Genomic DNA, 52,109 nt, shown 5'->3' with positions numbered 1-52,109 from the left:
CCGCCTTAAAGATTACATTTAAAAACCGCAGTTACACAGAGTTATTTACAGGGTCTACCGTTCATTTTAGGTGAACGGTATTTCTAGTTATTAATTTCCAAGCAAGTATCTAGATAACTCTAATCTTCGTATAGATTTTCATAAACGAAGTTAGTTGCTTCGATATAACCAGGTACACTACCACAGTCAAAACGCTTACCTTTAAATTTGTAAGCTAATACACAACCGCGTTTAGCTTGCTCTAATAAAGCGTCGGTAATTTGTACTTCCCCACCTTTACCTGGTTTCGTTTTTTCTAAAATATCAAAAATATCAGGTGTTAAAATATAACGTCCGATGATCGCAAGATTACTCGGCGCAGTCCCTGGTGCTGGCTTTTCAACCATATCATCAACACGGTAGATATCATCTCTGATCACAGAGCCTTTGATTACACCATATTTATGAATTTCATCTTCAGGTACTTCTTCAACAGCCACAATTGAACAACGGAATTGCTCATACAATGCAGCCATCTGCTTTAATACGCCGTCGCCATCTTGGTTAATACACAAGTCATCAGCTAATACTACCGCAAAAGGTTGGTCACCGATCAACTCTTTACCAATTAAAATAGCGTGGCCTAGACCTTGCATTTTACGTTGGCGGATAAATGAGAAACGCGCACTATCCATTATTTTTCTGATATCACCTAGCTTAGCTTCTTTTGGCGTGCCGCTGATTTCATGTTCTAATTCATAGTTGTGATCAAAGTGATCTTCGATCGAGTGTTTGCCTCGACCTACCACAATGCCCATTCCACTCATACCAGCTTCAATTGCTTCATCAACACCAAATTCAATTAATGGCTTGTTTACAAGAGGCATCATCTCTTTTGGCATAGACTTAGTTGCAGGTAAAAAACGTGTACCATACCCTGCGGCTGGAAATAAACACTTCTTAATCATAGTCCCTCACTTTTATAAGTATTCAAACGAACGTAAAATACTTTAGCATTGTTTTAACAATAAAACACCTAATAAACATTAACTTAACTTCTAGTACGCGTCACTCGACGACGTTCACCTGCTTTACGATGTTGATTATGCTTTTTAACTGCTCGACGAATTCTCGCTTGTGGATTCGATACTTTATTGGTGTCAACACGCACTTTCGTTTCCGTTTCACGCGGCATATCAACAAGTTTACGCAAGTAATTAACCTCTTTAAGTGTTAGCTCCTGCCATCCACCTTGCGGTAATTGATTATTCAACATGATATTACCGTAACGCACACGCATTAAACGACTTACTTGCAGGCCTTGGCTTTCCCATAAACGACGTACTTCTCGTGTACGTCCTTCAGTAAGTACAACATGGAACCAACGATTAATACCTTCACCGCCATGTTCTTTGATATCTAGGAATTTTGCTTCACCATCTTCAAGTTGAACACCGGTGCGTAATCGATTTAAAATCGCTTCAGTTACATCGCCAAAAACACGTACTGCATATTCACGCTCTATCTGCTGGCTTGGGTGCATCATTTTATTTGCAAATTCGCCATCGGTTGTAAATAACAACAAACCTGACGTATTAATATCTAAACGGCCAATCGAGATCCAACGAGCCCCTTTCAGCTGTGGTAAACGATCAAAAACAGTTTTACGGCCTTCTTCATCGCTACGCGTACATACTTCACCTTCAGGCTTGTTGTAGGATAATATACGACAAACAACACTTTCAGCTGCTTGATATTTAACTACATGGCCATCAACTCGAATAACTTGATCCTGTGTTACACGCTCGCCCAATTCAACAACTTTACCATCTAGGCTAACACGCCCTTCTGCAATAACTGTTTCCATTTTACGACGAGAACCTAATCCAGCTCGTGCTAATACTTTTTGTAATTTTTCACTCATTTTTTATTTCCTTGGGTAATTCACATTATGCCAACTGCACTTTTATTTCGCTAAAACTAAAAGCGACTGTGCATCGTTATATAATTATTACTTTTTAAAGCATTTACGCTTTATCATTCTTATTGGAACGGAGTTAAATCACCCGTTCCTTCTCTCACTATCACCACATCATCATCTGATAAATCGATAACACTTGTTGGTGACTCTCCTAAGTATCCCCCATTAATAATAAGGTCTACTTGATGTTCTAGTTGATCTCTGATTTCTTCAGGATCAAATTCGGTACTGGTATTGCCTGGTAGAATTAAGCTCGTTGTCATTAACGGCGTATCCAACTCATCCAATAAAGACAATGCAATGGCATTATCAGGGACCCGAATACCAATCGTACGTTTACTTGGGTTCATTAAACGCTTTGGTAAATCCTTGGTTGATTTGAAGATAAAAGTATAAGGACCCGGTGTATTATTTTTTAACATACGATAAGCACTGTTATCAACACGTGCGTACGTTGCAATATCAGCTAAATCTTTACACATTAATGTAAAATTATGCTTTTTATCTATTTTTCTTATCTGACAGATTCTTTCTAACGCATTTTTATTATCTAGCGCACAACCTAATGCATAACCAGAATCAGTTGGAAAGATAATAATACCACCTTTATTGATAATTTCAGCGGCTTGTTTCATTAAACGAATTTGTGGATTGTCTGGGTGAACATAAAAAAATTGACTCATATTTTCTTCTCTTTATCACTTTGTTATAACTTTATTTAACAATCAGATATTCTATAAACTGCATTTTTTAATGATCAAACATCAGCTCTGACAAGCTTCCCAATTATGCCAAATAGGCTGACAAACGTCAGGTAAAAATAAGCTTTTTCCTAAATCACGCCAACGGCCAACAAAATGAAAATCACTGCCTTGGGAAGCCAGTAAATCATATTCTTTGCTCCACATAGCAAGTTGTAAACGCATTTGTGGGGATTGTTGCCCTATCGCAACTTCCATCGCATCACCACCCGCAGCTTTAAAAGCGATAAATAATTTTCTTAACCACTTATTTGAAAGTTTATAAGCATCTGGATGTGCTAAGACTGCTTGGCCACCAGCAGCATGAATCGCTGCTATCGCATCAGCTAAATCCACCCAATCATGTGGTACATAACCTGTATTACCACGGCTTAGGTATTTATCGAACACTTTAGGGAAAGTGGGTGCAACACCAATCTCAACAAGATAACGTGCAAAGTGAGCTCGCGTGATTGCGCCATCACCGGCTAACGCCTTTGCTCCTTCATAAACATTCTCAATGTTTGCTTTGGCTAAACGACGGCCCATTTCAATGGCACGTTGTTCGCGTTTATGTTTTTGGATTTCAATCAACTCTGATAATGCAGAATGAGTAGGATCAATATTTAAACCAACAACGTGGATTTCATGATTTAGCCAATTACTGGTCACCTCGATGCCATTAATAAGCTGCAACTTTAAATCATTATCTTGAATATATTGTGACGCTTCACTTAACCCATCAATAGTATCATGATCCGTAATGGCTAAAAAATGAACTTGTCTGTTTTCAGCACGTTGTACTAATTCGCTAGGGGTAAGTTGCCCATCTGATGCTTTTGTATGGGAATGAAGATCAATTAACATGAATATCCTAAAAATAACCTTGACATTAGGAGCAGAATACAAAAAAATAACTCCTAACTAATACGGGACGTATAATATATGATTTTTAATACAATTACTCTTAAAGATTCTTGGTGGCACTCATTCTCATAAGCGAGCAATGAGGTTTTTGTATATTTAATTTCCCAGAAAAACCAATTTATAAGCTCGCATATTGCGGGCTTTTTTCATATTTGGAACACACAAAAAATACAACAGGTAGATAAATGAGCATTTTAAACACAATCCTTAGTTGGCGATGGCAAATCAAATAACAATAACAACCCAATTTGCTATCTAAAATTTAAGGATTTAAATATGAACACTTTACACCCCATCGGCGTATTAAAAACCATCGAAGCACCCTGCAGTTATATTCAAGACTCGTTAGGCTTATTTCAAAAAGTCAGCGAAGAAAGTGATAATCACCTTTTATTCGACTCAGCTGAAATTGAAAGTAAAGCACACTTAAAAAGCTTAATACTCGTTGATGCCTGTTTAAAAATAACTTGTCACGGTTTAACAGTCACTTTAAGTGCTTTAACCGATAACGGTAAAGACTTACTCACCTTTATCGCACCAAAATTTTCAACGCAACTCATCACAGCTCAATCACCTAAAGAATTAGAAATCACCTTCCCACAATCAGATACCAGTGGCGATGAAGACCAACGATTAAAATCAGCTTCACCAATGGATGCTATTCGTTGTATTGTTGAGCGTATTAAAAAAGTATCAACTCACCCTGAAGCATTATTTTTAGGCGGAGTGTTTGCCTATGATTTTATTGCGACTTTTGAACAGTTGTTAGAGGTACCTGATGGCGAAAATACTACACCAGATTACTTATTCTATGTAGCAGAAACTTTAATGTTGCATGATCACCAAACTCAACAAAGTGAAATATTAGGCAGTGTTTTTGGCGGTTTGTACTCAGATGAAAGTGAAGCGCGAATTAAAAACAGAATCACTCAGTTACAAGGGTTCTGTGATGACTTTATTGCCCCAGTTAATAAACAAATGACCATTGATGCACAAGTTAAAGTCGATGTTTCTGACAATGAATACTGTCAAATCGTTGAACAATTAAAAACTAATATTGTAAAAGGCGATATTTTCCAAGTTGTTCCTTCGCGAAGCTTCTCACTGCCTTGTCCAGATCCTATTTCAACTTATCAAAAGTTAAAAGAAACGAATCCAAGTCCTTATATGTTTTATTTAAAAGATAGTGACTTCGTTTTATTTGGTGCATCGCCAGAAAGCGCAATTAAATTTACACAACAGACACGTGATGTTGAAATTTATCCTATCGCCGGCACACGTCGTCGTGGTTTTAACCCAGATGGCAGTATTAATAAAGATTTAGATGGTCGTTTAGAATTAGAATTACGTCTCGACAAAAAAGAGACATCGGAACATTTAATGTTAGTTGATTTAGCGCGTAACGATGTCGCTCGAATTAGCCAACCAGGCACACGTCACGTAGCAGACCTATTACAAGTTGACCGTTACAGCCATGTGATGCACCTAGTGTCACGCGTAGTAGGTAAATTACGTGAAGATTTAGATGCACTTCATGCTTACCAAGCTTGTATGAATATGGGAACCTTGGTAGGAGCGCCAAAAATCAGTGCATCAAACCTTGTCCGTCAAGTAGAGAAAAAACGCCGCGGTAGTTACGGCGGTGCCGTTGGTTATATTAATGGTAACGGTGATATGGATAGCTGTATTGTTATCCGCTCTGCTTTTGTAAAAGATGGCATTGCCCACGCACAAGCTGGTGCAGGAGTTGTCTATGACTCAGTACCACAATTAGAAGCCGATGAGACCCGCAGTAAAGCCGCAGCAGTACTTAATGCCGTCGCACTTGCCCATGGTACAACACTTAAGGCAGTCACAGCCCAACGCAATGAGCAAGGAGAATAAATCATGACTTCTACCAACAATAAAGCAACTTTATTCTTTCTTGATAACTTTGACTCGTTTACTTATAACCTAGTTGACCAATTCAAATCATCGGGTTACCCAGTCAAAATTTACCGTAATAGCCAAAGTGCAGAGCAGATCAAAGCACATATTGACGCCTGCGAAGGTGAAGTGGTGTTAGTGTTATCGCCAGGTCCAGGAACCCCAAGTGCAGCCGGTTGTATGATTGATTTAATCACACTATGTAAAGGCCAAGTGCCTATTCTCGGCATCTGCCTAGGCCATCAAGCCTTAATTGAGCAATATGGTGGTGTTGTAGGACAAGCAGATGAAATTCAGCATGGTAAATCATCGCTAATTAACCATTGCGGCGATAAGATGTTCACAGGTTTATCTTCCCCTTTATCCGTCGCTCGTTACCATTCGTTAGTGGGTACTCAGGTACCAGATGCATTACAAACAGTGGCAGATTATAACCAGATGTGTATGGCTATTTATCAAGAAAAAGATAAGGTGATTGGTTTTCAATTTCACCCGGAATCAATTTTGACCTGTGAAGGTGCGCAATTACTAGAAAATAGCCTTAATTTATTGACTGAAACGGAGAAGTTTTAAATGAGCGAATATGATGTTTACCCTACCTTGGAGCAATTATATCAAGGTCAGACTCTCTCAGAGTCACAAAGTCAGGCTTTTTTCGAACAAGTTGTCTTAGGTGAAATAGATCCGATAGTACTGTCATCAGTATTAACTGCGCTTAAAATCAAAGGCGAAAGGCCACAGGAAGTGACTGGCGCAGCTAAAGCATTGTTAGCACAAGCGAAAGCTTTTCCTCGCCCAGATTATCCGTTTACCGATATTGTTGGTACTGGCGGTGATGGCCTAGGTACGATTAATATTTCAACAGCCAGTGCATTTGTTGCTGCAGCTTGCGGCGTAAAAGTCTGTAAACATGGTAGTCGCAGTGTCTCTAGTAAGTCTGGTTCATCGGACTTATTAGCAGCCTTTGGCGTTAACTTAGATATGTCTCCTGAGACAGCTCGCCAGTGCTTAGATGACTTAAATGTATGCTTTATTTTTGCGCCAAGTTACCATGCGGGAATGCGCTTTGCTGCGCCAGTACGTGGTGCGTTAAAAACCCGATCTATCTTCAATGTGCTCGGTCCACTCATTAACCCAGCTCGCCCTGAATTTGAGTTGATGGGGGTATATGCACCAGAATTATTAGTGCCAATTGCCAAAGTACATCAACAACTAGGCATGAAACGTGTAATGGTTGTTTACGGCAGTGGTTTAGATGAAGTGGCGCTACATGGTACAACCCAAGTCGCGGAGTTGCACGAGGGTAAAATAACAGAATACACACTGACACCAGAAGATTTTGGTGTTGAACACCACCCTGTTGAAAGCATTTTTGGTGGTAGTCCAGAACAAAACAAACAAATCATTGAACAAATTTTACAAGGTAAAGGTACTGAAGCTCAACAATCTGCTGTAGCAATTAATGTATCTGCATTATTGGTATTAAACGGTAAAGCAGATAACTTTAAACAAGGCACCGAAATGGCCCTTAGCAGTATGCAGTCGGGCCGACCTTTGACACTATTAAAACAACTTGCGGAGCAAAGTAATGCTTAATGACCAAAGTTTACAAGATACAATTTTAGGCAAGATTGTGGATGACAAATTAATTTGGGTTGAACAACGTAAACAACAACAACCTTTGATTGGTTTTAAAGATCAACTAATAGAAAGTGATCGTCACTTCTATCAAGCATTGGATCAAGACGACAGTGTATTCATTCTTGAATGCAAAAAAGCGTCACCTTCAAAAGGCTTAATTCGTGAAGAATTTGACTTAGATTTAATTGCCGGTACTTATAAAAACTACGCTTCAGCTATTTCAGTATTAACCGATGAAAAGTATTTTCAAGGCGACTTTGAATACATTAACACTGTGCGCTCTCAAGTATCTCAACCGATTATCTGTAAAGACTTTATTGTTGACCCATACCAAATCTATCTAGCGCGTCATTATCAAGCTGATGCCATCTTATTAATGCTATCAGTATTAGATGATGATGCTTACCAAGCTTACCGCGATACGGCTCATAGTTTAAATATGGGCGTGTTAACGGAAGTCAGTAACGAACATGAGTTAGTACGAGCTATTGCTTTGAACGCTAAAGTTATTGGCATTAACAATAGAGACTTACGTGATCTGACTATTGATTTAAACCGTACTAAACAATTAGCCGTTAAGATACCACAAGACCGTATCGTTATTTCGGAATCGGGTATCTATCACCACCAACAAGTAAAAGAGCTTAGCGCTTACGCAAATGGCTTCTTAGTTGGTAGTTCGATTATGTCACAACCTAATATCGATCTTGCTTGTCGTAAGTTGATTTTAGGTGAGAATAAAGTGTGTGGGTTAACACATGCACGAGATGCAGCCGATGTTCATAAAGCCGGTGCGGTTTATGGCGGATTAATTTTTGTTGAAAAATCCCCTCGCTTCGTCGAGTTAGAACAAGCTCGTTTAGTGATGTTAGGAGCACCGCTTGCTTATGTGGGTGTTTTCCAGAACGAACAAGTCGAGCTAGTTGCTTATACCGCTAAAAGTTTAGGGTTAAGTGCAGTACAGCTTCATGGTGATGAGTCACCTAAGTATATTAAAGAGTTGCTGGCGGTATTACCTAAAAACTGCGAAGTATGGAAAGCACATGGTATTACTGATAGTTTACCTGAATTTGAAAAATACAATGTTAGCAAACATATTTTAGACACTCGCGTCGGTGAGCAAAGTGGCGGTACAGGTCAACGTTTTGATTGGTCTCTACTTGAGCAGCAAAACGGCGATAAGAATAAGATCATTATTGCCGGCGGCCTAAACCCAGAAAATGCACAACAAGCAGCATTAATAGGCTGTGCTGGATTAGACTTTAACTCGGGTGTTGAATCAGCTCCTGGTAAAAAAGACGCAGAGAAATTAAACAAGAGCTTCTCCGAAATTCGTCGATACATGACACGATAGATGATCTTGGTATCAGACAATATTAAACCGATTAAAAGGTAATATAAAAATGGAAACATTAAACGCTTATTTTGGTGACTTTGGTGGTATGTATGTACCGCAAATATTAGTCCCTGCATTAAAACAACTTGAAGCTGAATTTTTAAAAGCACAACAAGATGAATCATTTCAAGAAGAGTTTAAAGAGTTATTAACAGAATATGCTGGTCGCCCTACTCCACTGACATTATGTCGCAATCTAACCAAAGGTAAAAAAACCAAGTTATACCTAAAACGTGAAGACCTTTTACACGGTGGTGCACATAAAACCAACCAAGTATTAGGCCAAGCATTATTAGCAAAACGCATGGGTAAAACAGAGATCATCGCAGAAACAGGCGCTGGCCAACACGGTGTTGCAACCGCTTTAGCTTGTGCACTGCTTGGTTTAAAATGCCGTGTTTACATGGGGGCTGTCGATTGTGAGCGCCAAAAACCTAACATGTTCAGAATGCGCCTAATGGGTGCGGAAGTGATTCCCGTGACTTCTGGCTCTTCAACATTAAAAGACGCATGTAATGAAGCGCTTCGTGATTGGGCTGGTAGTTACGAAACTGCGCATTACCTATTAGGTACTGCTGCCGGACCACATCCATTCCCTACCATTGTACGTGAATACCAAAAAGTCATTGGTGAAGAAGCTAAACAACAATGTTTACGTAAAGAAGGTATTTTGCCTGATAAAGTGATTGCGTGTGTCGGTGGTGGCTCTAACGCCATTGGTATTTTCTCTGACTTTATTGAAGATGAAAACGTTCAGCTAATTGGTGTTGAACCAGGCGGTCATGGAATAGAAACTGGTGAGCATGGGTGTCCAATTGCTTGTGGTACAGATGGTATTTTCTTTGGTATGAAATCATTGATGATGCAAGATACCCATGGACAGATTCAAGAGTCTTACTCTATTTCTGCTGGTTTAGATTTTCCTTCAGTAGGGCCACAACATGCGCACTTAGCGCAAATAGGCCGTGCAGAATATGTCAATGCAACCGATGACCAAGCGCTTCTTGCATTTAAAGCATTAGCGGAACAGGAAGGGATCATTCCTGCTTTAGAATCATCTCATGCGCTAGCACATGCATTAAAAATTATCGAAGAAGATGATAAAGAACAGGTCATCATTGTTAATTTATCAGGACGTGGTGATAAAGATATCTTCACCGTCGCAGACATATTTGAAAAGAGAGGTATGATCTAATGGCACATGATCTACAGTCACAGCGATACGCAAAATTATTTGAAAAACTAGAAGCAGCGAACCAAGGTGCCTTTGTCCCATTTGTGACAGTTGGCGATCCTGACCGCGAACAATCTTTGAACATTATTGATACTTTAGTTAAAGCCGGTGCAGATGCACTTGAATTAGGTATCCCATTCTCAGATCCAGTGGCTGACGGTGTGGTCATTCAAGACGCTTCAATTCGAGCATTGAATTCAGGTACAACACCGCAAGTATGTTTTGAGATTATCAAAGAAATTCGTGCAAGACATCCTGACACCCCTATCGGTTTATTGTTATATGTTAACCTGGTTTATCGCAATGGTATCGAATCTTTTTACCAAGAATGTAAAGACGCAGGTGTTGATTCAATTCTAATTGCCGATGTGCCATTACATGAAAGCGCACCTTATCGTGCAGCTGCCGATAAAGTTGGTTTACAGCAAATATTTATTGCACCACCTAATGGTGATAAAGCAACCTTAAAACAAGTTGCTGAATATGGTCAAGGTTATACTTACTTGCTAAGCCGTGCAGGTGTTACTGGCGCTGATGCTAAAGCTGGTATGCCCGTTGAACATATGCTTGAAACATTAGGTGAGCATAATGCACCGCCTTCATTATTAGGTTTTGGTATTTCTCAACCAGAGCAAGTGGCAGATGCGATTAAATCAGGTGCTGCTGGTGCTATTTCAGGTTCTGCTGTGGTTAAGGTTATTGAGCGTAACCTAGATGATCCAGAAAAAATGCAATCAGAAATGACCGACTTTATCAGTGCCATGAAAGCCGCCACCTTGAAATAATAGCAAGCCATATAAAGAGAGTGACATGAAACAATTTTTTGAATTTATACCTTTAATCATCTTTTTTATTGTTTATAAAATGGTTGATATCTACGCGGCGACAGGTTCGTTAATTATTACAACTGGGTTGTTACTTGCCTATAACTACTTTAAACACGGCAAAGTAGAGAAAATGCATGTGATCACATTCTTAATGGTGCTTGTTTTTGGCTCATTAACATTGGTATTACATAACGATGTATTCATAAAGTGGAAAGTCACAGCTGTCTATGTGCTATTTGCCATTGCATTATTGGCAAGCCAATTTATCTTTAAGAAACCGATCATCAAACAAATGTTAGGTAAAGAAATCACACTACCAGATAGCGTGTGGAACTCTCTTAATATTGCTTGGGCACTCTTTTTTATCGTGCTGGGATTACTCAACGTTTATGTCGCTTTTTATATGGCACAAGAAATCTGGGTAAACTTTAAAGTGTTTGGTTTATTAGGTGCAACGATTGTATTTACACTGTTCAGTGGTATTTATATATATAAATACTTACCAAAAGATGACGACAAAGTAACAGTCGAAGAGAACAAAAAATCAGATAAGTAAAATGCTAATCGTATAGATTATTGAGCACTTATTAAATGATAAAAAGAGATACCCGATGCTTTCAGTATTGGGTATCTTTTTTTTAGGTAAAAAATAGGCAATCAAGTAGTCTACTACGCGTTTTTCCTTCCTTTATTGATATATATCCTATTTTAATGAGATAGAACAGAGTAAATACCTGAAATACCCATTTTATAAAGTTTTTTATTCTGATTTTTTTTAAAATACAATCATTAATAATCATAAATTCGATTTATTATGTCATTTCTTATTGGTGATAATTTTGGAATAGATAAATGAAAGTTTTAATATTAGGTTCTGGTGTAATAGGTGTGACGAGTGCTTGGTATTTAGCTAAGTCAGGGCATGATGTAACAGTAATTGATAGACAATCAACTGTAGCGAACGAGACAAGCTTTGCCAATGCTGGGCAAATATCACCAGGGTATTCAGCTCCATGGGCTGCGCCGGGTATCCCAATCAAAGCAATGAAGTGGTTAATGCAAGAATTAGCACCTTTAAAAATCAGTATTAAAGACTTAGATACTGAAACCATGCTTTGGATGACTAAGTTAGTTGCCAATTGTAATACTAAGGATTATCACCGTAATAAATCTCGTATGATGCGTGTTGCTGAATATAGTCGTGACTGTTTACGCGCGATACGAGAAGAAATCAATATTAATTATGACCATAGAACACAAGGTACAATGCAAGTTTTTCGTACCCGTACTCAGGTTGAAAGCGCTAAGAAAGACATTCAAGTATTAACTGAATGTGGCGTTGAGCATAAAGTATTAAGCGCAGAAGATTGTTTAGATTATGAACCAGCACTTAAGCATACTATTCATAAAATTGTAGGTGGTTTGCATTTACCTAATGATGAAACAGGTGACTGTCACCAGTTTGTTACAGAGCTAGCAAAAGACTGTGAACGAATGGGTGTTAAATTTGTAATGAACACCAGCATCGAGAAATTAAACAAACAAGGCAATGAAATCACCGGTGTGGCAACTGATAAAGGTGAATTTAAAGCAGATACCTATTTAATGGCGCTCGGTTCATACTCGACACATATGTTAGCAAACGTGGGTATTAAAGTACCTGTTTATCCTGTTAAAGGTTACTCCCTAACTTTACCAATTGAAGATTACTCAGCAGCACCAGAGTCGACAGTTATGGATGAAACATACAAAGTTGCGATCACGCGTTTAGGCGATCGTATTCGTGTCGGCGGCACAGCTGAAATTGCAGCTTACAATACAACATTGCTAGAAAAACGTCGTAAAAATATAGAATATTCAATTGCTGAACTATTTCCGCATGCCGGAGACTTAGGTAAAGCAGAATTTTGGAGTGGATTAAGACCAATGACACCAGATGGTACTCCTATTCTAGGCAAAACAAACATCGATAACCTCTTCCTCAACACAGGACACGGTACACTCGGTTGGACGATGTCTTTAGGATCTGCGAAGTTTGTAAGTGATGTTATGAACGATCAAACCCCTGATATAGATAGCGAAGGTTTATCTATTGACCGTTACGGACGTTAAGGAAAAATAATGGCAAGAACTGCTACTGCACTTATTAAGTTAAGTGCAATCAAACAAAACTATTTATATGCAAAATCGCTAGCTAAGCCAGCGAAAGCAGTTGCGACTATTAAAGCCAATGCCTATGGGCATGGTGCAGTTAAAGTAGCCAAAGAGCTAGCGGATATAGTTGATGCCTTTAGTGTCGCTTGTATCGAAGAAGCGATTGAGCTGCGAGAAGCAGGCATTACACAACCAATCATCCTGTTAGAAGGCTTCTTCACCGTAGATGAGTTAGATTACATCAGTAACAATAACCTATGGACAGCTGTACATAACCAATTTCAAATTGATGCGATTAAAAATGCAAATTTTGAGCAACCTATCAATGTTTGGTTAAAAATGGACTCAGGTATGCATCGCTTAGGCTTTTTACCAGATGAATACGCTGATGCATGGTCACAATTAAATGCATTGAGTCAGGTGGCTAGCATTACCCACATGACTCATTTTTCATCAGCTGATGATTTAAGCTCGTCGATCACTCAACAACAAACAGATCTGTTTATTGCAACCGTTGCTGATTTACCAGGTGATATCAGTATTGCCAACTCATCTGCTGTGTTAAGCAACGCGATGCCAAACAGAAGCCAATGGGTACGGCCAGGTATCATGCTGTATGGTTCTTCTCCAATTAATGATCCAGCCTTATCTAAAGCCTTAATGCCTGCGATGACGGTGAAAGCTAAAATCATCTCTGAGCGTACTATCGATAAAGGTGAAAGTGTTGGCTATAACGCCAAGTGGACAGCTCCTGATGTCCATAAAATAGGTACTATTTCTATTGGTTATGCTGATGGTTACCCAAGACAGGCCGTTAATGGTACACCTGTTTGGATCAATGGTAAAAAGAGTCAGATATTAGGTCGCGTCTCAATGGACATGGCGATGGTTGATTTATCGATGTTTGCAGATCAAGATTGCCTAGGCCTTGAAGTTGAGCTATGGGGAGATAATGTAGCAGTAAATGATGTTGCTGAATGTGCAGATACTATCTCTTATACTTTGTTTTGCGGGTTATCACGACGTATCAGCAAACAATATGTAAAATAAGTTAACATACTATTTTTTTAAAAGGCCTGTAAAAGAAATTTTACAGGCCTTTTTTATATACCCAATTATTCTCTCAGAAGCCTTGTCAAAGCCGAAATGACAAGACGCCCCATCAGATAAATAACTCAATTCAAAATAACCATAGCAAAATAAACACAGCAAAAAGTAAGTCATATAAAAAAGGCCACCTTAAGGTAGCCTAATCGTTTACAAGCACTGCTTTACAACACAAGAATTTAGTTTGAATGCAGCATGCTATTTAATTCAACAGCACTTTTATTTACTAAACATTCAATTTGACCAGTCATTGAGTTACGACGGAATAATAAGTCATCTTTATTCGATAGGTCACGCGCTTTCACAGAGCCAGCATCGTTCCCTTCGTTATCTAGCATTTTAACTTTAGAGCCAGCAGTAACATATAGACCTGACTCAATAGTACAGCGGTTACCTAATGGGAAACCTAATCCAGCATTTGCACCTAATAAGCTGTTCTCACCAATAGCAACAACCATTTTACCACCGCCTGATAATGTCCCCATGATTGAAGCACCACCGCCAATATCGCTTCCTTCACCAACCATTACACCCGCAGAGATACGTCCTTCAACCATACTTACACCAGCAGTACCAGCATTAAAGTTAATAAAGCCTTCATGCATTACTGTTGTGCCTTCACCAACATGAGCGCCTAAACGCACACGAGATGTATCAGCAATACGCACACCAGCAGGCACAACGTAATCAACCATTTTAGGGAATTTATCAACGCAATCGACAGTAATAACCTCACCTTTTAGACGCGCTTCAATTTGGCGATCTTTTAATTCAGGTAAATCAATTGCACCTTTATTAGTCCATGCAATATTGTGTAATAAACCAAAAATACCATCTAGTACAACACCGTGTGGTTTAACTAAACGATGTGAAATAAGTTGTAATTTTAAGTAACCTTCTGCAACACTTTGTGGCGCTTCATCAGTTGCTAGGATAACCAGTACTAATGCTTGCTCTGATTTCGCTGCTGCAACTGCAAAATCAGCATTGTTAGTATCGCCTTCGCCATTAAAAGCAGCAGCTAGTTGTTCAGCAACAGTAGGCGTAACTTCAATCACTTGATTTCCACCTTCATATCCAGTTAATGCACCAATCGTTGCGACTAAATCGTCATTCGGGTTTAAGATTGGGTTTGGAAAAAATGCTTCGATGATTTTTTGGTCACGGTTTTTTGTAGCAGTACCAAACGCAAGAGAAAATGTAGACATGATTTAAGCTCCGATATAATAGGTCTATTAAAAAATATGAGCGCTAATAATAGAGAAGCCAACAAGCAGATGCAAAACTTAAATGCGATAAACAATAACTATTTTACTTTTATGAAATCCCATCAAATCAAGCACTCACAAGGCTAAGTTTAAAAAAACCATGTTCGAGTGTTTTTCACTTAAGTGAGATGTCTTACAAACAACTGAAAATATTAACAAAAGAGGGTCGATGAAAGGTCAATCTAGTAACGAATATAGTCGTGTCAGCCTAGCAATAATCACGTAATTATCACTAGGCTTAAACGTAGGGGTAAGGTTATTTAAAACCTCGACTGTTACGCAGTACTTCATAGGCTTTTTGGATATCTTGGGCTTTTTCTTTAGCCAACTCCATCATTTCATCAGGTAACCCTTTGGAAGCTAGTTTATCAGGATGATTTTGACTCATTAATTTACGATATGCGCGTTTTACTTCTTTATCTGTTGCAGTGCTTTCTATGCCTAACACTTTATATGCATCAGCTTCGGAATCGGCCTTATTATATTGTTGACCGCTTTGTCCACCGCGATGGAACTGTTGTTGTCCTTGGATCATTTGGATCAAACGTTCCAGCTCGAAATGAGAGAAGCCTAAATTTTCAGCGATAATCAATAAAACCTTTTGTTCCTGCGGCTCAATAACACCATCAGAACAAGCAACTTGCACTTGAATCGCCAAAAACATCTGCAATACATTGCGTTCACCACGTAATGTTTGAACAAATAACTGTAAACTTTCGGTTAAAGCAAAATCAGCCGCTTTACCTGCTTTAAAGGCATTTTGTGCGTGTACTCTTGCTTCGCCATGTAAATTCATTTGATCCATGTAAGCATTCGCGATCTGGATATCAGTTTGAGTTACTTGCCCCTTAGATTTAGCCACATGCCCCATAACAGAGAAAGCAGTTTCAAAAAATATCTTTTGTTTATCTGCACTATTTCCTCTACCGCCTAAAATTCCATCTTGAAAACTGAACTTTCTGCCAACCGCACTATCAAAACGATGTCCTAGCCAAATACCAATAACCAGACCAAGGAAATGACCAAACATGAATCCAAAGAAACCACCTATTAACTTTCCCCATATGCGCATAACTAATCATTACCTTTAAATTGTGAAATATGAACTTTTTATTATTTTGACTAACTATCTGCAAATTTGCCAATTATTTGTACTAAATAACAAAAATTCTCGTTGATTAAGTAAATCAAAGATTGGAGCAAGCAAGAGTTTACTTTATTATATACAGTCATATTTATTGTTTCTGCTTAGCGTTTTCAAATATTTCTAAGCACTTGTTGTGAGTTATTCATGTTAAAACTATTACCGACATTATTAATTTTATCTCCAATCGCCTGTGCTGCTGCACAACAAGTGGAGGACAGTAAAGAACAATCTAATGCCAGTAACGAGAAGTCTTCGGCTACGTTAGCAGAAAAGTCAACTCCAAGAGATGTACAGGTGTTCTTCAAGCAATGTTATCAACAGGTCCCTCCTGTTACAGAAAGAAGTGACACTGAATTAAATCAAATACCGATCAGTATTGAAGCGGACACGTTAACTGGCCTCAATGGTGATATTATTTATGACGGTAGTGTTAATGTTATTCAAGGTATTAAATCACTTAATACAGATAGATTGATTTATAACCGTAATACCGAACAAGCAAATGCGACAGGTAATGCCCATTATGTTGATGGACAAATTACCTTGTTTGCAGATCAAGTTGATACTAATTTAAGAACTGAACAATCTTCGTTAACCCGAGCCCAATACCAGTTCCATGGTCAAGGTGGCCGTGGTAGCGCAGATAAAATCGAAGGTGATGGTAAAGGCTTCTATGAATTAAAGTCCTCTAGCTATACCGCTTGTCCTCCCGGCGATACCACTTGGTCTTTGGATGCGACTACACTGTATATAGATCAAGAAGAAGACCTTGGTACTGCTTACAATGCGGTATTACGTGTTAAAGATTTCCCAGTCTTTTACTTCCCATATATTAGTTACCCTTTATCAGATAAACGTAAAACAGGTTTTCTTTTCCCTAGTTACTCATTTTCTGATGTTAATGGCTTTTCCTATCGCCAACCTATTTATCTAAATTTATCAGCAAATCAAGATGCAACGATTACGCCTAACTATATGGAAAATAGAGGCTTATTGTTATCAGCTGAGTATCGTTACTTATTCGATGTTGGTTCGGGTACAATTCAAGCAGAGTATTTAGCAAATGATAAACTACGTGAAGATGATAATGGAGATCTATTAGACGAGCGTTACCTATTACACTGGGATCACTCTTTGAAGTTCGCTGATGACTGGAAATTTAGTGCAAACTACAGCCGTGTAAGTGATGATGATTACTTCAATGATATTACAACAGATTACGGTGACCGAAGTGATAATCAACTCTTGCAAACCGCTTCTTTGACCTATACCAAAAAAAACTGGAATAGCGAACTAGAAGTTCGAGACTTCCAAGTTTTAGGTAGTGGTGACACTCCACATATTGTATTGCCAAAATTAGCATTCAATGTTTACCAGCCTCTAAATTTTAAAAGTTTAGAGCTTGATGTTTATTCAGAAGTAACACGATTTGAACACAGCGAGGATGATGTTTACACAGGGACTCGAGTGCATATCGAACCTAAATTATCATTGCCGCTTAACTACAACTCTATGTTCGTGAATACTGAGTTGAAATACATGTTGAGTTACTACCAACAAGATTTAGATAATGCAGATAAGTATGATTGGTATGATGATCTGGATGAAACTGCAACACGTTACCTGCCCTCTTTCAAAATACATTCGGGCATCAATTTAGAGCGTGACTTTTCTATTTTCGGAGAACAATATCGCCAAACATTAGTTCCGCAAATGCAATACTTATACGTGCCTTACCAAGATCAATCTGGCATAGGTACTTATGACACAACTACATTGCTACAAGATTATTATGGTCTATTCCGAGATAACACCTACTCAGGTTATGACCGCATAGCAGAAGCAAACCAAATCACTGTTGGTTTAGAAAGTCGTTTTATTAATGCTCAAGGTGAGGAACGTTTACGTTTTGCTATTGGTCAAAACTATTACTTATCGCAATCACGTACCGTCTTACCTGATGATGACGACGATGATGATGGGCAATCAGTTAGCCGCTCGTCGTTAATATCTGAATTAGACGTTAACTTTGATGATGATTACTTTTTCCATGCAGGGATAAACTGGGATTCTGATAAAAACCTATTGCATAAAGTGAATACCACAATTGAAAAACGTTGGGCTCATAATACTTATTTACAACTCGGTTACCGCTACTATAAAGAAGATGAAGATAGTGAGTGGGACGAAGTGGTTAACCAAGTAGGCAGTAAACTTAACTGGTCTATCAATACACAATGGTCTACTTATGCAAGCTATTACTATAATGTTGAATTTAAAGATAGTTATGAGAGTATTATTGGACTTAAATATCAATCTTGCTGTTGGGCAATTGGTATCGCTTATGATGAGCATATGCTCTCCTATTACGGCGACCAAGACGATTACTACGATGATATGGAAACAGAAAGAAGCATCAGTATAAACTTTGAACTAATGGGATTAGGCGGTTTAGGCTATTCAGACGGTGAAGATAGTTTATTCGACTACGGTCGCCCATTTTATTTAAAATAATGAGTAATAAATGAAATTTACAAAAAAACTTTTAAGCGCACTAATACTAGCTAGCAGCATTCCATCTTTTACGAATGCAGCTGAAGTCCAGTTAGATAATATTGAAGCAGTAGTGAACAAAGAAATAATTTTAAGTAGCGATATGCAAAACTTAAAAAAAGAACTTGTTCAACGTTATCAAGAAAGTGGGCAGACATTACCAGACAAAGAAAATATAGATAAACAAATACTAGATAAGCTGATAACTGATAGCCTTCAACTACAAGTTGCTGAACAGATAGGTTTACGTATTAGTGACGCAAGATTAGATCAAACACTTGTTGAGATGGCTAAAAAGCAAAATACGACATTAGATAAAATGCGCGCTGATATAGAGGCATCAGGTGGTAATTATAAGCAATTTGTGGAAGGTGTGCGTAATGAACTAACGATTAATGAAGTAAGACAAATACAAGTAAGAAGACGTATTACCATTACTGACCAAGAAGTTGAACAGGTTATCGATCGCATTAATCAAACCGACCAAGCTAATGTTGAGTTTAACTTTGCCCATATCCTATTAAAAACTTCTGAATCAACAAGTACCGCACAAAAAGCAGCTTTAGATAAGGAAGCAGCTTCACTGGTTGAAAAAATCAAAAGTGGTGAAGATATTAAACAGCTTGCTTTGACTTACTCAGAAGGACCTAAAGCATTAGAAGGTGGTGATTGGGGTTGGCGAAATATGGAAGAAATGCCAAGTTTATTCGCTGCAGAGATCAGTGAAACGGATCAAAAAGGCGATATTATCGGCCCTTTCCATTCTGATTTAGGTGTACATATCATCCAAATATTAGATAAAAAAGGCGGCGAAAATGTCATGACTGAAGAAGTCAACGCGCGTCATATATTAGTTAAACCTTCTATTATCTTAAGTGATGAACAAGCACAGCAATTATTACAAAAGATTCGCCAGCAAATTTTAGATGGCAGCAAATCATTTGAAGAGCTGGCAAGAGAATATTCTCAAGATCCTGGCTCAGCAGTGAAAGGTGGTAACTTAGGTTGGGCTGATCCTAATATCTATGTACCAGAGTTTAGAGATCTTGCTCAATCACAAGAAGTTGGTGTAATTAGTCAGCCTTTCCATACAGACCATGGTTGGCACATTTTACAAATCATGGACAAGCGTCAATCAGATACGACTGAAGCGGCAACTAAACAGAAAGCATACACCTTAATCTTTAGGCAGCGCTTCCCTGCTGAAGCCTACGCATGGCTCAACGAGTTACGCCAAGAAGCTTATATTAAAATTAATAATCCCGATTATATTATTGAGGAAAGATAATGTTAGCTCGCTTAATTATTACCGCAGGTGAACCAAGTGGTATCGGTCCAGATTTAGTACTGCAATTAGCAGAACAAACATGGCCTGTTGAATTGATTATTTGTGCAGATATCGATGTATTAAAAAAACGTGCAGCTTTACTTAATAAAAGCATTACGTTTCATGACTACGATAAAGGTATAGCACCAAAAGCTGCGAAAAAAGGCCACTTAACTGTTGCTCATATATCAGCACCAGCAACCGTTGACCCTGGTGTATTGAATGTAGAAAATGGCGCTTACGTATTAGAAACATTGCGCTTTGCAAGTCAAGGTTGCCTAAGTGGTGAGTTTGCAGCGGTTGTTACAGCACCAGTCCATAAAGGTATTATTAATGATGCGGGAGTGGCATTTAGTGGCCATACGGAATTCTTTGCAGAACAAGCAAATGTCGATTTAGTCGTCATGATGTTAGCGACAACAGGATTACGGGTTGCATTAGCGACCACTCACCTACCTTTATCAGCAGTGCCTGCAGCAATTACAGAGCCACTGCTAGATAACATTATCAGTATTTTAAATGCTGAATTACAAAAAAAATATGCCATCCAAGATCCGACTATCTATGTCTGTGGATTAAATCCTCATGCAGGTGAAGGCGGACATATGGGACGAGAAGAGATTGAGGTGATAGAGCCCGCTTTAGATAATATCCGCGCAAAAGGCATTAACTTGGTAGGCCCTCTTCCAGCCGATACACTCTTTCAAGAAAAATACTTACAACACGCAGATGCGGTATTAGCCATGTATCATGACCAAGGATTACCTGTGCTTAAGTACAAAGGCTTTGGTCAATCAGTAAATATTACGCTTGGCCTGCCTTTCATCCGGACATCGGTTGATCACGGCACCGCACTCGATTTAGCAGGAACAGGAAAAGCCGACTCAGGTAGTTTATTATGTGCAGTCAATGAAGCAATTACCATGGTCCAAAGTAACATCAACAAGGTTAACTAAAAAAATGAATGATAAAACCCACCTAGGCCATACTGCCCGTAAACGCTTTGGACAAAACTTTTTACATGATGATTACATCATTGACTCAATTGTGGCTGCTATTGCCCCACAGGCTGAAGATAATATCGTCGAAATCGGCCCTGGTTTAGGCGCCTTAACAGAGCCTGTTGCACGTAAAGTAGATTGCTTAAACGTCGTTGAATTAGACCGAGATCTTGCGGCACGTTTAGAGGAACACCCAACATTACGTGATAAACTAAAAATCACCCAAGCCGATGCGATGCGCTTCGACTTTGGTCAATTAGTGCAAGGTGATAAGCAATTACGTGTATTTGGTAATTTACCTTACAATATCTCAACGCCACTAATGTTCCATTTATTTGAGTTTGCAGATAAAATTTCTGACATGCATTTCATGTTACAAAAAGAAGTGGTTAATCGCTTATGTGCAGGGCCTGATTGTAAAGCTTACGGCCGCTTAAGCGTTATGGCTCAATACTATTGTAATGTTATCCCAGTATTAGAAGTACCGCCAACGGCATTTAAACCAGCACCAAAAGTAGAGTCTGCTGTTGTACGTTTAGAGCCTTATGATACACCTCCTTTTATTGCAAAAAGCATTAAGGTGTTGAATCAAGTTTGTTCAATGGCTTTTAATCAGCGACGTAAAACAATACGAAATGGCTGGAGAGAAATCCTTACTGCTGAAGAGCTAGAAACACTTGGCATTAACATTGGTAAACGTGCTGAAAATATTTCTGTTGAAGAATATGTACGTGTTGCCAATTATGTTTTTGACCGCCAGCAGGAAGCTTAATTCGTAATGGCTACCTATATCGTCGGTGATATTCAAGGATGTTATGATGAGCTGCGCGACTTATTAACCCTTGCTGATTTTGATATCGATACAGATCAATTGTGGGTAGCTGGCGACTTAGTCGCGCGTGGTCCAAAATCATTGAAAACGCTTCGCTATTTGAAAAAAATAGGGGCGAAAATTATTCTTGGTAATCATGATTTACACCTATTAGCCACAGCAATAGGTGTCCACCCTGTTAAAGCCAAAGATAAAACCGCTGCCATCTTAGAAGCTGACGATAAGCAGGCGTTACTGACTTGGTTACGCCACCAACCTTTATTACTAGAACATCCTGAGCATAAATTTATCATGGTACATGCGGGTATTTTGCCAGCTTGGAGCATCGATAAAGCTAAAGCACTGGCTAAAGAAGTAGAAAGCGAACTACATGGAAAAGACTATAAGTCATTGCTAAAAAACATGTATGGAGACCACCCAAGCGCATGGCGAGATGACTTAACAGGTATCGAGCGGACTCGTTTTATTATTAATGCATTTACACGTATGCGCTATTGTACACTTTCAGGTGATCTTGAACTTCACAGTAAATTAGCGCCATCTCAAACCGATAATAATCAACTAAAGCCTTGGTTTAAAATAGATAGACAACACGACCAGCCAATTCTTTTTGGTCATTGGGCTGCATTGTTAGGATATGTTGATGAACAGGATTTATATGCCTTAGATACTGGCTGTGTCTGGGGTAATAGCTTAACTATGATTCGCTGGGAGGATAAAAAGAAGTTTTCTCTATCCTGCCCTGCTTACGGCTAATCAAACCTTAAATTGATAAAATACCTAACTTGCTCTATCTAATGTGACAAAAGCTAAGTCATGAGCATTTTTTTCATCTGCTTTAAACGTCTCACGTTCAACTTCCACCCACTTACCTTCCACTAAGTAATCAGGGAAATGCGTATCCCCTTGTACTTTTAAATCGATAAAGGTTAAGTATAAACGGTTTGTAACTTTTAAGAAGTGCTCGTAAATAGTCGCGCCACCAATGATCATCACCTCTTCGACGCCTTCTGCCGCCAATAATGCTTGTTCAACAGTGGTCACACAAGTCACACCAGGGATAACTAATGAAGGGTCACGTGATACCACGATATTTAAACGTCCAGGTAATGCTCTACCAATAGAGTCATAGGTTTTACGTCCCATTATCACCGGCTTACCTAAGGTCACTTTTTTAAAGTGCTGTAAATCAGCAGGTAAGTGCCACGGCATATCATTATCTCGCCCAATGACACGTTGTTCGGCCATTGCTACTATCATTGAAATCTTCATTTTTATCCTAATTCTACAAATCACTTGTTAATATTTTCTCAGTTTAACAATTAACTTTTAAGTTTCACCTATTTAATTGTTAATCACACATATTTATTGTCGCAATGAATATGTTAAAATTTTGTCATATACATTAATTTAAGGGACAAAATGACAACTTCACTGAAGAAAAGCATCGTACCAATACTAATATTTGGTTCATTTATCTTATGGATAATCTCAATTTGGTGGGGATGGATGCCATCAAGTTATGATGTAAAGCAACGCGTCCGCGCAGAGGCATTAGCAACTGATAGTGAAATAGTACCGGGTTACGCAACAGTCACAACCTTAATTGACATGACAACTTGGTTAGTAGACAAACCAGGTGGTTTTATCTCAAATGATATGAGCCCTCCTGGGTTATTGATGGATAATATGCCTGCTTTTGAATACGGTGTTCTAGAACAAGTGCGTGATTTAGCATTAGTGATGCGCCTTGACTTCAGTCGCTCACAATCTCAGTCGACTGGTGATAAAGACTTAGAAACCGCACAAAATAAAGTGAATATCTCTCATAAAAACTGGGTTTTACCAAGTGCAGAAAGTGAATATAAAAAAGCAATTAAAGCACTGGCTAGTTACCGTACGCGTCTCGCCTCTGAAGATGAAAAAGAAGCACAGTTTTACACACGAGCAGATAATTTAAGCGACTGGCTACGTGAAATAGAAAAGCGACTGGGCTCAATCTCTCAAAACCTAAGCGCAAGTGTAGGCAACGATATTTTTGATACTAACTTAGCGGGGGACACTTCAGCAAAACAATCAACGGTGACCAATGAGCAATTAAAGGTACAAACAAGTTGGTTCAAGATTGATGATGTATTTTATGAAAGCCGAGGCTCTACATGGGCTATATTACATTTCCTAAAAGCGGTTCAAATTGACTTTAAAGATGTATTAGAAAAGAAAAATGCAACCGTCAGCTTAAAACAGATCATTCGTGATTTAGAAGAAACACAACAGGCTGTATGGAGCCCAATGGTGTTAAATGGTAATGGCTTTGGTCTTGTCGCAAATCATTCACTAGTAATGGCAAATTACGTATCACGCGCAAATGCTGCTTTGATTGACCTCAGAGGCTTATTAGAAAAAGGTTAACCTTTTAAAATATTAAGTGAATAAAAAAGCCTAGATAAAATTATCTAGGCTTTTTTATATCTCATTCACAACTAAAATGTACTAACAGCTTAGCGTTCACATCTGATTTAAGATTCGTGGCTTGTATTAACCACAACACTTCTTATATTTTTTACCACTACCACAAATACAAGGTTCATTACGAGCAGGTTTCTTTTCAAAGCGCGTCGTCACCGGTTTATTAATTAATACATCTAATTCGGTGGTATTTTCTGCTGAATTTTCGTCTATTGTAATGGCTACAATTAATTCATGCTGTTTCGCTAACGCAGTGATCTCTTCTGCACGAGCATCATTATTTACGGTAACTTGTAAAGGTAGCTCTTCCGTTCCAGCTTTCACTGTTCGTTTTGTATTAAACCCGTAACTCGAATGTTTGGGTTTTTTCTCTTTCTTACCTTTAAAGAAAAATTTATCTGACATAATTGACCTTTATTGTTCTATTCTATTTTTAGTATTCTGGGCTGGTAGGCTATCAACTGAAATGGCATTCAGGATTTTCAGCACAGTGTACAGTATTATCAGGTCCAATCTAGCTTTAAACAATTGGACGACCACGATAAATTAAAATAGAAGGTACCGCTAACCCAAAACTCAGTGCAGTCAGTATAAATAAGGTACGTAAGCCGTTTTCCATCACGGTTTGCATTAGCTCTAAAGTGTAACCATTAGTATTAATTGCCATTAAACCAACCATGGCTTTAAAAGCAAAGCTACCCGGTATCATTGGAATAACTGACGCTACCGTAAAGACCGGGCGAGGGATCAGATATTTACGTGACCAATACAAGCCAATAAAGCCCATATTTGTCGACACGATAAACGTAGCCCACTCAATAGGCATACCAAAATGTAATAATAAAAAGCGTAAACTATGTGTTAACGCACCACCAATAGCACAAAAGACTAACATCTTTGGCGGAACATTGAAGAGCATGGCAAAGCCAACGGCAGGGATCCATGCAAACCATGCATCAGTTATAAAGCCCATTAATAAATCACTCATTAATTTATCCACCCTGACACGCCTGTTAAGGTCATTGAAGCAACAATCCCGATAGAAACACTAACTGTTAATAAGGTAGCAAATACCCATCGAGCAATCCCCATATTAATATGGCCCTTTAACATATCTGATACTGCATTAATTAAAGGAAAACCCGGTACAAGTAATAAAACACTTGCAGCCATCGCTATCTGAGGATTATCTCCAATCTCAAAAATCACCCCGAGACTCGCAATAGAGGTTGCGATAAAAGCGGCAATAGAAAAGTTAATGAACGGATTATGATGTCGATGAGCAAGCTCTTGACGCAGCAACATGGTTAACCCCGCTGCCACAAAGGTTAGCCAATAAACGCCTCTATCTCCACCAAAGAAATGACTAAAGCTAGCACAGGAAAAGGCCACCATTAATACAACCAGCCAACGGTTATGCTTAAAAGGTTTCAGGCGCTTTAAACGCTTGTTCACTTCTTTCGTATCGAGTAACTGTTTTTCAGCCATTACACAGATACGCAGCACTTCACATACCATATGCATATTAATCCCTCGATCATAACAGCGTCTAGTTGTAGTAATACAATGACCGTCGAATAAACTGGTGATCACAATCGCATCAGGACTAAGTGACAATTCCACACTGTCAGCCCCTAATGCAATACCAATACGTTGCACCGTTTGTTCGATAACTCGACTTTCTGCTCCATGTTGATGAAGAATTTGTCCAGCATACACGGCAACCCGTGTTAATTCCGTTTGCGCTTCCCTAGACAGGCTCATTATATCCTCTACTTCTTATAGTTGTGATTCAGCCAACTTTAAGTCCAATGTGGCTTTTAGAAGTTTAAATAATAATATAGCAGCATCTATCTCTTCTTTGCGATTGGTTAAGCTTTCGATATTTAATCCTAATGGAATATTAAAAGGTAGTACCGCTTGTAAGATTTGTTCAAAATTATTGCGACTAATTTGTAACGACTCTTTTAATGGATTGTCGGCCTCTAAAATACGCAATGAAGTTGCTTCTGGTACTGAGATGCCTAACCATTCAATAAACTCTAAGGTCTTAGCACTACCACAAGGAGAAAAAGTCAAAATAACGCGTTTCGGTTGAACACCCTGCTGCTTACACTCGCTTGCATAACGCGTTAACAGGTCAATGGTCGCTTGTGCATTATAAACCGCTTGCGTAATGAAATATTCACAGCCTTGCTCTTGCTTATTACGTAAACGCAAATGCTCATTGCCTTTAGCAACGTGGCGTTCAGCAATTGTAACGCCTCCTAAATAAAAATCTTGAGGGTGATCAGATAACGTTTTGTAAGCATCATTTAAAGAGAGCTTAATTTCCCCTTCTGATGAGGGTGATCCCACCAATACAATGTCGCGTACTGAAAATTGATGCCAAGCATCCGATAACCAAGCAGTGAAGTCACTTGCATCACGCTGTGAAACACTTTTATAAGTAATCACTGGTTTATTCACTTTATCGTGTAATAGCTTCGAGTATAAACGTGAATCATGAGTATATTTAAAAGGGAAAGGGCGAGGTTTATCAGTTCTTGAGGTTTCATCTTGGATGTCGTAAACGATCAGGCCATCATACTCAATCTCATCTAATCGACTTAATAACTTATCTGCAATACCAGAAACAAGCTCGAGATCGGTATCTTTTTTAGGTGGCGTTGTTCCGATAAAATAAACGCCACGCTTGGGGTCAGTAGTAATGTTTTTTAACTTAGAGTTGTACATAAAAATCCTAAACTATCACAGAAAAATATAAAAAATTATCCCATAACTTGCTCTTAATTGATATTAGCCAAGCAAGGATAATCAGCGCTGTTTAATAATATAATTATCAGCTTAAGAACAAACCTGTCTAAGTGAATATTTTTATTCGCCGTTAAAGCGTAGCGATATGAAAAGCTTTCGCGTTATACTTAAGGTTATTTACATACAAAAAGTAGCCTTTATGCGTAATCCCCGTTTTTATGACCCACAACCCTTATCTGAAAATACGACAATCCAATTATGTGATGATGCAACACAACATATTCGAGTGTTACGTTTAGCTAACGGTGATGCTATTACTTTGTTTAATGGGCAAGGAGGTCAATACCTCGCTGAACTTTGTGACGTTCAAAAACGCAGTTGCCATGCAAAGATTCTCACCTTTCAAGAAACAAGCAATGAAAGCCCATTGTACTTACATTTAGGCCAAGTGATCTCTCGTGGAGATAGAATGGAGTTTGTGATTCAAAAAGCCGTTGAATTAGGTGTTAATGAAATCACCCCTTTAATCAGTGAGCGATGCGGTGTTAAATTAAATGCTGAACGCATGGCCAAAAAACAACAACAATGGCAAAAAATAGCGATCGCAGCATGCGAACAATCAGGGAGAAATATTGTCCCTCAAATTAATCAAACGCAAGCATTAACACAATGGTGTGAAGATCCCGTTGAATGTTGTAAATTAACATTACATCCGCGTGCGACGTATTCAATTAATACATTACCCGATGATATTCAACACATTCGCTTATTAATCGGACCGGAAGGTGGTTTCAGTGACGAGGAGATCAATTTGACCGAAACACTGAAATTTACTGAAACATTATTAGGTCCTAGAGTATTACGCACAGAAACAGCAGCTTTAACTGCTATTACTGCATTGCAGTGTCGCTTTGGCGACTTAGCTTAAACCATTATCAATAGGAAAAAATATGACCATTAAAATCGGCATCGTGATGGATCCCATCGAAGATGTAAACATTAAAAAAGATTCAAGTTTTGCTATGTTATTAGAAGCTCAATCACGTGGTTGGGAACTATATTACCTAGAAATGAAAGATTTATACCTTGAAAATGGGCGTTGTTTTGCAACCAGTAAAAAATTAACTGTGCAACGTGAAGCTGGCAACTTCTATCAATTAGAAGAAGCTGTAGATCACCCTCTTGCTGATTTAGATGCAGTACTAATGCGTAAGGATCCACCATTTGATACTGAATATATTTACGCGACTTATTTACTAGAGCGCGCAGAAACTGAAGGTTGTTTAATTGTTAACAAACCTCAAAGTCTACGTGATGCAAATGAAAAACTGTATACAGCTTGGTTCAGTGAATTCACGCCGATTACTTTAGTAACACGCAGTGCAGCAAAAATTCGAGAATTCCATAACAAACATAAAGATGTTATTTTGAAACCACTAGATGGGATGGGTGGTGCTTCTATTTTCCGTATCAAAGAAAATGACAGTAATATCGGCGTTATCATTGAAACCCTTACAGAGCATCAACAACGCTATTGTATGGCACAAGCCTTTATACCTGAAATTAAATCTGGCGATAAACGTATTCTTATTGTTGATGGTGAGCCAATGCCTTATGCATTAGCACGTATTCCAGCGAAAGGTGAAACTCGTGGTAACCTAGCAGCAGGTGGTACCGGCGTAGCACAACCACTTTCAGAATCAGATTGGCATATTGCTAATACCATTGGTCCAACACTGAAAGAGAAAGGCCTGATTTTTGTTGGCTTAGATGTGATTGGTGATAAAGTGACCGAGATTAATGTAACTAGCCCTACTTGTATCCAAGAAATTGATAACGCTTACGGTACCAACATTAGTGGTAAGTTGATGGATGCGATTGAGAAACGTATTAAAAAAGCCTAATCGCCCTTAATGATACTGAAGTATTTGGTTTATTATTTAAGCTTGGTAGAAATAGTTTAAGCCTACCAAGCTTAATTTTGATGGAGAATCATATGACAAAACATAATACTAAAACCCCTTTTGCCGATTCAGACAGTAACACCAGTACTTCAGATGTCTTATCATCAAAAAACACTAACAGTAATAATACCTGTTCTCTTAAAAATCACTTTTTAATTGCGATGCCATCTTTAACCGATCCTTATTTCAAACAATCTGTTGTGTATTTATGTGAGCATGATGAACACGGGGCAATGGGGTTTATTGTTAACTACCCAGTTAAATTAACCGTGCAAGAATTATTAGAAAATGCAGAAAGCATCAATCATGAGCCTACTCCACCTATTGAAAAGTCTGTTTTTTTAGGTGGTCCGCTGGATATGGACCGTGGTTTTGTACTACACAGCCCAATGGGAGACTCATCGCATAGTACATTACTTAATGAGCAACTGATGATGTCTAATTCGAATGCAGTCCTTTCTTCATTAGGTACGGCTGAAGAGCCTGAAAATTACATGGTAACCCTGGGCTACTCAAGCTGGGATCCAGGACAATTAGAAGATGAAATAAATCAAAACCAATGGCTCACCATTGATTGCGAAACAGACACCATTTTTAAAACACCCGTTGATAAACGATGGAGTGCTTCTTTACACCGATTAGGTGTTGACCCATTACAACTAAGCAATGAGATAGGCCATGCATAATGACATCTAAGACCAACACAAACAAAACACCAAGCTCACTATTAGGGTTTGATTTTGGGACTAAAAGCATCGGCGTTGCAACGGGGCAAATGATCACAGCCACCGCACAGCCGATTGCCGCAATTAAAGCCAATGACGGTATTCCGAATTGGGATACTGTTGAAAAAGTGATAAAAGAGTGGAATCCCGATCTGATTGTTGTTGGTTTACCCTTAAATATGGATGGCACAGAACAACCCATTACCCAAAGAGCCAAAAAGTTTGGTAACCGTTTAGCTGGGCGTTTTGGTGCCAAGGTAACCTTTCAAGATGAACGGCTAACAACGGCCAGCGCAAAGGAGTTTATTTTTGAGCGCGGTGGTTATAAAGCCCTTGAAAAAGGCAAAGTTGACAGTGTATCAGCCGCATTAATTTTAGAAAGTTGGATGGAAAGTTATTATCAATAACTTACTTTTTTAATCCTCTTTCCTACTCAATACACCTCAGATACTTAACCATTTCTGCTTAAGTATCTGTTATTTATTACACTCCTTATTACACTTTAGCTTCGTGATCATTTCAGCAGTAACTTTGATATTAATATTGACCTACCTCACATTCAGTTTTATATTAAACGATACTTGCCTAATATGCATAATATCAGTTACCTACCTTTGTAATTAGACAGTACAACGTAACATGGATGCTACACCTCAAGTCTAGGATGCTAGCCTTTGATAATCAAAAAATGGACCGCCAATGCCTATCTTACATATTGAAGCTTTTCTGATCGCCATCACCATCTTAACCCTAACGCCAGGTCTCGACACCGCATTAGTTATTCGTAATACCACACGAGGTGGTGAAAAAGATGGATTTGTTACTAATGTTGGAATCTGTTTTGGCTTATTTTTTCATGCCACTTTATCTGCTGTGGGTATCTCGTTATTACTTTCACAATCACCACAATTATTCCAAGCAGTGAAGATGATTGGTGCTCTGTATATCTTGTATTTAGGTATTCAAGGTTTAAGACACAGCTTTTTTGCTTCAGCAAAAGATCCAGAAAAACTAGGCAGTCAAGGTAGCTTTAAAGCAAGCAGAAGCTTCCGTGAGGGCTTGCTATCAAATGCCTTAAACCCTAAAACAGCGATATTCTATTTAGCTTTCCTACCACAATTCATTAATCCTGAGTACTCTGCTTTTATGCAATCACTATTAATGGCAGCAATTCATTTTGTGATTGCACTTTGTTGGCAAGCATTTATCTGTCGTATGATTGTTGCCGCTAAAAAACGTTTTGATGGCGGGAGAACGCAACTAATGATGGAACGTTTAACAGGCGTTGTATTGATTGGCTTAGCTGTAAAGCTATTAATGGAAAAGTAGCCACTCTTTTATGTATTACTTGTCTATTGCGCAGGTAATACACTGCTCACTCATACCTTCAATCACCTTTTTCTACCTGACCAGTACATTCACACTAATACCAACTAATTCATTTTAACTTTTAATATCACGCCTCCCTAATCAGCTAGATTGTTTACTCAATAACTATCGTTAACAGATCTATCGACAACGATTTAACCACTCAGAATTAATAAAATTGCAAAATGTATTTTTTATAACGCTTCTTGATAGTTTGTTGAACACTTGTTCTTTTTATGTTCTAGTGAATTAAATCAAAGAATAGACCTCTACTCCCATCGCTAATTAGGAAAAAAGATGACTACATTAAGAGAACAAACCGAGGCAAAAATGCACTTAAACTAGGTGACCAAGCACCCGCTTTTTCATTACCAAATCAACAAGGTAAATTAACTTCATTAAGTAACTTATTATCCAAAGGTCCAGTGATTGTTACTTTTTATCGAGGTAGCTGGTGCCCCTACTGTAATCTGCAATTAAAAGCTCTACAGTCACGTTTACCAGAAATCCATGATTTAGGTGCTCAGTTAGTAGCAATTAGTCCTGAAGTACCTGATAACTCACTCACTGAAAATGAAATAAGTAAGATGAGCTTTGAGGTTTTATCAGATCAAGACGCTGATGTTGCGGCTAAATTTGGTGTGTCATGGAAAGTGCCTGATTTTGTATTAGCGCACATGAAAGTTGATCATCAACTAGACATTGAGAAGATCAATAACGGTAACGCAAACATTATGCCTATTCCAGCAACCTATATCTTAAATCAGCAAGGTATTGCTGTATGGCGCTTTGTAGATGTTGATTACCGTGTGCGCTCAGAGCCTGAAGATATTATCAATGAGCTAAAAAAACTAGTTTAGAGGCAGATATAGTTTAGAGATAGCTTAGAAACGAAAAGGAAGTCAGCTTCATGTACTGGCCTCCTTCAGCAATTTATTTTCAAGCCTTAGCGTGGAGGATCAACTCGGTCAGTCATTGAGGTATTCAATCTGAACCAGCCTGCTATAGAATATCGATCACGATTTGCAGCTAATACTTCATGGGGAAACTCTTCACTTAGAAAAGCCACAATCGTTCCCATCAAAGGAACTACTTTTATGCCTGTTTGATCATACTGATCCTGATATAAGACCAGCTCACCACCATCACTTGCCAGCCAGTTACTATTAAAATAAACAATCAATGATAAGACGCGATTTGACTCTCCTTTAAATGCATCATAATGACGTTTGTAATAGTCCCCAGGGCTGTAATGAGCAAAGTGACTTTCAAAGGAAAATAAGCCTAAAAATAATCGACGATTTAAATAAACTTGTAGATCAGCGACCCAACTTAGCCATGCTTTTCCCGCTTTTGTTTCACCAGTGATCCAACTAATTGCGTCAGTTCTCACAAACTCATTCTTTAGGTATTGCTTACCGCGCCCTACCCCTGCATTTTTAAACTTACTTGCCTCCATCAATTGTTGATGGGTAAATAAGGTATCAGTTAACCATGCTGGTAACGCCGTTGGTATAATACTATAACCGGTATTCATAATACCCTCTGCAATAGTAGAAAATAACAAATCATCATTTCCACCAGCCCCGGTAAAATCAATTACATTTTTTGCAGCTGCCACAAGAACGCCTTTTTAATTAAAAAAATAATTTAACCTGAGTCTATTTTCAGAGGGATGAATTAACTATAAAAGGAAAGAGTTTATAGTATAAAGCCTGAGTCTGTTGCTTACAGAGGTATGAGCGCGGATAATGTCATTAAATTAACCAAACAACAACATAATATGTAGCATATTATGTTGTTAATTTTTCAATAAAATAGTGTTTAATAACCTCATTATAAAAATAAGTTATAAATAATATTAACTTTGATAGATAGACTCTGATAACGCCTTATATTGTTCTGAAATCTTCTTACCAAAAAGAGGATCCTCATACTTTTTATGTTGCCATTGTAAATTTAAATGAGCCCAATCATCTTCCGTCAAGGTTTGTGCTATTTGAGGTAATACTTCAGTTTCTTCATACATAAGATGTTGTCTTTGTAATGACAGGAATCCCGATAATTTTTCGATAATAAGCTCTTTGGGAATGATTGCATCCAACATAATCATATCAAGCATTTCATCAATATCAGCAGTGATCAGCTTTAAGTTTTTATGCTCATCTACTAAACGGTTTGCCACTTTATCTTCGACAACACGGTATTTTAAATAATGAGCATAGATTAAGTTCTCCATCGGATGATGGTATTTATCAGCATACTTTTTAAGATAACTGGTAATCGATTTAATAAGTTGATAATCAATTTCTTGCTCATCCTTTAATAAATTAATGTTATCTTCCACCAACAATAACAACTGCATGATATTTTTATGGTCTTTATGAATAATATTAAGCATTTTAGATTCCAACGATTAATGACAGAGTCTAAATAATAACCAAGTTAATGTTACAAACTTATGTCTAAAATCAATAAATAGATCATTAAATTATCAAAACGTTATTAGAACAAGACACTACCAATCAATTAGCGTTTTATCTTGTTGTTTTAATAAGTCATTCACTTTGGAAAAGTGCTTACAACCGAAAAAGCCGCGATAGGCTGAAAGTGGCGAAGGATGAACTGCAGTTAAAATATGGTGTTTCTTCAAATCCAACATAGCTGCTTTTTTAATAGCGTGATTTCCCCATAAAAGAAAAATCGTCCCTTCGGTATTGCCATTGATATGTGAAAGCACATTATCTGTAAATCGCTCCCAACCTATTTTAGAATGACTCCCCGCTTTTGACTGCTCTACTGTTAATACAGTATTTAGCAACAAAACCCCTTGCTTAGCCCAGCTTGATAAATCGCCACTATTTGGTATCTCAAAATCAGTTAAATCATCATCTAACTCTTTAAAAATATTACGCAACGAAGGCGGTATCTTTATCCCATCTGGAACAGAAAAACTTAAGCCGTGTGCTTGCCCCTGCCCATGATAAGGGTCTTGTCCTAAAATCACGACCTTTACATCTTTTAAATCAGTTAAAGTAAAGGCATTAAACCAGTCTTGTTTAGGCGGGTAAATGACTTTACCAGATGCCAACTCACCTTCTATAAAAGTTTCGATAGATTTAAAGTAGGTTTGTTCGGACTGTGCTTTAAGAAAACTTGACCAACTCATTGTTGATACTCCAAAAAATAATATGAAGGGTAAAATAGATGTTAAAACTGTTATATCGGCAACATAAAATCAACATAACAGAAACAAATAACACATTGAAAAATAATATTAAAAACAATGAAAACAATCACTTATTAAGTTTCATTGATGTAGCTCAATCTCCATCAAAATAAACCATAAATAAAGTAGGTGATTGACATTTACATGTACAAAAATCAACCATATAATTTAAGTCAGATTCATTAACCGTTGCATTAAATATCAGTTTTACCGAGCTAACATTTAATAGCACCCTATATTTTATAGCAATATTAAACAATATAAAAATTAAGGACATATCATGGCTTTAGGTATCCAAATTACTCAATCTGATAACGCATCTCTTGTTAATTCTTTTTGGCTATTAGATCAAGAAAATGCTCAAGCACGCTGTTTATGCGTAAAAGATAATGCCTATGCTGAAGATCAAGTTGTTTCTTTAGATGAGTTAGGTGATATTGAATATAAAGAAGTTGCTGTTCAAGCACCTGCAATTCAAGAGGGTGGACAACATTTAAATGTTAACGTACTACGTCGTGAAACATTAGAAGACGCAGTAAAACACCCAGAAAAATACCCACAACTTACTATCCGTGTATCGGGCTATGCAGTGCGTTTTAACTCGTTAACACCAGAGCAGCAACAAGATGTGTTAACACGTACTTTTACTGAAACCTTATAATCAGTATATTTAAGTTTTAAAAATAGAAACCTAGCACTTACTTGTGTTAGGTTTTTCTTTTGCCTCTTTTAAAGTATTCGTTTTTTATTTAACGACCTCTTTCCAACTACTCTCACCCAGTATTTTTAAATAAGAGAATGCTAAACTTAGCATATTATTTATTGCTATCTCACACCACCAGCACTAGCCTCAGGAAAGATAGTGTATTAAGTAGAGGTAGAATCAAAACTTATAAATCAAGGTTCCGAGTCGCTACAATCTATATTATCAATATGGTTGCTATGCAGCACTTGCTAAAGCTAATTTAACAGCAAAGGCAACAAAACCAACACCTACTCCACCACCTGAAATCGAACTTACCTTTTTACGTTTTCTAAATGTTTCGGCTAATGTTTGTCCTGCGTAAACCAATACGGTCAGATACAAAAAACTCATTGTTTGGATAGTGACTGCCAAAATTAAAAATGGAATAGCGGGTTGAGCATATTCAGGATCAACAAACTGAGCAAAAAAGGATAAGAAAAATAAAATTGCTTTAGGGTTCAACAGGCTTACCAATAACGCCTTTCGAAATGCTTGTCCCTTAGAGGTTTGTTTTACAGTGATAGAGCGCTGTAACTCAGCATCATCTTTTTTACGCCATGTATGAATAGCATCCTTAAGCAGGTGGTAACCAATATAACTAAGGTAAGCAGCACCAGCATATTTAATCGCCATAAAAATAGCAGGATAAGTTGTTAATATGGTCACGGCACCAAGTGTTGTGGCCAATATCAATAATGAATCCCCTAATAAGACAGCAGCGACTGCGGCCCAACCTGTTGATGCGCCTTGCCGAGCAGATAATGCAAGTACATAGAGTGAATTTGGGCCGGGTAATAAAATAACAAACAAAGCACCTAAAAAATAAGTAATATAATTAATGACACCAAAACTTTCCATCATCTTCCCTGCATAAACACGATAACTAACAAATTAAAAGCTAATTCGAATATTCCAATTTAACCAAAGAGTAACAAACATCTATCGCCTAAAGAGATACCATGTCTTGAATCATCACTCAATATTATCCCCTCTTTTCACATAAACTCTTTCTGGTCGCCCAACTTTACCGTATTCATTCTCCGCACTTAATAAACCATTCGCAGAGCAGTACTCTAAATATCGACGAGCCGTCGTTTTACTTATTCCTGTTTCTAAGACTAACTTCTCAACGGTAAACCGTACGCCAATATTCTGTGAAAAAACACGCTTAATAGTATCTAAGGTAATACTTTCTATTCCTTTTGGTAAGGATTGCTGGTGTTTATCGCGTAATTGAATATTAAAAAGTTCGTCAATTTGGCGTTGTTGTAAATTATCGTATGCTTTCATCGCTGTATTAAGAGTTAGGTATCGATTAAGGGTCTCTTGTAAGCGCTCATAAGAAACGGGCTTAAGAAGATAATCAAAACAACCTAATTTCATCGCTGTTTTAACGGTATCAATTTCATCAGAGGCAGTAATTAACACCACATTCGTTTTGTGCATTGATTTATCTGCAATCAGTTCCCGAAATAAATCAATTCCTGTTCCATCAGGTAAATAATTATCTAACAGAATGATATTGGGTTTATGGATTTTAATCATCGTTCTTGCCATCTGCATCGTTTCAGCAATACCAATTGGATTAAAGCGCGCAGTTTGTCGTAAAATTTCGCTATGTGTTTGTGCTATTTTGGCGTCATCTTCAACAATTAATACATCAATTTTATCCATTTATTTACCTTTACAATTATTCGGAATAAACACAGAGAAAATACATCCCTGTGGTTCGGCATTATCGACGATCACAAAACCATTTGCATGCGTCACATAGCGATGCACTAAATATAATCCGATACCATGATTTTGATTATCAGCTTTATTGGTCACACCTTTTGTCCAGATATCGTCTATTAAATCAGGAGCAATACCAGGCCCATTATCAGTAACTTCAATCACTAAATCTTCACCCGCATCGGTTATCAATACATTAACAATCGCCTTCCCTTCTCTACTTCGTTGAATGGCATCAAAAGCATTGTCGATTAAGTTCCCCATAATCGCACATAACTCTGTTTCATTTAACAATGAGTTAAGTGGGGATAATTGACAAGTCGGATCTAAAATTAATGAGATATTTAACTCTTTTGCCCGTAATGATTTACCTAATAATAAGCCTGCGACTTGCGGTAAATGTATTTGTTGATGAATAAAGTCGAGTAGCTTTTGCTTGCTGGTATTTTCCTGTGAAATCAACTGCTGTACTTCATCGAAGCGTTGCATTTGAATCAAGCCAGAAATAGTCGCTAAACGGTTAGAGAACTCATGGCGTAAAACACGTAACGTATCGGTATGCTGTTGAACTTGGCTGAGTTCATTTGTTAACGCTTCAATATCACTTTTTTCTCTAAAACTAATAACCCAACCAATAAGTTCTTTTTGTTTAAAAATAGCAACACGGTTAGCAATTAAATACTGCTCCTTAAAAAGAAACATCTCATCTTTAATATTGTCAGCTAACGGGTCACGAAAAAAGATCTCTGAATTTTCCACAAATTCGATGATATTCCGGCTTTTTAAATAAGTAATATCTTGTTCAATACCAAGTAACTGCCGGGCTGAATGATTTATGTTTAAAAAATAGCCCCTGCGATCAATAGCAATTAATCCTTCATAGACAGAACTTAATATCGACTTTTGCAGGTTTAATGCAAGCGCAATCTCCTCCGGCTCCATATTATTCATTTTGTTCTGGATATGCCGTGAAAACCCCCATGCAGCGAATAAAGTAAGAATAAAGACACTTAATATTTCAATCAATAATGGTGTCATATACACCTCAATCCATTGATCAAATCGATTAAGCAAATAACCAACAGAAACGACACCAATAATATTATGATTATTATCATAAATTGGTGACTTTCCTCGAATTCCATAACCTAAACTGCCTTCTCTCAAACTAGTATAAGATTCACCATTTTCCAATGCACCGGCATTATCACCGCCTTCCATAGGTAAACCGATACGCTCCTTTACTGGGTGAGCAAGGCGTATTCCATTTTTATCACCAATTACAATAAAACTCGCATCAGAGATCTTTGATAAACGGTCTATACTCGCTTGTAATGTACTCAAGTCGTTGTTTTGAATTTGTTCGACTAAAGCAGGGCCACTGGCAATTTCTTTGGCTTGAATCAGTGCACGGGTCCCCACTTGATGCTTAATAGACTTATATAAAGTACTGTCAAAATGCCACACCATAACCGACATTTGTAAAATGACTAATCCGAATAACAGGAGAAATATTTTAAGACGAAAGGTCAATTTAGATGATGAAGAATACATGTGTTATATAATACCTAATCGCTGTGTTGAAGATGGATATTGCTTGAATTTGTGACTTTTGAATCTCTGATATTAAATTGAAATAATATTTAGACAATACTGCTTGCTTCGCTTTTCGATCCCCTATCAATAAATTTTCTCTAAAAACAAAAAAAAGAAGCATACGATTAAGTATGCTTCTCAGGCTTTTGTTACTCATAAAAACGTAAAATATTAAAATTACATATTATGCAGATTTACTATTCATTTTAGAACGGATCGCGTTAATAAGAGGAATCACTATCGATAATACAATCACGACAAGTAATCCTTTAGCAATACCAGAATCCATGAAAACACTAAGATCTTGGTTTGATATTCTATAACCCTGTCTAAATGACTGCTCCATTTGACTGCCAACAATAGCCGCTAAAATCATCGGTGACGTAGGAATATCAACTCGTGACATCAATACCCCAGCTATCCCTAGAATAATCAAAATATAGAAGTCGACAACAGATGCACTAATTGCAAAACAACCAACAAAAGCTAAGCTAAGAACGATTGGGTAAAGTATTTTTGGTGGAATGGCCAGTAATCGAACCAACACGCCTGCCAGTGGTAAATTAACAATCGCAAGAATAACATTCGCCACAAACATACTAGCAATCAATCCCCAAGCTGTATCAGGGTGTTGTGCAAATAATAATGGTCCTGGTTGAATACCAAGCATTAATAATGCGCCCATCATCACAGCCGTTGTACCAGAGCCAGGAACGCCCAGTGACAGCATAGGGATCATTGCCCCAATAGATGCAGCATTATTCGCTGATTCCGGTGCAGCTAAGCCTTCAATTGCACCATGACCAAATTCTTCTTTATTTTTAGATAGCTGCTTTTCATTATTGTAACACATCAATGAAGCCATCGTGCCACCAGCACCAGGAAGCGCACCAATGATAAAGCCAACGGGAGCACTACGTAATATAGGCCACTTTGAACGTTTCCAATCGTCTTTGCTTATCCAAATCTTTTTAAATTTAGTTTGTGCTTTTTTACCACCTTCACCAAGTGTACTAAAGCTTTTAAATACTTCGCCTAATGCATAAATACCAATGATAACAACTAAGAAATCAATGCCTGTTTGTAACTCTAATACGCCGAACGTAAATCGTTGCAAGCCAGATTGCCCATCAATACCCACGGTTGAAATGGCTAAACCGATACACATTGAAAGAAAGCCTTTAAGCATATTGCCCTTTGACATCGACACCGTCATAGAAAGTGCGGCAACCATCAATAAGAAGTATTCGGTTGGGCCAAATTTAATGGCTAAGCCAGCAACAGGCTCTGCCATTAATGTCATCAAAACAGCAGCAATTGTGCCGCCAATCAGAGAGGCAATCGCTGATATTGCTAATGCAGACTCAGCTCGACCTTTCATTGCCATTGGGTAACCGTCAAAAGTTGCAGCTAAAGCAGCTCCATCTCCCGGCGTATTAATCAAAATCGAACTTCTAGAACCACCAAACATAGCGCCAATATAAACGCCCATCATAGTAATAAGTGAAGCGGTTGGTCCCATTGAAAAAGTCATAGGTAATAAAATGGCAACACCCGTTGCAGGGCCAAGACCGGGTAACATCCCGATCACCGTCCCTAAAATACCACCGACTAGAATTAAAAATAAGTAATAAGGCTGCAGTGCAACACCAAAGCCATCCATTAAACTCGATAAAATATCCATATCTATTAGGCCTTTTAATTAAAAAATGGGAACGGAGGAAGGTTAACTGACAGCATTTCATTAAAAGTGATGAAAATACTGACAGCAAATATCAGTGAAATTAAGGCGCTTTTTTTCCAAAAAGCTAATCCACAAGTAACCGTCAACATTGCAAACATAAATATAGAAGTGCTAATTACATAACCTGCATGTTCAAACATAAGTGCATAAAAAACACAAATCACGGCTGTTATAGCAACTTTTCTGCGGTCACTTTTACGTTTTGGGCTTTCGTTTAATAACATTTTTACAGCCATTATCGAAGGGGCAAGTCCCCCTGTAATAATCAGTAGTACACCAATCAATATCGCAATAGCTGAGACAGTAAGCGGTAGAAAAATCGCTTCTAATGGATTACCAAACATTGGCTGAGGTAAACTATAAGCATAGCCGCCATAAGATAGACCAAAGACAATACTAAATAGCCCTGTTAGACCATCCCAATTGGGTTTTATATTTGACATATTACACCTTTAGCAAATAATTGAGTTTGTTAAATTATGCTGCTATTCGCCTTCATTGTTATTATTACGGATAGGTTGTGAGCATAATTTTGAGGAAGTAAGCTTTGCTTTTTACACAAAGCTTTTATCAGTTTTAAAACGAAACTAATCTTGAATTATCAGCAAGAGTATCAATAGCTAAGGTATCAAATGGATACCTTGCTATTAATGAAATTAATCGTTTAACAAGCAGCTTTTATCGACCAAAAACGGTTTTTATTAGTGCTTTATATTGGTCATTTGTTTCACCTAAGAACTCAGAAAATGCTTGGTCATCTTGGTAAGCATCATCCCAGCTATTACGTTTCAATGCAGCTTCCCACTCAGGTGTTGCTACCATCTTTTGTAGCGTGTCACGCCAATATGCCACAGCTTCTTCTGACATCTCTTTTGGACCAAACAAGCCACGCCAGTTTTCAAAGATCACATCAATGCCTTGCTCTTTTACTGTTGGAATTTCAGCAATCAGTCCAGTACCAATACGTTTATCAGCAGTTTGTGCCAACGCATGTAATTTGCCACTTTCAACTAAACCTGCAACATCGCCTAACCCAGTTGAAATCAGGTCAACATGCCCGCCTAATGCCTGCGCGATTAAACTACCATTTTGAAAAGAGACGTAGTCAATATTACGTAGGTTTTCAACACCAGCAGCCTTAGCGACTAATAGGAATTGAATATGGTCCATTGAACCAGCAGCTGATGTACCACCAATTTTGACTGATTTAGGATCTTTCTTAAGGGCATCCATTACATCTTTAATCGATTTATATTTTGAATTTTCTGGCACAACAAAAGCAGCATAATCAGTAATAAGTCGTGCTAGTGGTGTTGTATCTTTATAGCTGTATTGAGTCAGCCCTGTTAAATTAGTTAATAAAATAGGTGGTGAATAAACCGAGATGAGATCGCCTTTACCCACTTGAGTTTGCATGTAAGATAAATTTACAGCACCACCGCCACCAGGGCGATTTACTACAGGCATATTGGCATCAACAAGCCCCGTATCTTTTAACGTTTTAGCAACAGTACGAATAGTTAAATCCCATCCACCGCCAGCACCTGAAGGCGCCACCATATTAATCGTATGAGGAGGATAGTCTGCAGCCACAGCAGAGTTGATCGAAATCAGTGAGGTTGTCGCAATCACTATTCCTGTGAACATTTTTTTTAATCTAATCATTAACATACATCCTTTGCTTGTTATCTAAAATAATGAACGGAGGTCATAATATCCGGCTTTGACTGCGTTTTTCTCTCAGTTAAAAATTCGCGAAAATACCCTCTGATTCATTTATGTTGTTACAACAGTGTTTATTATTTGTTAAATAAAATAACTGAGGGGGTAGCATACGCATCGAGGAGTGTTGGAAATGTGAATTAAGACAATTAAACGCCATTAATCAATGGAGCTTATGGTTTTTATGGCGTTTATTCGCAGGTAAAAATGCTAAAATAAAAAATATATCATAAAAACAATGATTTATAATTTTATCATTGCACTATTTATTAGGTCGTTTTCAGCCATAACATTAATTTAAGTATCTGCTTGACCAATACATACCATCCATTTGCGCTGATTATAAACATTTAACTCTGCATGGGATAACCAAGCCTACATTAATATTTTATATCATCCCTCTTTAAGTTCATGACAAAGGTTAAAAACTTAATTACTTGTTCTTTCAAAAAACAAAATGATAAAACTTTATTAAATAACTTTTTAAATAAAATGATATGTTATAACGTATTTTATTGTAAGGTTAATAATTAGGAGAGTTAAAACAATGCACAAGCTTGACAATGTTCTTATCTTAGCTGGCACACATGGCAATGAACTATCGGGAATTTATATAAATAAATTAATAAAAGATAAGCTTTATAATGCACAACGCTCAAGCTTTACCGTCACTTCTCAGATTGTTAACTCTAATGCCGTACAATCTGCTAGCCGCTTTATTGATACTGATTTAAATCGTGAATTTTCTAGTGTAGACAATAATCAAGATACTCATTCACACGAACGATTGCTTTCACAAAAGTTTATTTCAGAGCACAATCAAGGCAACAATCAGCTCATGATTGACTTACACAATACAACGAGCAATATGGGCGCGACCCTTATATTACTGTCTAATGATCAATATTACCGCAAGATGGGTGCCTACGTTAAACAGCAAATGCCCAATGCAAACATTCTTTTTGAAGATGAAAAGTCATGGTCTGAGCAAGCATATCTTTGTACTACAGCAAAGTATGGGGTGATGATAGAAGTCGGCGCACAAGCGCATGGTTCCCTACAACACAAAACGTTATCTTTGATGCTAGAGTTATTAACTGTGCTACTTGATTACGTTGAAAAAGATAATCTTGATAAATTACAGGACCTGCAAGAATATCACGCATTTTATTACACCGAAGAAGTACACATACCGGTAGATAAAGAGGGAATGCGACAAGCAATGGTACACCCTGCAATTTGTGGAAAAGATTTTGATGTCGTGAAGCAAGGACAAGCGCTTTTAATCACTCTTTCAGGCGAAGAGATCTGCCCTTTAAATACCCTAGAAACTTACCCACATTTTATTAATGAAAGTGCTTATTGCAAAAAAAATATTGCTATGGCCTTAGCAGATAAACGACTGGTGACAATTGAATAAAGGCCCTATCAACGAATACATTAATTAGAACCACATATATTGATAGGGAAACTGTCATTGATAAAGGGAATTGAATTAATACCATTATATTAAATAGGTGATCTAAATTTTGTGCAGAAAAAATGACTGAGTTCAAGGCGTAATTTGAGCCTTTCGTCGATTAACTTCGTTAATAGTCTATCGGAGAATTAACGATAAGATGTTAATTCCTTAATAGTTTTTCTATTTGCGAAAATTACAACGAAGAAATAAGTTATTTTAACAAGTAAAATAGATCAGTTAATTAGTGTGATTGGTATAACCACTCATTTTCCTTATTGATGACTTTCTATTCTACGCATTTTCGCCAATCATTAATTAGTCACTTAAAATGTTCTACTATGAACCTAAAGACTACTTATAAAGACGTTGTATTTTTAACTTTTCATGGCATTCATTATCAATATCGCCGGTCATGATTAATTGACACTTATTGCTATCAGCAACTTACCAAGACAAACCTTAAGATAAACTAGCCTACAATATCACTAATTATATAAGTCGGTTTTCCTATACTCCCTTAAAAATTAATAAATAATGCGCTATATCAAAACCACAAAACCAAACAAGAGTTAATATCAATTATATGACGTTAATCCTAAATTAAGAGTATTTATGACAGCAATGATCGCGCAAATTGTTACGCAAATTATGTTACCTATTGTCTTAGCCCTAGTAATGTTAGGAATGGGCTTGAGTCTGAAGATAAAGGATTTTAAAGCAATATTAAGCGATCCTAAAGTCACTATCATCGGTTTGTTATTGCAATTATTATTACTGCCGATACTTGCTCTCATTATTATTAACGTATTTTCACTTAATCAAATAGCTGCAGCCGGACTGTTTTTATTAGCCTTATGTCCAGGTGGTGCGACTTCAAACTTATTTTCATTTATTGCTAAAGGTAATCTCGCCTTGAGTGTTTGCTTAACGAGTATTGTCAGTATGTTATCGCCATTCATTATTCCAATCGCCTTTGTTGGATTTATCCATTACAGCGGTAGTGCCAATAATCAATATTTTAACTTACCGCTATTACCTGCAATTAAGCAACTTGCCTTAGTCACTCTATTACCAACAGTTATCGGTATGTGTATTCGTTATTTTGCTAATGAATGGTCACAATCTATTATTCCTGTGATTAAAAAAGGCTCCACCATTGCAATGCTACTAGTGGTTAGTGCGTTAGTACTAACAAACTTAACGCTTGTCCCTAGCATGTTTTCTTTGCAGGGAGGAGCAGTGATCACCTTGTGTAGTTTAGCGTTAATAATAACTTATTTTATTGCAGGGAAATTAAACGTTAATGAAACGGATAGAAAAACCATGGCAATCGAAGTGGGAGTTCAAAATGCTGGAACGGCAATGATGGTTGCATTCACCGTGATGCATCAACCTGCACTGGCAACAGTACCTTTAATGTACGGCCTTTTAATGAATATACCTGCTTTTATTTTTGTCTATTGGGTATTAAACAAAGATAAAACAGCGCTGCCAATAAATGCCAAAACTTAACGATTGAGAGAAGCAATGTCATAATATGCTTTTTTACCTTTTAACTTCACAGCAATAAAAAGTAAATGAATAATAGCGATAGATTGTTGTTCACGGGGAAGTAATACTAATTATATTAACTAAGTGTTCTAAATTTTACGCAGAAAAAGTGACTTAGCTTAAGACGTAATTTGAGTCTTTCGTCGATTAACTTCGTTAATAGTCTATCGGAGAATTAACTATAAGATGTTAATTAGTGTGATTGGTATAACAAACAGTCCTTAAACAAAAAGGGAGACAAGATGACTATCGCTAGTCACATTGTCCCCCTTTCATAAAGAGAAGTTTAATCTAAAAGGAATTAACCTTCTTTAGCTTCTTCTTTTTCAGCTTTAGCTTCTTTAACTTCTTTAACAACAGCAATATTCAATTCAGCTAGTGCAGCTGGGTTAGCAAAACCCGGTGCATTAGTTAATGGACAAGCCGCTGACGCTGTTTTCGGGAAGGCAATTACTTCACGAATAGACGTTGTTTTAGTCATTAACATCACTAAACGGTCTAAACCAAATGCTAAACCAGCATGTGGTGGTGTACCGTATTGTAACGCTTCTAATAAGAAACCAAATTTGTCTTGTGCTTCGTCATCAGAGATGTTCAAGATGCGGAAAATCGCTGCTTGCATATCTTGTTTGTGAATACGAACAGAACCACCACCTAACTCACAACCATTTAATACCATGTCGTAAGCATTAGAGATAGCACCCACTGGGTTTGCTTCTAATTCTTCTGCAGTAAGGTTAATTGGTGCAGTGAATGGGTGATGTAATGGTGTTAATGCGCCATCTTCAAGTGGCTCAAACATTGGGAAGTCGATAACCCAAAGAGGTTTCCATTCATCTTTAATTAAGCCTAGGTCTTCAGCAACTTTAAGACGTAATGCACCGATTGCTTCAGCCACAACGTTTGCTTTATCAGCACCGAATAAGATGATATCGCCGTCTTTTGCTTCTGTACGTTTTAGGATTTCAGCCACAATCTCTTCATTTAAGAATTTAGCGATTGGTGATTGAACACCTTCAATACCTTTAGCTGCTTCATTTACTTTCATCCACGCTAAACCTTTAGCACCGTAGATGTTAACAAACTTACCGTATTCATCGATATTTTTACGAGAAAGTGATGCACCACCAGGAACACAGATAACAGCAACACGGCTGTCTGCATCATTTGCAGGACCAGAGAATACGTTGAATTCAACTTCTTTTAAAAGGTCCGCTACGTCAACAAGTTCAAAGTCGATACGTAAGTCTGGTTTATCACTACCAAAACGACGCATTGCTTCTGCGTATGTCATTTTAGGGAATAAACCTAAATCAACGTCTAGCATTTCTTGGAAAAGTTTAACTACCATCTCTTCCGTTTTATCCATTACTTCATCAGCACTCATAAATGAAGTTTCGATATCTATTTGCGTGAATTCTGGTTGGCGATCGGCACGTAAATCTTCATCACGGAAACATTTAACGATTTGGTAGTATTTATCTAACCCAGACATCATTAATAATTGTTTGAATAACTGTGGTGATTGTGGCAATGCAAAGAATTGACCTTTATTAGTACGGCTTGGCACTAAGTAATCACGAGCACCTTCTGGTGTCGCTTTAGTTAAAATAGGCGTTTCAACATCTAGGAAACCGTTATCATCTAAGAAACGACGTACAAAGCTACTTACTTTTGAACGGAAAACCATACGTTCAGCCATTTCTGGGCGACGTAGATCTAAGTAACGGTAACGTAAACGTTGCTCTTCAGAGTTAGTTTGATTACTATCTAATGGAGAAGGTTTTGCTCGGTTTAAGATTTCAAGCTCAAGGCCACGAATTTCAATGCCACCAGTAGTCATGTTTTTATTCACTTGACCTTCTGGGCGGGCACGTACTTCACCCTTCATTTTAATACAAAACTCATTACGAACCGTTGCAGCAATAGCTGTTGCTTCAGGTGTATCGTTATCAAAGAAAACTTGTACAATACCTTCACGATCACGTACATCTAAAAAGGTTACCCCACCTAGATCTCGTTGTTTGTTTATCCAACCTACTAATTCAACTTGTTGACCAATGTTAGCCTCGGTCACTTCACCACAATACATAGTGCGCATTATCGATTCCTGTTTTAAATACATTACAAAATAATTCAATACATTATAAAAGAAAATGCGCTTGAGTAATATGGCTAAATAAAAAAATGACCCTGCCGCACAATTTAAGTAAAATGCGCAGCATTAGTTAGTTCAAACCTCAACACATTAGATAATTAGGCAGCCCTATGAGCCAAACCGATAATATTTATAGTCAACCTTTACCACAAGTGGATAGCTTTCGCTTTGACCAACAAGTCGTGCAAGTCTTTCCTGATATGATTAAGCGTTCAGTACCTGGTTATGAAAAGATTATTAATAGTATTGCGATGATTACTCAACGTTGTGCACAAGATAACTCTAATCTATATGATTTAGGTTGCTCATTAGGTGCAGCAACTCTCTCAATGCGCCGAGGCCTGATCAATAAACAAAACTGTCAGATTATCTCAGTGGATAATTCATCAGCAATGGTAGAAACCTGCCAGCAATATATTCAAGCTTATAAATCAGACGTGCCCGTCACCGTATTACAAGATGATATTTGTAATGTAAAAATTGAGAATGCATCTGTGGTGGTATTAAACTTCACATTGCAATTCTTAACACCAGAAAAACGTCTATCACTGCTCACTAATATCTATAATGGCTTATTACCGGGTGGCGTATTAATTTTATCTGAAAAGTTTATTTTTGAAGATACGACTAGCCACCAGCTATTAATCGATTTGCATTTAGACTTTAAACGAAGTCAGGGTTACAGCGAGTTAGAGATCAGCCAAAAGCGCTCTTCATTAGATAATGTGCTTATCTCTGATACCGTAGAGCAGCACTATCAGCGTCTTCAGCAGGCAGGCTTTAAACACAATGAACTTTGGTACCAATGTTTTAACTTTGGTTCAATTCTTAGTATTAAAGATTAATCATCACACATTACAGCAAGGCAACACATGATCGATTTCAGTAACTTTTACAGTATTATTGCTAAAAACCGTTTAAGCCATTGGTTACGCGACTTACCCGCTCAACTACATGACTGGGAAAATACCCATGTTCACGGTACGTTAGCGAGTTGGATACGTGTATTAAATAAGTTTCCGACTATTGAAACGCAGCACATTGAGCTAAAAGACGAAGTGCGTATTGGTAATGGCACAGAATTATCAACAGGTGAAAGCAAAAAATTAGAAAACCTATTACAAAAATTTCACCCATGGCGCAAAGGTCCTTTCCATATCCACGGTGTACATATTGATACAGAATGGCGCAGTGACTGGAAATGGGATCGTGTATTACCACATATTAGCCCTCTAAAATATCGCTACGTATTAGATGTAGGTTGTGGCAGTGGTTACCATATGTGGCGAATGCGTGGTGAGGGAGCGGAGTTTGTAGTGGGAATCGACCCTAGTGATCTCTTTCTCTGCCAATTTGAAGCGGTGCGTCATTTTGCGAATAAAGATCAACATGTTCACCTATTACCTTTAGGGATCCAAGAACTTCCTAAGCTTGAGGCTTTTGATACCGTATTTTCGATGGGTGTTTTATACCACCGTAAATCACCAATGGACCATATTACTCAACTGCAAGATCAGTTAGTGGAAGGTGGCGAGCTGGTGTTAGAAACCTTAGTAATTGCTGGCGATAAAAATGATGTATTAGTGCCAGCAGATCGTTATGCCAAAATGCGTAATATTTGGTTCTTACCTAGTGCTGAAGCACTTAAATTATGGGTTGAAAAATGTGGTTTTGAAGATGTTCGTATTGTTGATATTAACGACACTTTAACCGGTGAACAACGCAGTACTGCTTGGATGAAAAATGAATCCCTTGAAGATTATTTAGATCCAAATGATCCAACTAAAACCATTGAAGGTCATCCTGCACCTAAACGTGCATTATTGATTGCCAAAAAAGCAGTCAAACCTTTAAGTTAAACATGACTGAAATACATAACAGTAATTGGGTAGGCAATACTCGATTACTGTTAAGGAAAGGTGTGGAAATATGAAGAAGCAAGATTTTTTAAGTCATTTCATTTTGCAACCAAATAAATTAACACATACCCCATTACAAAATACACGTTATAATCCCAACAAAATTCTCAAAAAAGCCGCTGTATTAATACCATTAGTACAAAGAAATAATGAATTACATGTGATTTTAACGCAGCGAGCATTACACCTAAAACATCACCCGGGACAAATTAGTTTTCCTGGAGGAAGGTATGAAGTCACAGATAATTCACTTGCTATCACTGCGTTAAGAGAGACCGAAGAAGAGATAGGCATTGAACAACATAAAGTGGAATTGGTGGGACATTTAACGTCGATAGAAACAAACAGCGGTTATCACGTTACGCCCTATATCGGCTTTGTTGATAACACCCATCAAATTTCAATTGACCGCTCAGAAGTGAGAGCGTCATTTGAAGTCCCCTTTTCTTTTATTATTAACCCTAAAAACTTTACTAAAACGCATTGGATTACAAATAATAAGCCACACTTTAGTTACTGTTGTGTGTACCAAGAGTATTTAATATGGGGAGCAACAGCACAGATGTTAATTAACTTACAGCAACACTTACGACCCAGATAAGTAAGTTCACATTATGTACACAGTAGGTAATAGAATAAATACGACGACATATCACCAATGATAGTCACCTACGTTAAGTAACAATAAAAATTGATTTAACAATCAAGAAAAGGAAATAAAATATGCTTGAACACATCACAGGTATGCTGGCATTAATCGGTGTACTATCGCTTTTGTGTCAATGGATAGGCTGGAAGTTGCATTTACCAGCTATTTTACCACTCTTATTATGCGGTTTATTATTAGGTCCTGGTTTAGGTGTGCTAAATCCAGATGAAATTTTTGGTGATCTTCTATTCCCTATTATTTCACTAGGGGTAGCCGTTATTCTATTTGAAGGAGCACTGACACTTAACTTTAAAGAGATTAAAGAACACAGTAGAATGGTTTCACACCTTGTAACCATAGGTGCTTTTATTACTTGGGCATGTATCACACCAGCCGCGCATTATCTTTTAGACCTTGATTGGTCAATAGCCATGTTGTTTGGTGCCCTCGTCGTCGTTACCGGTCCAACGGTAATTGTGCCTATGCTACGAACAGTTCAACCAAAAGCAAATTTAGCCAGTATTTTACGCTGGGAAGGCATTGTGATCGACCCTATTGGCGCTCTGTTAGCAGTTCTCGTATTTGAATATATTGCCGTCACAGCAGATCCCACATCACATGTTTTACATTCACTAGGATTAACTTTATTACTAGGGTTTGGTTTAGGCGTGATTAGTGGCTATTTAACAGGACTATCCATTAGAAAAAACTTATTCCCTCACTATCTACGTAATACTGCTGTATTGACCATTATGCTAGGTATTTTTGTTGCTTCTAACCTTTTGCAGGAAGAGTCTGGTTTATTAACGGTAACCGTGATGGGAATTTGGTTAGCCAATATGCGCGGTGTGGATATCGCAGACATTCTAGAATTTAAAGAGACGCTGACCGTTTTACTCATCTCTGCACTGTTTATTCTGCTCGCTGCACGCTTAGATTCAAGTGCAATGTTAGACCTTGGCTGGGGTGGGTTAGGTGTATTATTGGTGGTGATGTTTGTGGCGCGTCCATTAAGTGTTTGGATATCTGGGCTTGGTACCAGTCAATCAGCCAAAGAAAAGTGGTTCCTAAGCTGGGTGGCTCCACGCGGTATTGTTGCCGCTGCTATTTCCTCTTTATTTGCCATTAAACTAGAAACAGTGGGATTAAAAGGAGCTGAGTCGATCGTGCCTTTAGTATTCCTTGTGATAATAGGTACTGTGGTCATTCAAAGTTTAACCGCTGGACGTTGGGCTAAGTTTTTAGGAGTAAAAGAAGGGTCAAAAGAAGGTTTATTAATGTTCGGAGCCTCTTCTTTTTCACGAGAGCTAGCTATTATTCTTATGTCTAAGAACGTTAAAGTTATTTTAACTGATAATAACTGGGACAGTATTCGTAAGGCCCGTATGCGTAATATCCCCGTTTACTTTGGTAACCCAGCTTCCGAGCATGCTACTAACTTCATGGACTTAAGTGGCATCGGCAGAGTATTAGTGATGTCACCATATCGCCAATTAAATCCGTTAGTGACATTTCACTTTCAGGACTTACTTGGAGATGAAAAAGTATTCGGATTAAATAACCCTGATAGCGCGAGTGCACGTCATCAATTATCAGAGTCATACTTAAAACGTTTAACGCTGTTTGGTGAAAATACCTCTTACGCGAAACTCGCCAACTTAATGACTAAAGGTGCGATACTCAAAGTCACTAATATTACTGAAAATTTCACCTTCGAAAATTTCACTAAGCGTTACGGTGAAACGGCTATGCCACTACTGTACATCAATAAAGAAGGTAACGTGACTGTGATTACCGGTGCAGAAACTAAAACCTTTCCAGCTGGTATAGAGTTAATTAGTTTGTTACCGCCCGAAGCACAAAAACATGCAGAACGTCAAAGCGCTTTAGATGCAGAAGCTGAACGAGTTGCGAAAGAACAAGCATCAGCGGCGCTAGCCGCTAAAAAGCAGAAAGAGGCACTAGAAGCTCAACAAAGAGAAGAAGAGAAAAAATTACAACAACAGGAAGAACAAGCTATTCTCGCAGAACAGGAAAGGGAAAGAGAATTAGCCAAAGAAATTGCATTGGAAGAAGAGCCTGAATATACATCAGAAAAAAGCCCTGTGAATAACCCTAAGTAATCACTGTTACTATATAAACAGCAACTATATAAAAAGGTTTCGTGTTAATCACGAAACCTTTTATAACATACCTTATGACACATCATTTACATCAGCTTCCCCCCTGTGTCAGACTAGTTGTCACTCCTTAGTTTTCACTTAATAATAAAGACAG

The 52,109-nt window shown here is 37.8% G+C and carries 49 protein-coding genes; 28 read left to right on the top strand and 21 right to left on the bottom strand.

Going from position 1 to position 52,109, the window contains the following annotated elements; genetic code table 11:
- Positions 1 to 119: 119 nt before the first annotated feature.
- The 4 genes from galU to rnm form a co-directional block, all read right to left on the bottom strand.
- Positions 120 to 947, bottom strand: a complete 828-nt coding sequence (gene galU, locus V6256_RS06915; protein WP_341597344.1) for a UTP--glucose-1-phosphate uridylyltransferase GalU — start codon at positions 945 to 947, stop codon at positions 120 to 122.
- 83 nt (positions 948 to 1,030) lie between these two features.
- A complete protein-coding gene (rluB, locus tag V6256_RS06910; protein ID WP_341597343.1) occupies positions 1,031 to 1,903 on the bottom strand; it encodes a 23S rRNA pseudouridine(2605) synthase RluB in 873 nt (290 codons plus the stop codon).
- A 119-nt stretch (positions 1,904 to 2,022) separates the two neighbouring features.
- Positions 2,023 to 2,643, bottom strand: a complete 621-nt coding sequence (locus tag V6256_RS06905; RefSeq protein ID WP_341597342.1) for an L-threonylcarbamoyladenylate synthase — start codon at positions 2,641 to 2,643, stop codon at positions 2,023 to 2,025.
- An 81-nt stretch (positions 2,644 to 2,724) separates the two neighbouring features.
- Positions 2,725 to 3,567 (bottom strand): RNase RNM, encoded by an 843-nt coding sequence (gene rnm, locus V6256_RS06900; protein WP_341597341.1) that lies wholly within the window; start codon positions 3,565 to 3,567, stop codon positions 2,725 to 2,727.
- Positions 3,568 to 3,903: 336 nt separating this feature from the next.
- Here rnm and V6256_RS06895 point away from each other — a divergent pair, with 336 nt between their 5' ends.
- The 9 genes from V6256_RS06895 to alr all read left to right on the top strand — a co-directional run bounded on the left by V6256_RS06895 (position 3,904) and on the right by alr (position 13,855).
- Positions 3,904 to 5,511: an anthranilate synthase component 1 gene (locus tag V6256_RS06895; RefSeq protein WP_341597340.1), complete on the top strand. Its 1,608-nt coding sequence runs from the start codon at positions 3,904 to 3,906 to the stop codon at positions 5,509 to 5,511.
- Positions 5,512 to 5,514: 3 nt separating this feature from the next.
- Positions 5,515 to 6,126, top strand: coding sequence for an aminodeoxychorismate/anthranilate synthase component II (locus tag V6256_RS06890; RefSeq protein WP_341597339.1), 612 nt, complete (start codon positions 5,515 to 5,517; stop codon positions 6,124 to 6,126).
- Positions 6,127 to 7,149: an anthranilate phosphoribosyltransferase gene (gene trpD, locus V6256_RS06885; RefSeq protein ID WP_341597338.1), complete on the top strand. Its 1,023-nt coding sequence runs from the start codon at positions 6,127 to 6,129 to the stop codon at positions 7,147 to 7,149.
- Positions 7,142 to 8,548 (top strand): bifunctional indole-3-glycerol-phosphate synthase TrpC/phosphoribosylanthranilate isomerase TrpF, encoded by a 1,407-nt coding sequence (gene trpCF, locus V6256_RS06880; RefSeq protein ID WP_341597337.1) that lies wholly within the window; start codon positions 7,142 to 7,144, stop codon positions 8,546 to 8,548. Before trpD ends, trpCF begins: the two co-directional genes overlap by 8 nt.
- Before the next feature lie 49 nt (positions 8,549 to 8,597).
- Positions 8,598 to 9,785, top strand: coding sequence for a tryptophan synthase subunit beta (trpB, locus tag V6256_RS06875; protein ID WP_341597336.1), 1,188 nt, complete (start codon positions 8,598 to 8,600; stop codon positions 9,783 to 9,785).
- A complete protein-coding gene (gene trpA, locus V6256_RS06870) occupies positions 9,785 to 10,609 on the top strand; it encodes a tryptophan synthase subunit alpha (protein WP_341597335.1) in 825 nt (274 codons plus the stop codon). Before trpB ends, trpA begins: the two co-directional genes overlap by 1 nt.
- Positions 10,610 to 10,634: 25 nt before the next feature.
- Positions 10,635 to 11,207, top strand: coding sequence for a septation protein A (locus V6256_RS06865; RefSeq protein ID WP_341597334.1), 573 nt, complete (start codon positions 10,635 to 10,637; stop codon positions 11,205 to 11,207).
- Positions 11,208 to 11,503: 296 nt separating this feature from the next.
- Positions 11,504 to 12,763 carry a D-amino acid dehydrogenase gene (locus V6256_RS06860; RefSeq protein ID WP_341597333.1) on the top strand — a complete coding sequence of 420 codons (1,260 nt, stop codon included), beginning with the start codon at positions 11,504 to 11,506 and terminating at the stop codon, positions 12,761 to 12,763.
- A gap of 9 nt (positions 12,764 to 12,772) precedes the next feature.
- The gene (gene alr / locus V6256_RS06855; protein ID WP_341597332.1) at positions 12,773 to 13,855 is read left to right on the top strand and encodes an alanine racemase; all 1,083 of its coding nucleotides are present in this window, start codon (positions 12,773 to 12,775) and stop codon (positions 13,853 to 13,855) included.
- A 236-nt stretch (positions 13,856 to 14,091) separates the two neighbouring features.
- On the opposite strand, the gene dapD is transcribed toward alr, so the two are convergent.
- Together dapD and djlA are read right to left on the bottom strand one after the other, a co-directional pair.
- Positions 14,092 to 15,120: a 2,3,4,5-tetrahydropyridine-2,6-dicarboxylate N-succinyltransferase gene (gene dapD, locus V6256_RS06850; RefSeq protein WP_341597331.1), complete on the bottom strand. Its 1,029-nt coding sequence runs from the start codon at positions 15,118 to 15,120 to the stop codon at positions 14,092 to 14,094.
- Positions 15,121 to 15,436: 316 nt separating this feature from the next.
- Positions 15,437 to 16,252: a co-chaperone DjlA gene (djlA, locus tag V6256_RS06845; protein WP_341597330.1), complete on the bottom strand. Its 816-nt coding sequence runs from the start codon at positions 16,250 to 16,252 to the stop codon at positions 15,437 to 15,439.
- A gap of 219 nt (positions 16,253 to 16,471) precedes the next feature.
- Between djlA and lptD the strand changes: the two genes are divergently transcribed.
- From lptD to V6256_RS06820, 5 genes are read left to right on the top strand one after another with little or no spacing between them, the layout of a single operon-like run.
- Complete coding sequence (gene lptD, locus V6256_RS06840; RefSeq protein WP_341597329.1) at positions 16,472 to 18,841, top strand: LPS assembly protein LptD; 2,370 nt, start codon at positions 16,472 to 16,474, stop codon at positions 18,839 to 18,841.
- Positions 18,842 to 18,851: 10 nt separating this feature from the next.
- Positions 18,852 to 20,168: a peptidylprolyl isomerase SurA gene (gene surA, locus V6256_RS06835; RefSeq protein WP_341597328.1), complete on the top strand. Its 1,317-nt coding sequence runs from the start codon at positions 18,852 to 18,854 to the stop codon at positions 20,166 to 20,168.
- Positions 20,168 to 21,163 carry a 4-hydroxythreonine-4-phosphate dehydrogenase PdxA gene (pdxA, locus tag V6256_RS06830; protein ID WP_341597327.1) on the top strand — a complete coding sequence of 332 codons (996 nt, stop codon included), beginning with the start codon at positions 20,168 to 20,170 and terminating at the stop codon, positions 21,161 to 21,163. The genes surA and pdxA overlap by 1 nt, the downstream gene beginning before the upstream one ends.
- 4 nt (positions 21,164 to 21,167) lie before the next feature.
- Complete coding sequence (gene rsmA, locus V6256_RS06825; protein WP_341597326.1) at positions 21,168 to 21,980, top strand: 16S rRNA (adenine(1518)-N(6)/adenine(1519)-N(6))-dimethyltransferase RsmA; 813 nt, start codon at positions 21,168 to 21,170, stop codon at positions 21,978 to 21,980.
- 6 nt (positions 21,981 to 21,986) lie between these two features.
- Positions 21,987 to 22,796 (top strand): symmetrical bis(5'-nucleosyl)-tetraphosphatase, encoded by an 810-nt coding sequence (locus V6256_RS06820; RefSeq protein ID WP_341597325.1) that lies wholly within the window; start codon positions 21,987 to 21,989, stop codon positions 22,794 to 22,796.
- Between the two features lie 24 nt (positions 22,797 to 22,820).
- Here the strand turns inward: V6256_RS06820 and folA are convergent, their stop codons facing one another.
- A complete protein-coding gene (gene folA / locus V6256_RS06815; RefSeq protein ID WP_341597324.1) occupies positions 22,821 to 23,312 on the bottom strand; it encodes a type 3 dihydrofolate reductase in 492 nt (163 codons plus the stop codon).
- Positions 23,313 to 23,462: 150 nt separating this feature from the next.
- On the opposite strand from folA, the gene V6256_RS06810 reads away from it, so the two are divergent.
- Positions 23,463 to 24,452, top strand: a complete 990-nt coding sequence (locus V6256_RS06810; protein WP_341597323.1) for a DUF2333 family protein — start codon at positions 23,463 to 23,465, stop codon at positions 24,450 to 24,452.
- A gap of 126 nt (positions 24,453 to 24,578) precedes the next feature.
- Here the strand turns inward: V6256_RS06810 and V6256_RS06805 are convergent, their stop codons facing one another.
- The 4 genes from V6256_RS06805 to V6256_RS06790 form a co-directional block, all read right to left on the bottom strand.
- On the bottom strand, positions 24,579 to 24,914 hold the full coding sequence (locus V6256_RS06805; protein WP_341597322.1) for a PBPRA1643 family SWIM/SEC-C metal-binding motif protein: 336 nt from the start codon (positions 24,912 to 24,914) through the stop codon (positions 24,579 to 24,581).
- 115 nt (positions 24,915 to 25,029) lie between these two features.
- Positions 25,030 to 25,497 carry a threonine/serine exporter family protein gene (locus tag V6256_RS06800; protein ID WP_341597321.1) on the bottom strand — a complete coding sequence of 156 codons (468 nt, stop codon included), beginning with the start codon at positions 25,495 to 25,497 and terminating at the stop codon, positions 25,030 to 25,032.
- Entirely contained in the window at positions 25,497 to 26,273 is a 777-nt protein-coding gene (locus V6256_RS06795; protein ID WP_341597320.1) for a threonine/serine exporter family protein, read from the bottom strand. The genes V6256_RS06800 and V6256_RS06795 overlap by 1 nt, the downstream gene beginning before the upstream one ends.
- Before the next feature lie 15 nt (positions 26,274 to 26,288).
- Positions 26,289 to 27,245 (bottom strand): methylenetetrahydrofolate reductase, encoded by a 957-nt coding sequence (locus tag V6256_RS06790; protein WP_341597319.1) that lies wholly within the window; start codon positions 27,243 to 27,245, stop codon positions 26,289 to 26,291.
- Between the two features lie 220 nt (positions 27,246 to 27,465).
- Here V6256_RS06790 and rsmE point away from each other — a divergent pair, with 220 nt between their 5' ends.
- From rsmE to V6256_RS06760, 6 genes are all read left to right on the top strand, one after another.
- Positions 27,466 to 28,194 (top strand): 16S rRNA (uracil(1498)-N(3))-methyltransferase, encoded by a 729-nt coding sequence (gene rsmE, locus V6256_RS06785; RefSeq protein ID WP_341597318.1) that lies wholly within the window; start codon positions 27,466 to 27,468, stop codon positions 28,192 to 28,194.
- A 22-nt stretch (positions 28,195 to 28,216) separates the two neighbouring features.
- Positions 28,217 to 29,170 carry a glutathione synthase gene (gene gshB, locus V6256_RS06780; protein ID WP_341597317.1) on the top strand — a complete coding sequence of 318 codons (954 nt, stop codon included), beginning with the start codon at positions 28,217 to 28,219 and terminating at the stop codon, positions 29,168 to 29,170.
- Positions 29,171 to 29,262: 92 nt separating this feature from the next.
- Complete coding sequence (locus V6256_RS06775) at positions 29,263 to 29,916, top strand: YqgE/AlgH family protein (protein WP_341597316.1); 654 nt, start codon at positions 29,263 to 29,265, stop codon at positions 29,914 to 29,916.
- Positions 29,916 to 30,362, top strand: a complete 447-nt coding sequence (gene ruvX / locus V6256_RS06770; RefSeq protein ID WP_341597315.1) for a Holliday junction resolvase RuvX — start codon at positions 29,916 to 29,918, stop codon at positions 30,360 to 30,362. The genes V6256_RS06775 and ruvX overlap by 1 nt, the downstream gene beginning before the upstream one ends.
- A gap of 292 nt (positions 30,363 to 30,654) precedes the next feature.
- The gene (locus V6256_RS06765; protein ID WP_341597314.1) at positions 30,655 to 31,284 is read left to right on the top strand and encodes a LysE family translocator; all 630 of its coding nucleotides are present in this window, start codon (positions 30,655 to 30,657) and stop codon (positions 31,282 to 31,284) included.
- Between the two features lie 287 nt (positions 31,285 to 31,571).
- Positions 31,572 to 32,183: a peroxiredoxin-like family protein gene (locus V6256_RS06760; protein WP_341597346.1), complete on the top strand. Its 612-nt coding sequence runs from the start codon at positions 31,572 to 31,574 to the stop codon at positions 32,181 to 32,183.
- An 86-nt stretch (positions 32,184 to 32,269) separates the two neighbouring features.
- Here the strand turns inward: V6256_RS06760 and V6256_RS06755 are convergent, their stop codons facing one another.
- The 3 genes from V6256_RS06755 to ung form a co-directional block, all read right to left on the bottom strand.
- On the bottom strand, positions 32,270 to 32,944 hold the full coding sequence (locus V6256_RS06755; RefSeq protein ID WP_424141050.1) for a 2OG-Fe(II) oxygenase: 675 nt from the start codon (positions 32,942 to 32,944) through the stop codon (positions 32,270 to 32,272).
- 240 nt (positions 32,945 to 33,184) lie between these two features.
- A complete protein-coding gene (locus V6256_RS06750) occupies positions 33,185 to 33,724 on the bottom strand; it encodes a hemerythrin domain-containing protein (protein ID WP_341597313.1) in 540 nt (179 codons plus the stop codon).
- Positions 33,725 to 33,841: 117 nt separating this feature from the next.
- Positions 33,842 to 34,492, bottom strand: a complete 651-nt coding sequence (gene ung / locus V6256_RS06745) for a uracil-DNA glycosylase (RefSeq protein WP_341597312.1) — start codon at positions 34,490 to 34,492, stop codon at positions 33,842 to 33,844.
- A 340-nt stretch (positions 34,493 to 34,832) separates the two neighbouring features.
- Between ung and grcA the strand changes: the two genes are divergently transcribed.
- Positions 34,833 to 35,213, top strand: coding sequence for an autonomous glycyl radical cofactor GrcA (gene grcA / locus V6256_RS06740; RefSeq protein WP_341597311.1), 381 nt, complete (start codon positions 34,833 to 34,835; stop codon positions 35,211 to 35,213).
- 279 nt (positions 35,214 to 35,492) lie between these two features.
- On the opposite strand, the gene leuE is transcribed toward grcA, so the two are convergent.
- The 6 genes from leuE to V6256_RS06710 all read right to left on the bottom strand — a co-directional run bounded on the left by leuE (position 35,493) and on the right by V6256_RS06710 (position 42,036).
- Entirely contained in the window at positions 35,493 to 36,158 is a 666-nt protein-coding gene (gene leuE, locus V6256_RS06735; RefSeq protein WP_341597310.1) for a leucine efflux protein LeuE, read from the bottom strand.
- A gap of 111 nt (positions 36,159 to 36,269) precedes the next feature.
- Positions 36,270 to 36,971 carry a response regulator gene (locus V6256_RS06730; protein ID WP_341597309.1) on the bottom strand — a complete coding sequence of 234 codons (702 nt, stop codon included), beginning with the start codon at positions 36,969 to 36,971 and terminating at the stop codon, positions 36,270 to 36,272.
- Entirely contained in the window at positions 36,972 to 38,585 is a 1,614-nt protein-coding gene (locus V6256_RS06725; RefSeq protein ID WP_341597308.1) for an ATP-binding protein, read from the bottom strand.
- A 226-nt stretch (positions 38,586 to 38,811) separates the two neighbouring features.
- On the bottom strand, positions 38,812 to 40,311 hold the full coding sequence (locus V6256_RS06720; RefSeq protein ID WP_341597307.1) for a tripartite tricarboxylate transporter permease: 1,500 nt from the start codon (positions 40,309 to 40,311) through the stop codon (positions 38,812 to 38,814).
- 14 nt (positions 40,312 to 40,325) lie between these two features.
- Positions 40,326 to 40,814 carry a tripartite tricarboxylate transporter TctB family protein gene (locus V6256_RS06715; RefSeq protein WP_341597306.1) on the bottom strand — a complete coding sequence of 163 codons (489 nt, stop codon included), beginning with the start codon at positions 40,812 to 40,814 and terminating at the stop codon, positions 40,326 to 40,328.
- A 235-nt stretch (positions 40,815 to 41,049) separates the two neighbouring features.
- The gene (locus V6256_RS06710; protein ID WP_341597305.1) at positions 41,050 to 42,036 is read right to left on the bottom strand and encodes a Bug family tripartite tricarboxylate transporter substrate binding protein; all 987 of its coding nucleotides are present in this window, start codon (positions 42,034 to 42,036) and stop codon (positions 41,050 to 41,052) included.
- Between the two features lie 604 nt (positions 42,037 to 42,640).
- On the opposite strand from V6256_RS06710, the gene V6256_RS06705 reads away from it, so the two are divergent.
- Positions 42,641 to 43,513 carry an aspartoacylase gene (locus V6256_RS06705; protein ID WP_341597304.1) on the top strand — a complete coding sequence of 291 codons (873 nt, stop codon included), beginning with the start codon at positions 42,641 to 42,643 and terminating at the stop codon, positions 43,511 to 43,513.
- 654 nt (positions 43,514 to 44,167) lie between these two features.
- On the top strand, positions 44,168 to 45,067 hold the full coding sequence (locus tag V6256_RS06700; protein ID WP_341597303.1) for a bile acid:sodium symporter family protein: 900 nt from the start codon (positions 44,168 to 44,170) through the stop codon (positions 45,065 to 45,067).
- Between the two features lie 340 nt (positions 45,068 to 45,407).
- Here the strand turns inward: V6256_RS06700 and aspS are convergent, their stop codons facing one another.
- The gene (gene aspS / locus V6256_RS06695) at positions 45,408 to 47,207 is read right to left on the bottom strand and encodes an aspartate--tRNA ligase (protein WP_341597302.1); all 1,800 of its coding nucleotides are present in this window, start codon (positions 47,205 to 47,207) and stop codon (positions 45,408 to 45,410) included.
- A 167-nt stretch (positions 47,208 to 47,374) separates the two neighbouring features.
- Between aspS and cmoA the strand changes: the two genes are divergently transcribed.
- The 4 genes from cmoA to V6256_RS06675 all read left to right on the top strand — a co-directional run bounded on the left by cmoA (position 47,375) and on the right by V6256_RS06675 (position 51,955).
- Positions 47,375 to 48,109, top strand: a complete 735-nt coding sequence (cmoA, locus tag V6256_RS06690; RefSeq protein ID WP_341597301.1) for a carboxy-S-adenosyl-L-methionine synthase CmoA — start codon at positions 47,375 to 47,377, stop codon at positions 48,107 to 48,109.
- Between the two features lie 27 nt (positions 48,110 to 48,136).
- Complete coding sequence (cmoB, locus tag V6256_RS06685; RefSeq protein ID WP_341597300.1) at positions 48,137 to 49,123, top strand: tRNA 5-methoxyuridine(34)/uridine 5-oxyacetic acid(34) synthase CmoB; 987 nt, start codon at positions 48,137 to 48,139, stop codon at positions 49,121 to 49,123.
- Between the two features lie 70 nt (positions 49,124 to 49,193).
- The gene (locus V6256_RS06680) at positions 49,194 to 49,784 is read left to right on the top strand and encodes a CoA pyrophosphatase (RefSeq protein WP_341597299.1); all 591 of its coding nucleotides are present in this window, start codon (positions 49,194 to 49,196) and stop codon (positions 49,782 to 49,784) included.
- 122 nt (positions 49,785 to 49,906) lie between these two features.
- On the top strand, positions 49,907 to 51,955 hold the full coding sequence (locus V6256_RS06675) for a cation:proton antiporter domain-containing protein (RefSeq protein ID WP_341597298.1): 2,049 nt from the start codon (positions 49,907 to 49,909) through the stop codon (positions 51,953 to 51,955).
- Positions 51,956 to 52,109: the final 154 nt, after the last annotated feature.

This window comes from Psychromonas aquatilis (assembly GCF_038155185.1).
GTDB lineage: Bacteria > Pseudomonadota > Gammaproteobacteria > Enterobacterales > Psychromonadaceae > Psychromonas > Psychromonas aquatilis.
Note: the sequence above shows the minus strand (reverse complement) of the source record. Positions and strands in the feature narration are given on the sequence as shown.

Coding starts and splice junctions, on each gene's coding strand:
- galU (WP_341597344.1), bottom strand. CDS start 947: ATGATTAAGAAGTGTTTATTTCCAGCCGCAGGGTATGGTACACGTTTT.
- rluB (WP_341597343.1), bottom strand. CDS start 1,903: ATGAGTGAAAAATTACAAAAAGTATTAGCACGAGCTGGATTAGGTTCT.
- V6256_RS06905 (WP_341597342.1), bottom strand. CDS start 2,643: ATGAGTCAATTTTTTTATGTTCACCCAGACAATCCACAAATTCGTTTA.
- rnm (WP_341597341.1), bottom strand. CDS start 3,567: ATGTTAATTGATCTTCATTCCCATACAAAAGCATCAGATGGGCAACTT.
- V6256_RS06895 (WP_341597340.1), top strand. CDS start 3,904: ATGAACACTTTACACCCCATCGGCGTATTAAAAACCATCGAAGCACCC.
- V6256_RS06890 (WP_341597339.1), top strand. CDS start 5,515: ATGACTTCTACCAACAATAAAGCAACTTTATTCTTTCTTGATAACTTT.
- trpD (WP_341597338.1), top strand. CDS start 6,127: ATGAGCGAATATGATGTTTACCCTACCTTGGAGCAATTATATCAAGGT.
- trpCF (WP_341597337.1), top strand. CDS start 7,142: ATGCTTAATGACCAAAGTTTACAAGATACAATTTTAGGCAAGATTGTG.
- trpB (WP_341597336.1), top strand. CDS start 8,598: ATGGAAACATTAAACGCTTATTTTGGTGACTTTGGTGGTATGTATGTA.
- trpA (WP_341597335.1), top strand. CDS start 9,785: ATGGCACATGATCTACAGTCACAGCGATACGCAAAATTATTTGAAAAA.
- V6256_RS06865 (WP_341597334.1), top strand. CDS start 10,635: ATGAAACAATTTTTTGAATTTATACCTTTAATCATCTTTTTTATTGTT.
- V6256_RS06860 (WP_341597333.1), top strand. CDS start 11,504: ATGAAAGTTTTAATATTAGGTTCTGGTGTAATAGGTGTGACGAGTGCT.
- alr (WP_341597332.1), top strand. CDS start 12,773: ATGGCAAGAACTGCTACTGCACTTATTAAGTTAAGTGCAATCAAACAA.
- dapD (WP_341597331.1), bottom strand. CDS start 15,120: ATGTCTACATTTTCTCTTGCGTTTGGTACTGCTACAAAAAACCGTGAC.
- djlA (WP_341597330.1), bottom strand. CDS start 16,252: ATGCGCATATGGGGAAAGTTAATAGGTGGTTTCTTTGGATTCATGTTT.
- lptD (WP_341597329.1), top strand. CDS start 16,472: ATGTTAAAACTATTACCGACATTATTAATTTTATCTCCAATCGCCTGT.
- surA (WP_341597328.1), top strand. CDS start 18,852: ATGAAATTTACAAAAAAACTTTTAAGCGCACTAATACTAGCTAGCAGC.
- pdxA (WP_341597327.1), top strand. CDS start 20,168: ATGTTAGCTCGCTTAATTATTACCGCAGGTGAACCAAGTGGTATCGGT.
- rsmA (WP_341597326.1), top strand. CDS start 21,168: ATGAATGATAAAACCCACCTAGGCCATACTGCCCGTAAACGCTTTGGA.
- V6256_RS06820 (WP_341597325.1), top strand. CDS start 21,987: ATGGCTACCTATATCGTCGGTGATATTCAAGGATGTTATGATGAGCTG.
- folA (WP_341597324.1), bottom strand. CDS start 23,312: ATGAAGATTTCAATGATAGTAGCAATGGCCGAACAACGTGTCATTGGG.
- V6256_RS06810 (WP_341597323.1), top strand. CDS start 23,463: ATGACAACTTCACTGAAGAAAAGCATCGTACCAATACTAATATTTGGT.
- V6256_RS06805 (WP_341597322.1), bottom strand. CDS start 24,914: ATGTCAGATAAATTTTTCTTTAAAGGTAAGAAAGAGAAAAAACCCAAA.
- V6256_RS06800 (WP_341597321.1), bottom strand. CDS start 25,497: ATGAGTGATTTATTAATGGGCTTTATAACTGATGCATGGTTTGCATGG.
- V6256_RS06795 (WP_341597320.1), bottom strand. CDS start 26,273: ATGAGCCTGTCTAGGGAAGCGCAAACGGAATTAACACGGGTTGCCGTG.
- V6256_RS06790 (WP_341597319.1), bottom strand. CDS start 27,245: ATGTACAACTCTAAGTTAAAAAACATTACTACTGACCCCAAGCGTGGC.
- rsmE (WP_341597318.1), top strand. CDS start 27,466: ATGCGTAATCCCCGTTTTTATGACCCACAACCCTTATCTGAAAATACG.
- gshB (WP_341597317.1), top strand. CDS start 28,217: ATGACCATTAAAATCGGCATCGTGATGGATCCCATCGAAGATGTAAAC.
- V6256_RS06775 (WP_341597316.1), top strand. CDS start 29,263: ATGACAAAACATAATACTAAAACCCCTTTTGCCGATTCAGACAGTAAC.
- ruvX (WP_341597315.1), top strand. CDS start 29,916: ATGACATCTAAGACCAACACAAACAAAACACCAAGCTCACTATTAGGG.
- V6256_RS06765 (WP_341597314.1), top strand. CDS start 30,655: ATGCCTATCTTACATATTGAAGCTTTTCTGATCGCCATCACCATCTTA.
- V6256_RS06750 (WP_341597313.1), bottom strand. CDS start 33,724: ATGCTTAATATTATTCATAAAGACCATAAAAATATCATGCAGTTGTTA.
- ung (WP_341597312.1), bottom strand. CDS start 34,492: ATGAGTTGGTCAAGTTTTCTTAAAGCACAGTCCGAACAAACCTACTTT.
- grcA (WP_341597311.1), top strand. CDS start 34,833: ATGGCTTTAGGTATCCAAATTACTCAATCTGATAACGCATCTCTTGTT.
- leuE (WP_341597310.1), bottom strand. CDS start 36,158: ATGATGGAAAGTTTTGGTGTCATTAATTATATTACTTATTTTTTAGGT.
- V6256_RS06730 (WP_341597309.1), bottom strand. CDS start 36,971: ATGGATAAAATTGATGTATTAATTGTTGAAGATGACGCCAAAATAGCA.
- V6256_RS06725 (WP_341597308.1), bottom strand. CDS start 38,585: ATGTATTCTTCATCATCTAAATTGACCTTTCGTCTTAAAATATTTCTC.
- V6256_RS06720 (WP_341597307.1), bottom strand. CDS start 40,311: ATGGATATTTTATCGAGTTTAATGGATGGCTTTGGTGTTGCACTGCAG.
- V6256_RS06715 (WP_341597306.1), bottom strand. CDS start 40,814: ATGTCAAATATAAAACCCAATTGGGATGGTCTAACAGGGCTATTTAGT.
- V6256_RS06710 (WP_341597305.1), bottom strand. CDS start 42,036: ATGATTAGATTAAAAAAAATGTTCACAGGAATAGTGATTGCGACAACC.
- V6256_RS06705 (WP_341597304.1), top strand. CDS start 42,641: ATGCACAAGCTTGACAATGTTCTTATCTTAGCTGGCACACATGGCAAT.
- V6256_RS06700 (WP_341597303.1), top strand. CDS start 44,168: ATGACAGCAATGATCGCGCAAATTGTTACGCAAATTATGTTACCTATT.
- aspS (WP_341597302.1), bottom strand. CDS start 47,207: ATGCGCACTATGTATTGTGGTGAAGTGACCGAGGCTAACATTGGTCAA.
- cmoA (WP_341597301.1), top strand. CDS start 47,375: ATGAGCCAAACCGATAATATTTATAGTCAACCTTTACCACAAGTGGAT.
- cmoB (WP_341597300.1), top strand. CDS start 48,137: ATGATCGATTTCAGTAACTTTTACAGTATTATTGCTAAAAACCGTTTA.
- V6256_RS06680 (WP_341597299.1), top strand. CDS start 49,194: ATGAAGAAGCAAGATTTTTTAAGTCATTTCATTTTGCAACCAAATAAA.
- V6256_RS06675 (WP_341597298.1), top strand. CDS start 49,907: ATGCTTGAACACATCACAGGTATGCTGGCATTAATCGGTGTACTATCG.